A 42,162-nucleotide genomic window follows, 5' to 3' on the forward strand; every position below is an offset into this window, starting at 1 on the left:
TCGTCGCCCAGGGGGTGGCTGAACAGCTCTCCAGCCGGGTCAGCTTCCGCCGGGCGATGCGCAAGGCCATGCAGACCGCGATGAAGGGCGGCGCGAAGGGGATCCGGGTGCAGTGCTCGGGTCGTCTCGGTGGCGCCGAGATGAGCCGGTCGGAGTTCTACCGCGAGGGTCGGGTGCCGTTGCACACCCTTCGCGCGGACATCGACTACGGCTTCTATGAGGCTCGGACGAACTTCGGCCGCATCGGCGTGAAGGTCTGGATCTACAAGGGCGACGTCGTCCAGAGCCGGGCCGAGCGTGAGGCGCAGGAGGCGCTGCAGCGCCAGACCCGCCGGGAGCGCCCGCGCCGCGGGCCGCGTTCCGGCTCGTCCGGCACGACCCAGGGCGGGACCGAAGCGGGCCGGGCGGCGGCCCGCAGCGAGCGCCGGGGCCGTGGTGGTGGCGGCGGGAACGCCCCGGCTGAGACTCCGGCGGGCGAGGCCGCGGCGGCCGAGTCGACGGCACCTGTCGCGGAGTCCGCCACCGCGGCGCCGAGTACGCCGGCCGCGACGCCTGAGGCGGCCGTGGCGAACACTCCGGAGAAGGCGGAGGAATAGACATGCTGATTCCCCGGAAGGTCGCGCACCGCAAGCAGCACCACCCCGGGCGGACCGGTGCCGCCAAGGGCGGAACCCGGGTCACGTTCGGTGAGTACGGGATTCAGGCCCTGGAGTCGGCTTACGTGACGAACCGGCAGATTGAGTCGGCCCGTATCGCGATGACCCGGCACATCCGTCGTGGTGGAAAGGTCTGGATCAACATCTACCCGGACCGTCCGCTGACCAAGAAGCCGGCCGAGACCCGGATGGGTTCCGGTAAGGGCTCGCCTGAGTGGTGGGTCGCGAACGTCAAGCCGGGCCGGGTCCTGTTCGAGCTGTCCGGGGTCGCGGAGCCGGTGGCCCGCGAGGCGATGCGGCGGGCCATCCACAAGCTGCCGATGAAGTGCCGTTTCGTGGTCCGTGAAGGTGGTGCGTAATGGCTGTCGCTACCGCGGACGAGCTGCGGAGCCTGTCGGGCGAGGAACTCGTCGACAAGCTTCGGGAGGCCAAGGAGGAGCTGTTCAACCTCCGGTTCCAGGCGGCGACCGGGCAGCTGTCGAACAACCGCCGGCTGCAGGCCGTGCGGCGCGACATCGCCCGGATCTACACCGTCATGCGCGAACGAGAGCTGGGTATCACCGACGATCCGGCGGTGGCGGCCGGCGCGGCGGACGATGACGCGACGCAGTCGGAACGGGCGTGAGGACAGTGACAGACGAGACGGCCTCCCAGGAGGCTTCGCAGAGCACGGACGCGGCGGCTCTCCCCCGCGGATTCCGTAAGGTCCGAGAGGGCCTCGTGGTCAGCGACAAGATGACCAAGACCGTCGTGGTCGCGGTCGAGGACCGGGTGCAGCACCCGCTGTACGGCAAGACGATCCGTCGTACCAAGAAGGTCAAGGCGCACGACGAGAGCGGCACCACCGGTATCGGCGACCGCGTCCTGCTGATGGAGACGCGGCCGCTGTCGGCGACCAAGCGATGGCGGATCGTTCAGGTCTTGGAGAAGGCGAAGTAGTGAAGTAGTTCTGGCCCGGACGCCGGGGCCGGGCAGGACCGGGTGATCAGTAGTACCGGGTGATCAGGAGCGGAAAGTGATTCAGCAGGAGTCGCGACTTCGGGTCGCCGACAACACCGGAGCGCGGGAGATTCTCTGCATCCGGGTGCTCGGCGGCTCTGGGCGTCGTTACGCGGGGATCGGCGACATCATCGTCGGCACGGTGAAGGACGCCCTGCCCGGCGCCGGCGTGAAGCGCGGCGACGTGGTCAAGGCGGTCGTGGTGCGTACCACCAAGGAGCGCCGGCGGCCGGACGGCTCCTACATCCGCTTCGACGAGAACGCGGCGGTGCTCATCCGGGACGGTGGTGACCCTCGGGGCACCCGCATCTTCGGGCCGGTCGGCCGGGAGCTGCGTGACAAGAAGTTTATGAAGATCATCTCGCTGGCGCCGGAGGTGCTGTGACCGTGGCCACTTTGAAGATCAAGAAAGGCGACACGGTCCAGATCATCACCGGCAAGGACCGTGGGCTCAAGGGTAAGGTCATCCGCGCCTACCCGGAGCAGAACAAGGTCCTCGTCGAGGGCGCGAACCGGATCACCCGGCACACCCGGGTCCAGCAGAGCACGCGCGGCTCGCAGTCCGGGGGCATCATCACCCAGGAGGCGCCGATCCACGTGAGCAACGTGATGATCGTCGACCCGTCTGACGGGAAGCCGACCCGGATCGGTTACCGCATCAACGACGACGGCACCAAGGTGCGTGTCTCGCGGCGCACCGGCACCGAGCTGTAGGCCGAGCGAGCAGTCGAGCAGTTGGGAAACGAGATTAGACCATGACTGTGACCACCGAGGGCCGGACCATCGAAGGCCGGACCACCGGCGCTCGCCCGGTTCCACGGCTCAAGCAGCGGTACCGTGACGAGATCGCCCCGGCGCTGCGGGACCAGTTCTCCTACCGCAACGTCATGCAGATCCCCGGCGTCGTCAAGGTCGTCGTCAACATGGGGGTCGGAGACGCCGCCCGGGACGCGAAGCTGATCGATGGCGCTGTGCGGGATCTCGCGGCCATCACCGGCCAGAAGCCCGCGGTCCGGCGCGCGAAGAAGTCCATCGCCCAGTTCAAGCTGCGCGAAGGGATGCCGATCGGCGCCAAGGTGACGTTGCGTGGTGACCGGATGTGGGAGTTCCTCGACCGCCTCGTCACCATCGCGCTGCCGCGTATCCGTGACTTCCGCGGGCTGTCGCCGAAGCAGTTCGACGGTGCCGGCAACTACACCTTCGGGGTGACCGAGCAGTCGATCTTCCATGAGATCGATATCGACCGGATCGATCGGGTTCGGGGCATGGACATCACGGTCGTCACCACCGCGACCACCGACGACGAGGGCCGGGCGCTCCTGCGGGCGCTGGGCTTCCCCTTCCGGGAGAACTAGAGAGATGGCCAAGAAAGCACTGATCGAGAAGTCGAACCGTAAGCCGAAGTATGCGGTCCGGGGTTATACCCGATGCCAGCGCTGCGGCCGGTCCCGCTCGGTGTACCGGGGCTTCGGGCTCTGCCGGGTATGCCTGCGGCAGATGGCGCATCGCGGCGAGCTGCCCGGCGTCACCAAGAGCTCCTGGTAGGCCGGTACCGCGCCGCCCCGGACCGGGGCCGGCACGGCTCCACCGGCAGCACGGCTCCACCGCACCACCACCGCACCTCCACCCGATCGCGGCAGGCCCGGCATCCAGCGGCCGAGGACGACCTCGGCGCCGGCGGGAACCGCCGTGAGAAAGGCGTCAAGCCATGACGATGACCGATCCGATTGCGGACATGCTCACGCGTGTCCGGAACGCCAGCCGGGCGTACCACGACCGCGTGGTGATGCCTCACAGCAAGATCAAGACGCACATTGCCGAGATTCTCCAGCAGGAGGGATACATCTCCGGCTGGCACGTCGAGGACGCGACCTCGGCTGGCGGCGTCGGCCACACCCTGGTCATCGATCTGAAGTACGGCCCCAACCGGGAACGCTCGATCGCCGGGATCAAGCGCATCAGCAAGCCGGGTCTGCGGGTCTATGCCAAGGCGACGAACCTCCCGAAGGTCCTCGGGGGCCTGGGCGTCGCCATCATCTCCACCTCGTCGGGTCTGCTGACCGACAAGCAGGCGGGCAAGCGGGGCGTGGGCGGGGAAGTCCTCGCCTACATCTGGTAAGGAGGGCGAGCGATGTCACGGATCGGGCGCCTGCCCATTCCCGTCCCCAGCGGTGTCGATGTCACCGTCCAGGGAGCCACCATCATCGTCAAGGGGCCCAAGGGCACCCTGAGCCACGTCGTGGCCGAGCCGATCGTGGTGAACACCGAGGACGGTCGGCTCCTCGTGACCCGGCCCGACGATGAGCGTCGCTCCCGGTCGCTGCACGGCCTGACTCGCACCCTGGTCTCCAATATGGTCACCGGCGTCACCGCCGGATACTCGAAGACCCTGGAGATCGTCGGCGTCGGTTACCGTGTCCAGGCCAAGGGCTCCGACCTGGAGTTCGCCCTCGGATACAGCCACCCGGTGCCGGTCAAGGCCCCGGAGGGCATCCGCTTCGAGGTGCAGACCCCGACCCGCTTCGTGGTCCACGGGATCGACAAGCAGCTGGTCGGTGAGGTCTCCGCGAAGATCCGCGGGCTGCGCAAGCCCGACCCGTACAAGGGCAAGGGCGTGCGCTACCAGGGCGAGGTCGTCCGCCGCAAGGTCGGGAAGACCGGGAAGTAGGAGATAGATCATGGCAGTGAGCCTCGGCGCCAGCTCGCGCCGACGGACCGCGAAGCTCCGTCGGCACGTCCGGGTGCGCAAGAAGGTGGCGGGCACCCCGTCCCGCCCACGGCTCGTCGTCACCCGGTCCTCGCGGCACATCTACGCCCAGGTCATCGACGACGTCGCCGGCCACACGCTGGCGTCGGCGTCCGCCCTGGACGTGTCGCTGCGCGGCGGCGAGGGGGACAAGACCGAGCAGGCCCGCAAGGTCGGCGCACTGGTCGCCGAGCGCGCGAAGGCGGCCGGGATCGCCGCGGTCGTGTTCGATCGCGGTGGGCGGACCTACTCCGGCCGCATCGCCGCGCTCGCGGACGCGGCGCGGGGGAGCGGGCTGGACTTCTGATGACTTCCCCCAGCCTTTACTGTCAGTCCAGCCTTTACCGCCAGTACAGCCAGAACAGGGAGATGTTGTAGATGCCAGGCCAGCAGCGCCGCGGCGGCGGCTCCGGCGGCTCGGACCGTCGGGAACGCCGGGACCGGTCGGGCAGCGGCCCGGCGCAGGAGAAGAACGCCTACGTCGAGCGGGTTGTCGCGATCAACCGCGTGGCGAAGGTTGTCAAGGGCGGACGTCGGTTCAGCTTCACGGCGCTCGTCGTGGTCGGTGACGCGGACGGGACCGTGGGCGTCGGCTATGGCAAGGCCAAGGAGGTTCCGGCCGCCATCGCCAAGGGCGTCGAAGAAGCCAAGAAGCACTTCTTCAAGGTGCCCCGGATCGGTTCGACGATTCCGCACCCGGTGCAGGGCGAGGAGGCGGCCGGCGTCGTGCTGCTCAAGCCCGCCTCGCCCGGTACCGGGGTCATCGCCGGTGGTCCGGTCCGTGCCGTGCTGGAGTGCGCCGGTGTGCACGACGTGCTCTCGAAGTCGCTCGGCTCATCGAACCCGATCAACATTGTGCACGCGACGGTCGCTGCTCTGCGTGGCCTGATGCGTCCCGAGGAGATCGCCGCCCGTCGCGGCCTGCCGCTGGAGGACGTCGCTCCGCCGGCCATGCTGCGCGCTCGTGCGGCGGGAGCCGGTGTCTGATGGCCAAGCTGCGCATCACGCAGATCCGGTCGGGGATCGGTGGTACCTCGAACCAGCGGGCCACGCTGCGTACCCTTGGTCTGCGGAAGATCAACGCGACGACCGTCCGTGATGATCGTCCCGAGATTCGCGGGATGATCAGAACTGTGACCCATCTTGTCCGGGTCGAGGAGGTGGACTCCTAGCCATGGCCGAACTGACGAAGACCGACGCCGGTGACGACACCGGCGACACCGGCGCCACCGGCGCAAGTACTGAGGCCGGCTCGGCGCAGGCCGTCCGTGGCCGCGGCCTGAAGGTGCACCACCTCCGGCCGGCCCCCGGCGCCCATAAGTCCAAAACCCGCGTCGGTCGCGGTGAGGGTTCCAAGGGCAAGACTGCCGGGCGGGGCACCAAGGGCTCGAAGGCCCGCAAGCAGGTGCCCGCCCGGTTCGAGGGTGGCCAGATGCCCCTGCATATGCGCCTGCCCAAGCTGAAGGGCTTCCGCAACCGGTTCCGCGTCGAGTACCAGGTCGTGAACGTCGCCACCCTCGCGGAGCTGTTCCCGCAAGGTGGTGAGGTCACCAAGGCCGCCCTCGTGGCCAGGGGTGCGGTGCGGGGCAAGTCGCCGGTGAAGGTGCTGGGCAACGGCGACATCGACGTCGCGCTGCACGTGAGCGCGGACGCGTTCTCGGCCTCCGCGAAGGAGAAGATCGCCGCTGCCGGCGGGAGCGTCACGCAGAGCTGAGAGCATGGGTGGGGGTATGGGCCATGCCACCCCGCTCCCATCCCGGCCCCGCCCGTCCGGACCCCTCGCCAGGCGGCCGTGCGCCTCGGCGTCAGCTGTCTCTTGCCGTCCACCATCGCTTACCCATGGTGATGTCGGGACGAGTGGGCCGGGTGTCCTGTTACAGTCGCCTAACCGACCTCGGCGACCGGCCGGGGGAGGCGATCCGCACTGGGCAGGATGTCCACTTCCCGTCGGTCCGCAATCCCAGCAGGAGGAGCCGTGCTCACCGCCTTCACGCGGGCATTCCGCACGCCTGACCTGCGCAAGAAGCTGCTGTTCACCGTCGGTATCGTGGTGCTGTTCCGGTTCGGCAGCGTCATGCCGTCGCCGGGTGTCTCGACGTCCGCAGTGAACACCTGCCTGGACTCGGCGAGTGCCGACAGCAGCAACGTCTACTCGCTGATCAACCTGTTCAGTGGTGGGGCTCTGCTGCAGCTGTCCATCTTCGCGCTTGGCATCATGCCGTATATCACATCGAGTATCATCATTCAGTTGCTCGTTGTGGTGATCCCTCGGCTGGAGCAGCTGAAGAAGGAGGGCAGCTCGGGCGAGCAGAAGCTTACGCAGTACACCCGGTACCTGACGATCGCCCTCGGTCTTCTGCAGGCCACCGGCATCGTGGCGCTGGCCCGCAGCGGCCGGCTGTTCCCCGACTGTTCGGCCGCCATCATCCCGGACACGAGCCTGTTCCGGATCGCGACAATTGTCATCACGATGACAGCGGGTACCTCGGTCATCATGTGGATGGGTGAGCTGATCACCGCCCGGGGGGTCGGCAACGGCATGTCGCTGCTGATCTTCACCTCGATCGCGGCGAGGCTTCCCTCCGAAGGCGGACGCATTCTCCAGGTCGCCGGCGGTGTGGTGTTCGGCCTGGTGCTCCTGCTCGGTCTCGCGATCGTCGTGTTCGTCGTGTTCGTCGAGCAGTCTCAGCGTCGCATCCCGGTCCAGTACGCCAAGCGTCTAATCGGGCGGCGGATGTACGGCGGGACGTCGACCTACCTGCCGATCAAGGTCAACCAGGCCGGGATCATCCCCGTCATCTTCGCGTCCTCGCTGCTGCAGCTCCCTCAGCTTGCCGGACAGGTGTGGAGCAACCAGAGCTTCCAGGACTTCGAGCAAAGATACCTCTCCAGGGGTGACCATCCACTCTATCTGGTGACATATTTCGCACTCATCATCTTCTTCACCTATTTTTATGTTGCGATCACCTTCAACCCGACGGAGGTCGCGGACAATATGAAGAAGTATGGTGGGTTCATTCCCGGGATCAGGCCGGGGAACCCGACGGCGGAGTACCTCAAACATGTACTCGACCGAATCACACTCCCGGGATCGCTGTTCCTCGGCGTGATCACGGTTCTTCCGTTGGCACTGCTGAACCTGACCAAGGACCAGCCGTTCCCCTTCGCGGGCACGTCGGTTTTGATCATGGTGGGGGTTGGGCTGGAAACCGTGAAGCAGATCGAAAGCCAGCTCATGCTCCGCAATTACGAAGGTTTCCTCCGGTAGTGCGCCTCGTACTGGTCGGGCCGCCCGGTGCCGGAAAGGGCACCCAGGCCGCGTTCATTGCCCAGGCGCGGTCGATCCCCAAGATCTCCACCGGGGACATCTTCCGGGCGAATGTGCGACAGGGAACGGAGCTGGGCGTCAAGGCCAAGGCCTTCATGGATGCCGGTGATCTCGTACCGGACGAGATCACCATCGGTATGGTCTGCAACCGCTTGGCCGAGGACGACGCGGTCAAGGGATTCCTGCTCGATGGTTTCCCTCGCAACGTCCCGCAGGCCGAGGTGCTCGGGCAGATGCTCGATGGCATGGGGACCCGTCTGGACGTGGTGCTCGAGCTCGTCGTCGACGACGACGAGGTGGTGCGCCGGCTGTCCGGTCGGCGAACCTGTCGGAACTGCGGTCATATCTGGCACATCGACTTCGACCCGCCGTCGGTCGAGGGCGTTTGTGACCGGTGTGGTGGCGAGCTGTTCCAGCGCGACGACGACCGGTCGGAGACGGTCCGTCATCGGCTCGAGGTCTACGCGGACCAGACGTCGCCGCTGGTGGCGTACTACGCCGAAAAGGGCATCCTGATCGGTATCGACGCCACCGGACCGGTGGACAACGTCACCGACCGCGCGCTCGACGCCCTGCGGCACTACGGCGACTGAACCCGTCGGCCTGGTCCGGGCGCGGACCAGGCTGAACGTGGCTCCCGAGCTTTTCGCGGAAGATCGTTGGAGTACGTCCTGCGGGGGTCGGCGGCTAGCATCGGAAACGGACACAACACGAACACGGACCGGGGCGACGAGCGTGGCGCGACGAGAACACGTCCAGATCAAGACGGCGGCGGAGATCGCCAAGATGCGGGTTGCTGGCCTGCTCGTCGCGAAGACGCTGGCGCGGCTGCGTGACGCGGTCGTCCCCGGGGTCACCACGGCCGAGCTGGACGCCCTTGCCGAGAAGACGATCCGGGACGACGGCGGTATCCCGTCCTTCAAGGGCTATGCCCAGCCGCCGTATCCGGCCTCGATCTGCAGCTCGGTCAACAACGAGGTGGTGCACGCCATCCCCACCCGCAAGCGGGTGCTGCGCGAGGGCGACATCATCTCGATTGACTGCGGGGCGATCGTGGACGGCTGGCATGGGGACGCCGCGATCACCGTGCCGGTCGGTGAGGTCGCCCCGGAGGTTCTCGCGATGATCGACACGTGCGAGGGCGCGCTGTGGGCGGGCCTCGCCGCCGCCCAGCTCGGTGGAAAGCTCACCGACATCAGCGCCGCCGTCGAGCGGCATGTCCGTCCACATGGCTACGGCATCGTCGATCACTACGGGGGCCACGGTATCGGCAGCGAGATGCACCAGCCCCCCCACGTGCTCAACCACGGCCGGCCCGGCCATGGCATCCGGCTGATCGAGGGCCTTGCGCTGGCCATCGAGCCTATGATCACCATGGGGTCGCCGGACACGGCCGTGCTCCCCGACGACTGGACCGTCGTGACCCGCGACGGCAGCCTCGCCGCCCACATCGAGCACTCGGTGGCAATCACTCCGCGTGGGCCGTGGGTGCTGACGGCGCCGGACGGCGGAGCGGCGAAACTCACCGAGCTCGGGGTCGCCTGCGGGCAGCCGGCTGACGCCCCGTCTGGAACCGGCTGAACCGGCTGAGGTCGCGTCGACTCTGAGCGGGGGTCGTGTTGACCCTTGACGGGGGTCGCCGCGTACACTCTTTAGCTGGCGGTCTTCTCACGCCGGTGTGCTCCACCGTGTCTATAGCAGTCCTGTCTATGGCAGTTGCGGTCGGTGGCAGTGTGGTTGGTGCGTTCGGGCTCCTCTCGGGGTAGTTCAAGCCTCTGACCTTGGCTTTTCCGAATATTTCGGAGGGCCGACCGGTCGCGGCCGAGCCGCCGTCCCATAGTCGACGTCAGGACAGCGGAGGACATGCCGAAGAAGGACGGGGCCATCGAGATCGAAGGCCGTGTGGTGGAGCCGCTCCCGAACGCGATGTTCCGGGTGGAGCTCCAGAACGGTCATCGTGTTCTCGCCCACATCAGCGGGAAGATGCGCCAGCACTACATCCGGATCCTGCCGGAGGACCGCGTCGTGGTCGAGCTCTCGCCCTACGACCTGTCCCGCGGCCGCATCGTCTACCGCTACAAGTAGTCGATCTCTTCTCACTCGCCCGTAGCTCCACTCAATCGCCACGCGCGGCCCGCGGCTGCGCAGGAGGTCCGCAACAGCCGTGAAGGTCAAGCCCAGCGTCAAGAAGATCTGCGACAAGTGCAAGGTGATCCGTCGCCACGGGCGAGTCATGGTCATCTGCGACAACCTTCGTCACAAGCAGCGTCAGGGCTGATGTCCTGACGGGTGCGGCCTCGTCCCGGCGGGTGGCGCAGCACGTGCCGCCCGCCGAGAGGCGGCCCACCGCATCCAAGCGATGCCAGGCGTCCCATCCGGGACGACCTACCCCCGGTCGGAGGCCGGGGCCCGCCCGGCCCGGCGCCGGCCGGGACGGCATCGCCCGAGACCTCCGGCCGCAGGAAGGAAACATCCGTTCATGGCACGCCTCTCCGGCGTCGACCTTCCCCGCGAGAAGCGGGTTGAGATCGCTCTGACCTACATCTTCGGGATCGGCCGCAGCCGCTCCCGGGACACCCTCGCCGCCACCGGGGTCAACCCGGACACGCGTGTTCGTGATCTGAGCGAGGAAGAGATCGTCAGACTGCGCGACTGGATCGACGCGAACTACCGGGTCGAGGGTGACCTCAACCGGGAGATCAAGCAGGACATTCGCCGCAAGATGGAGATCGGGTGCTACCAGGGGCTCCGTCACCGGCGTAACCTGCCCGTCCACGGCCAGCGCACGCACACCAACGCGCGCACCCGCAAGGGCCCGCGCCGCGCCATCGCCGGCAAGAAGAAGGCCGGCAAGAAGTAGTCAGGGTCCCCGGCGGACCGCTCGGGCCCGCCGCCGCCGACCACTGATCGACGACCTCGTACACGGAGACCACACGCGAACATGCCTCCCAAGACGCGCGCAGCCGGCGCCAAGAAGGTCCGGCGCAAGGAAAAGAAGAACGTCGCCCACGGACACGCTCACATCAAGAGCACGTTCAACAACACGATTGTCTCCATCACCGACCCGTCCGGGAACGTGATCTCCTGGGCCTCGGCGGGCCATGTCGGCTTCAAGGGCTCCCGCAAGTCCACGCCCTTCGCCGCCCAGATGGCGGCCGAGAACGCGGCCCGCAAGGCGCAGGAGCACGGGATGCGCAAGGTCGACGTCTTCGTAAAGGGCCCGGGTTCCGGCCGGGAGACCGCGATCCGTTCCCTGCAGGCCGCGGGCCTCGAGGTCGGTGCGATCCAGGACGTCACCCCGACCCCGCACAACGGTTGCCGCCCCCCCAAGCGGCGCAGGGTGTGACCATGCGGCGAGGCGGCCGCGGCCGGAGCTCCACGCCGGCCGGTGTCGTGGCGTTGCGTTCGAGTTCGCGCCAGGAAACGAGAGAGAAGGATTAGATGGCCCGTTACACCGGCGCGGACTGCAAGCGTTGCCGCCGCGAGAAGACCAAGCTGTTCCTCAAGGGCAGCAAGTGCGACACCCCGAAGTGCCCGATCGAGATCCGGCCCTACCCGCCGGGCGAGCACGGCCGTGGCCGCACTAAGGACTCCGAGTACCTGCTGCAGAAGCGCGAGAAGCAGAAGTGCGCCCGAATCTACGGCGTGCTGGAGAAGCAGTTCCGGGGCTACTACGACGAGGCGAATCGCCGGGCCGGCAAGACCGGTGACGAGCTGCTGAAGATCCTTGAGTCGCGGCTCGACAACGTCGTGTACCGGGGTGGCTTCGCACCCTCGCGGGACGCCGCCCGTCAGGCCGTCCGGCACGGCCACGTCCAGGTGAACGGCCGCAAGGTCGACATCCCCAGCTATCGGATCAGCGAGAACGACATCGTCGAGATCGCGCCGAAGGCCCGGGAGCTCACGCCGTTCATCGTGGCCCGGGAGACCGCGGGTCAGGGTCGGGCCGTTCCGGCCTGGCTGGAGGTGATCCCGAGCCAGTTGCGGATCCTGGTGCACTCGCTGCCGGCGCGGCAGGTGATCGACACTCAGGTGCAGGAACAGCTGATCGTCGAGCTCTACTCCAAGTAGGGGTCGAGCTCTACTCCAAGTAGGGTCTGCCGGCGTCGTCCCCGCAGTCAGGGGGCGGAGCACACTGGAGTCCGGGCGGGCCTCCGCCCGGACACCACCCCGTGGGCGGAACGGACCGATGTTCCGCCCACCGGCTCCCGTCAGGGGGCCCGCACCACACGGCGTCATATGGCGGTCGCCGTGGTCGGAAGGACGTTCTCATGTTGATCGCTCAGCGTCCCACCCTCATCGAAGACCCGATCTCCGAGTTCCGTTCACGCTTCGTGATCGAGCCGCTGGAGCCGGGCTTCGGCTACACCCTCGGTAACTCGTTGCGCCGGACCCTGTTGTCCTCCATTCCCGGTGCCTCGGTTACCAGCATCCGCATCGACGGCGTGCTGCACGAGTTCTCCACCGTGCCCGGCGTCAAGGAGGACGTGACCGACCTGATCCTGAACCTCAAGGAACTGGTCGTCAGCTCCGACAACGACGAGCCGACCGTGATGTATCTGCGCAAGCAGGGCCCCGGCGAGGTCACGGCGGCGGACATCGCCCCGCCGGCGGGCGTCGAGGTGCACAACCCCGAGCTGCGGCTCGCCATTCTGAACGACAAGGGCAAGCTCGAGATCGAGCTGACCGTCGAGCGGGGGCGCGGGTACGTCAGCGCGGCCCAGAACAAGCAGGCCGGCCAGGAGATCGGGCGGATCCCGATCGACTCGATCTACTCGCCGGTGCTGAAGGTGACCTACAAGGTCGAGGCCACCCGCGTCGAGCAGCGGACCGACTTCGACCGGCTCATCGTTGACGTCGAGACCAAGCCGTCGATCTCCCCGCGAGACGCGATGGCCAGCGCCGGCAAGACCCTGGTCGGCCTGTTCGGGCTGGCGCAGGAGCTCAACGCCGAGGCGGAGGGCGTCGACATCGGCCCGTCCGCCGCGGACGCGGCGCTGGCGGCCGACCTCGCGTTGCCCATCGAGGAGATGGACCTGACCGTCCGCTCCTACAACTGCCTCAAGCGTGAGGGCATCCACACGATCGGCGAGCTGGTCTCCCGTAGCGAGGCCGACCTGCTCGACATCCGTAACTTCGGGCAGAAGTCGATCGATGAGGTCAAGACGAAGCTGGGCGCGATGAGCCTGCAGCTCAAGGACTCCCCGCCCGGGTTCGACCCGCGCCAGGCCGTGGACACCTACGGCACCGACACGTACAGCCCGTCGTTCTCCGACCCGTCCGACGACGGCGCGGAGTTCGTCGAGACCGAGCAGTACTGACTCTCCACGAGGGCCTCCGCTTCCGGCGGGGGCCCTCGGCGACCCTCCGGTGGCGAGAGCCGCGTCCTTCGGGCGGGCAGCCTGGCTAGGCCGGTGACCAGCAGGACAGTGAAAGGAACGAGGAGCACTCATCATGCCCACGCCAACCAAGGGCGCCCGGCTCGGCGGCAGCCCCGCACATGAGCGGCTGCTGCTGGCCAACCTCGCCACCGCGCTGTTCGAGCACGGCGGCATCACCACCACCGAGGCGAAGGCCAAGCGGCTGCGTCCGTACGCCGAGCGTTTGGTGACCTTCGCCAAGCGGGGGGACCTGCACGCCCGCCGGCGCGTCATGCGCCAGGTACGCGACAACTCGGTCGTGCACACCCTGTTCACCGAGATCGGTCCGCGCTACGCGAACCGGAACGGTGGCTACACCCGGATCATCAAGATCGGAAACCGGAAGGGTGACAACGCCCCGCTGGCCCGGATCGAGCTGGTCGAGGCGCTGACTATCGGCCAGCAGGCCGTCAGTGAGGCCGAGCGGGCGCGGGACACCCGTTTCGAGGCTCGTCGTAAGCCCACCGGCGCCACCGCGGAGGCGGCGGAGGACCTGGCCCAGGAGTCGCCGACCGCGGCTGTTGTGGCAGCCGAGGCCGCGGAGCCGGCAGACACCCCCGCCGAAGGGGCCGCCGGCAAGCCGACGACCGGGCAGGCGGACGACTCCGGCACCGGGGAGCAGAACTCCGCAAACTGAGGTCCGGGCCGAAGGCCGGAATCTTCGGCCTTCGGCCCGGACCTCGCGTCCTGGAGTAGATCCGCGCAGGCCCGCCGCCCATCATGGGCGGCGGGCTTTCGTTTTAGTGCCGTCGCACCGCCGCGTCGTCGCTTGCACGGGGGAGAGACAGATGTCCGATCCGGGAGTTTCCGCGGGACGATGTCCCGCGGGTCGCGAGGCGGCTGCCCGCCGGTGATGACGATGACCGACGGGCTGGTTCGGCTGCGGCTGAACCTCTCCTACGACGGGACGCCGTTCGCAGGATGGGCCCGCCAGCCCGGCCAACGCACCGTGCAGGGCGATGTGGAGGATGCCCTTATGCGGGTGGCGCGGTTGCCGGCGGTACGGCTCACCGTCGCCGGACGGACCGATTCGGGCGTCCACGCCGTCGGCCAGGTAGCGCACGTTGATCTCCCGGACGACGTGCCGCTCGGCGGCCTCGCGCGGCGGCTGAACGGTGTCCTGGACCGGGCCGTGCGGATCATCGGGCTCGCCCCGGCACCGCCCGGCTTCGACGCCAGATTTTCCGCACTCTCCCGCCGCTACGTCTACCGCATCACCGACGCTCCGTATGGAGCCGAACCCCTGCGGCGCTTCGACACCCTGGCCTGGCCTCGTCCGCTCGACGTGCCCGCGATGGCGGCGGCGGCGCTGTTCCTGGTTGGCGAGCATGACTTCGCCGCGTTCTGCCGGCGCCGGGAGGGCGCGACGACCGTCCGCACGCTGCTGCGCCTCGATGTGCTCCGCCGGCCTGACGGGGTCGTCGTGGCCGACGTCGAGGCCGACGCCTTCTGCCACTCCATGGTCCGGGCGCTGGTCGGCGCCCTGCTTGCCGTCGGGGAGGGCCGCAAGCCGCCCCAGTGGCCCGCGGCGGTGCTGCACCGAGGTGTCCGGGACCCTGCCGTCACCGTTGCGCCGGCGCACGGCCTGACGCTGGTGGACGTGCGTTACCCGCCCGATCCTGAGTTGGCCGCCCGGGCCGAGGTCACCCGGGCCGTTCGGATTCCCCCCACGCCGTCCGGTTGAGGGTGGGGCCTGGTCGCCGGTGGGCCCGGTCGCCGGTGGGTCAGTGGCGCGGGCCGTGGCCGAGTACTGCTCGGTCTCCGATGGGCTCGGTCGCGAGTGTGCTCAGATCGGTCTGGGCGTTCCGCAGCGCGGGATCGGTCCCTGCTCCCTGGGTGCCGTCGGTGTAGGCGACCTGCGTGTAGATGAGGTAGTGCCCGCGGGTGATCGCGCCCCGCCACGAGTTGTTCCCACCCGGGCCGGTGGTCCGCGCGTTCGGAATCGAGTTGGCCGGGACGGGGAGGGGCACGATGCCACCGCGCCCCTGGTTGAGGATGTCCGCGGTGGCGGTGGCGGTGGTGAGCTCGTCGAGGACGAAGACGGTGACGCCGGCCAGCACCTGGCGTCCGCCGTCCCCCGGGGTGCTGAGGAACAGCGTCCGCACCACCTGCCGGCAGCGCCGGTCCTTGAGCTGCGTGACCAGACCACCGGTGAGATCTGGGCAACCGTTGTCCAGTTTGCGGGCGAGCCGCCGGTAGTTCCGTCCCTCGGCCTCGACCTGCTCGTCGGAGAAGAACTCGTCGGCGGTCACCGGGTCGGAGTCGAGGGTCGCGCTGTTGAGGAAGCCGGCCGGGATTGGTGGGAGCGTCTGCCGGGTGGTGGGCGTCTCGCGCCCGTTGTGCCCGTTGTCCCCGCTGCGTACCATCACGACCGCGACCGCCGCGACGAGGACGAGGACGGCCCCGGCGACGCCGGCCAGCAACCGCCGAGTGTCGCGGACCCCACGGCCCCCGGCCTGGTCCTGAGTGCTCCGCCCCCACCTCGACGGGTACGCGCCACGGGCGCTCGATGCGGCGGTGGCGGACGGTGCCGACCCGTTGATCGGATCGTCGTCGATCGAATGGATGTCGACCGGATCGCCGTCGCCGAATCCGCCATCAGCCGCGGCGGGTGGGTGAGATTCGCCGGTTTCACCGATGCGGGTGGGACCGCCAGTAACGGCATCTGTGCCGGGGGAGACACCCGGATAGGCCGGCGTGCCCGAGTCCCGTGGACGGGATGCCGGGCGCTCATAGCGGGTCGGACCCGGCTGCGGTACGGATGCGGCGCCGGTCCCGGCTGGCTCCGTGCCCAAGCTCGTGGTGGTCGGGGACGGTGTTATGCCGAGCGATGTGGTGTCGGGCTGCGTGGTGTCGGGCGGTGTGATCCGCAGGGAGGTCGGCTTCGGCGAGAACGAGTACGTCCGGGATCCCCCGAACAGGGGATCGTCGGCGGGGGGAGTCCAGCCGTCGAGGTCGGGGTGCGGGCCACCTGGGCGGGGAATCGTCACTGCTGTCGGGCCCGTGGTGCCTCCCCGGTCGGCCGGACCGGTTGCCGGACCGCCGCCCTCCGGCGCGCCGGCCGACCGCCGGCCCTCAGCCGGCGCGGGAAACGTCCGATCGTGGCCGGCGCCTCCGGACAGCGGGGTCGGCCCCTCGTGCCCGGGGGCTTCGTGCCCCTCGCGCCCGTCGGATCGCCCGCTGCCCATCTCCGTCATCCTGGTGAGAATAGCCAGCTTGTTGGCGGGATTCAGCGCGGTCAGGTGTCCATGGTCGGTGGCCGGGCCGCCTGCATGTCCGTCTCCCCTGCATGTCCGCACTGCCGGTACTGCCGGTACTCCCGCTTTCCGTGCCCCCCGGGTGGACCGGCCTCCCGGGTGGACCGCTCCGATCGCCTGGTAACCTCAAAGACTGCTGCGCGTGACACGTCCCGTCTGCGCGCTCCACATTCTTGACGAGATCATTCTTGACGAGATCCGTGAGAGGCCCCTTGGGAGTCTCCTGGCGGGATCGTCCGAACGAGAAGGCAGACCTGTGCGCACGTACCAGCCCAAGCCCGCGGATGTCCAGCGTGTGTGGCACGTCATCGATGCCACCGACGTGGTGCTCGGTCGGCTGGCGACCCAGGCCGCCACGCTCCTGCGTGGAAAGCACAAGCCGTACTTCGCTCCACACATCGACACCGGCGACTTCGTCATCGTGATCAACACGGGCAAGGTCGCCCTGAGTGGGAACAAGCGGGAGCAGGCCCAGTACCACCGGCACTCCGGCTTCCCGGGCGGTCTGCGCAGCACCTCCTACGGGGAGCTGCTCGATACCCGTCCGCAGATCATCGTCGAGAAGGCGATCAAGGGCATGCTGCCGAAGAACAAACTCGGCCGAGCCCAGGGGACCAAGCTGAAGGTCTATGCGGGTCCGACCCACCCGCATCAGGCGCAGCAGCCCACCCCATTCGAGATCATCCAGGTCGCGCAGTAGCCGCGGACCTCCTGAGCCGGTCGCCGGGCGGGGTCCTCCCGCCCGCCGGTACCGGCCCCGGGAACCACGCATCAACCGAGGAAGGAACGCGACGTGGCTGTCGTGACCGACGTACAGGGCAATCCCCGCGCCACCGGGCGGCGCAAGGAGGCGGTCGTCCGGGTGCGTCTGCTCCCGGGGACCGGGCAGTGGACGCTCAACGGGCGCATGCTTGAGCAGTATTTCCCGAACAAGGTGCACCAGCAGCTCGTCAACGAGCCGCTCAAGGCACTGGATCGGACGGAGTCGTACGACATCGTCGCCCGGCTGCACGGTGGCGGCGTCTCCGGGCAAGCCGGTGCGCTGCGGCTCGCCCTCGCCCGCGCGTTGACGCTGGCGGAGGAGGAGTCCCGGCCTACCCTGAAGAAGGCCGGCTTCCTGACCCGTGACGCTCGGGTCAAGGAGCGTAAGAAGTACGGGCTCAAGAAGGCCCGCAAGGCTCCGCAGTACAGCAAGCGCTGACCTTGGATCCCCTTCGCGGGCGTGCCCCCGGAGGCGCGCTCCTGGAGGGGATCGGTGCCACCGGTGCCCCCCTTGGTCTCCGCCACGATCTTCGACAAGGGAGACCTCAATGGTGAGGCTCTTTGGCACCGACGGCGTCCGAGGTGTCGCCAACATCGATCTAACCGCGGAGCAGGCGTTGTCGCTGGCTTCCGCGGCGGTCGAGGTTCTCGCTGGGCCGAACCGGGCGAGTGGGCCCTCCGGGTCCGGTAAGCCGGTAGTGGTCGTCGGCCGGGACACGCGGCCCTCCGGGGAGTTCCTGGAGGCCGCGGTGGTCGCCGGGCTCGCAGCCTCCGGTGCCGACGTGGCCCGGATCGGGGTGGCACCCACGCCCGCGGTGGCTTACGCCGTCGCAGCCAGCGGCGCGATGTTCGGTGTCATGCTCTCCGCCAGCCACAACCCGATGCCGGACAACGGTATCAAGCTGTTCGCCGCCGGCGGCCTCAAACTGCCCGACGAGGTCGAGGACGCCATCGAGCGGCGGATGGCCCTACCTCCCAGCCGCCGTCCCGTCGGCGCCGACGTCGGTCGGGTCCACGACGAACCGGTTCTCCTCGACCGGTATGCGGCGCATCTGCTGGCCACGCTGCCGGTGCCGCTCGACGGCCTGCGGGTCGTCGTCGACTGTGCCCAGGGCGCCGCCTCCACCTTGGCCCCTCGGGTGCTGCGGGCGGCCGGAGCCGATGTCGTCGCGCTGCACGCCGACGGCGACGGGACAGCGATCAACGACGGCAGCGGTGCCACCCATCTCGACAGCCTGCGTGCCGCGGTCGTGGCGTACGGTGCCGACGTCGGCATCGCCCATGACGGCGACGCGGACCGTTGCCTCGCCGTGGACGCGACCGGTGAGGTCGTCGACGGCGACCAGATCCTGGCGATGTGTGCTCTGGCGCTGGCCGAGCGGGGTGAGCTGGTCGACGACACGGTGGTGGTCACCGTGATGTCGAATCTGGGCTTTCACCACGCGATGCGGGAGGCCGGTATCACCGTCGTCACCACACCCGTCGGGGACCGGTACGTGCTGGAGGCGATGCGCGCCGGAGGCTACGTGCTCGGCGGTGAGCAGAGCGGGCACGTGGTGTTCCTGGACTACGCGACGACCGGCGACGGGTTGTTGACGGCGTTGCGGATCCTGGGCCGGGTCGCCGAGACCGGACAACCGCTCGGCGAGCTCACCAAGGCGATGACCCGGTTGCCCCAGGTGTTGGTGAACGTGCGTGGCGTCGACCGGACGCAGGTGGACACCAATGAGAAACTGCTGCGGGCCGTCGCCCTGGCCAAGGCGGAACTCGGTGACGAGGGTCGGGTGCTGCTGCGGTCGTCCGGCACCGAACCCCTCGTGCGGGTGATGGTCGAGGCGGGCACCGACGCCGCCGCGCGGGCGGTCGCACAGCGGCTCGCCGCCGTCGTGCGCACCGCGTTGCCGCCGGCGCGCTGACCGATCCCGTCGCTGACCGGTCCCGCCGCGGCCACAAGCGGACACCTTGCCCCGAGCGTCCCCCGGTACGCTCTCACTTCCGGGAACCTGCGTACGCTGAGCCGCATGTGCGGGATCATCGGTTACGTCGGCGACCAGGCGGCACTGGATGTCGGATTGAACGGTCTGCGGCGGTTGGAGTACCGGGGTTACGACTCGTCGGGTGTCGCCGTGGTCGGCGCCGGGGCACTGCGGACGGCGCGTCGTGCCGGCAAGCTGTCCAACCTCGAGAAGCTGCTCGCCGAGAATCCGGATTCCAGGCCGATGCCCGGCACCACCGGCATGGGGCATACCCGGTGGGCCACGCACGGTGGACCGACCGACGCGAACGCCCATCCGCACACCGACTGCACCGGCGCCATCGCCGTCATCCACAACGGGATCATCGAGAACTTCGCCGCATTGCGGGTCGAGCTGGAGACGGTCGGCCACGAGCTCGCCAGTGAGACCGACACGGAGGTCGTCGCCCATCTCCTCGAAGTCGAGCTTGCTGGTGCCGGCGCTGGTGCCGACCGCGGGTACGACGGGGGCGCGCATCCGCTGACCGCCGCGCTGCGACGGGTCTGCCGGCGGCTGGAAGGCGCGTTCACCCTGGTCGTGCTGCACCGCGACTTCCCGGAGGTGGTTGTCGGGGCCCGGCGCAACAGCCCGCTAGTCGTGGGGCTTGGTCAGGGGGAGACCTTCCTCGCCAGCGACGTCTCGGCCTTCATCGCCCACACCCGGGAGGCGCTGGAGATCGGGCAGGATCAGGTGGTCGAGGCTCGCCGGGACGGCGTGACGGTGACCGACTTCGGCGGCCAGATCATCGAGGGCCGGCGGTACCACGTCGACTGGGATGCCAGCGCCGCCGAGAAGGGCGGCTACCCGTACTTCATGCTCAAGGAGATCAGCGAGCAGCCGACCGCCCTGGCAGACACGCTGCGCGGTCGGCTTTCCGCCGATGGTGCGATCGTGCTCGACGAGGAGCGGCTGTCTGTCCAGGATTTCCGGGATGTGGACAAGGTCTTCATCGTCGCCTGCGGTACCGCCTACCACGCCGGCCTCATCGCAAAGTACGCGATCGAGCACTGGACCAGGCTGCCCTGCGAGGTCGAGATGGCCTCGGAGTTTCGCTACCGCGACCCGGTGCTCGACCGGTCCACCCTCGTCATCGCGATCAGCCAGAGCGGCGAGACGCTGGACACGCTGATGGCGGTCAAACACGCGTGCGAGCAGAAGGCACGGGTGCTGGCCATCTGCAACACCAACGGTTCTACGATCCCTCGGGAGTCCGATGCGGTGCTGTACACCCGCTGCGGCCCGGAGGTGGGGGTCGCGTCCACCAAGACCTTCCTCGGGCAGGTCGCCGCGTGCCTTCTCGTTGGCCTGTTCCTGGCCCAGGTGCGCGGCGTGCTCTACGGCGACGAGGTCGCTGCGTACGTCGAGCGGCTCCAGCGTATGCCCGAGCTGATCGAACGGACGCTGGGAACGGTCGAGCCGGTGCGGGAGCTCGCCCGTGCCTTGGCCGACGCGAGGGCGGTGCTCTTCCTCGGTCGTCATGTGGGGTACCCGGTGGCCCTGGAAGGGGCCCTCAAGCTCAAGGAACTCGCCTACATGCACGCCGAGGGGTTCCCGGCAGGGGAGCTCAAGCACGGGCCGATCGCGCTCATCGAGCCCGGCCTGCCGGTGTTCGTTGTTGTGCCGTCCCCACGGGGTCATGCGAACCTGCACGGAAAGATCGTTTCTAACATCCAGGAAGTCCGGGCGCGTGGCGCCCGCACGATCGTGATCGCGGAAGAGAGCGACACCGCCGTCGAACCGTTCGCCGATCATCTCATCCGCGTGCCCGCGACCGCGTCGCTGTTCGCGCCCCTGGTCACGACGCTACCGCTGCAGGTCTTCGCGTGCGAGCTGGCGCTTGCGCGCGGCCTCGATGTCGATCAGCCGCGTAACTTGGCGAAGTCGGTCACAGTCGAATAAGCCCTTCCCCACACTGCGCCTTCGGCGCGGTGTGGGGACCCCTGGCATCGGGCGGCGTACCGGCGCGGCGGGGGGGGGCTGGGCTCGGGCCTGCCTGGTCAGGTGGACGGCGTCGCTCCGTGCTGACGGCCGTGCCAGGCGACCGTCGCCTCCCACAGCGCATCGGCGACGGCGTCGTTGTCGTCGGCGGCGTCGAGCAGGGTCTCGACGAGTTCGGCGCGAGGGGCGCGGCTGAGGAAGACGCGCATCGCGGCGTGGACCGGGTCGTCGGTGAAGAGGGTCTCCTCACCGAGGATCGCGCCGTCCTCCCCCTCGATGTCCTCGTCGTCCTCGGCGAGTCCCGCCGAGCTGGTGGCCACGAGGGCGACCGCGACCGCATGCCGGCAGAACGAGCCGGTGGATCCCTCGGTGCAGGTACAGCCCGTCCGTGGCCCGTCGTCGGCCGCCTCCAGGCGGACCTCGTACGAACCGTCGTCGTCCACCGTGCCGGATGCGTTGGTGGGGCGGATGCGGAGTTGTTCGACTCGACCGAGAAGGGCCAGATTCACCCCTTCTATGAAGACGTCGGTGCCGGCGTGCTGTGCGCAGGCACGTTCCTCGAAGGCTGCCTCGAGCGGGGTGACGGCGTCTCCGCCGTGCCCGTTCTCCCCGGACCCCGAAATGATCACTGCTCAATCCTACGGAATTCGCGCGGTTCGGGGATGCCTAGGCGAGTAGGTCTTGTTATCGATTGCATCGCGATATATCGTGAGCCTACGTGATGAGGTGTGAGCGGATGGCTCCGGTCGCGCCGACCCGAAGGGAATGATCGTGGTTTCACAGGTGATGTCGGGCCCATGGGGCCGCTGGGGATGCGAGGCCGGGTTCGGCCCGTCCCGGCTGCGGGACTTCTTCGAGGCGGTGAGCGCCTGGGGGGAGTGTGGCGGCCGGTCGGAGGCGGTGGCCGGCGAGCAGGACCACTCCGAGAGCGGTCGCGCCGGCCGTGGTGGCCACGGCGGGCATCGTGAGCACGGTGGGCACGGAGGAGGCGGGCCGAGAGGCCGCCGGGGCGGACCGGGCTGGCCGTTCGGCGGCTTTCCCGGCCCGGGGTTCGGTCTGGGGTTCGGCGGCCCCGGTTTTGGCGGTCCCGGCAGCTTCGGCCGTGGGCCGAAGGTGGGGCGGGGTGACGTCCGGGAGGCGCTGCTCGCGCTGCTGGCCGAGGAGCCCATGCACGGCTACCAGATGATCCGTGAGCTCGCGGAGCGTAGTGGTGGCATCTGGCGGCCGAGCCCGGGGTCGGTCTACCCGGTCCTGTCGCTGCTGGCCGACGAGGGGCTCGTGCGCGCGGAGGAGGCGGAGGGCAAGCGAGTCTTCCATCTCACCGACGCCGGGCGGGCGCACGTCGAGGCACGCGCAAGGGGGCGCAAGCCGTGGGAGACTGCCGCGGCGGCGGTCGATGACGATCTCACCAGTTTGCGAACGCTGGCGTTCGCCGTCGGTGCGGCCATCGTCCAGGTGGCCCAGGCCGGAGACGAAGCGCAGATCGTCGCGGCGCGGTCCCTGCTCGCCGAGACCCGCCGTGGTCTCTACCAGATCCTCGCCGGGGACGATGTCGAGCCCCCGATGAGACCGGAGGGTGCCGCCACGGGTACCGGCGCGGACAAGGGCCGCACCGCTCCCGATGGTGGCAGCAAGGACGACGGCAACGGCGGATCGGCCCCGGGGCGGGCTGCGACGCGCTGATCGACGAAGCGTTGATCAGCGGGGCGCGGGCGCCTCGGCGAGGTGGGCGTGAACCGGCTAGCGGGGACCTCACCGGCCGTCCCGGTGCCGACGGCGGGGTAACACCGCGTTTGTGGGAACCTTCCCAGGTGGCGGTGGTGGGCGTCGGCGTGGACGTGGTGGATGTTGACCGGTTCGCCGTGACGCTGGCACGCACGCCGGGCATCGCGATGAGGCTGTTCACCGCGACCGAACGGAGCCTCGCCCGGCCCGAGCGGTTGGCCGCCCGGTTCGCGGCGAAGGAGGCGGTCGCCAAGGTTCTCGGCGCACCCCCCGGTCTCGAGTGGCACGACACCGAGGTGGTTCTCGGTACTGGGGGGCGACCGTCGTTACGGATTATCGGCACGGTGGCCGCCGCGGCGGCCCGGCTCGGCATCGCGTCCTGGCATCTCTCGCTCACCCACGACGGCGGCGTGGCCGTGGCGATGGTCGTTGCCGAGACCTGAGCACGGTCGGGTCCGGTGGGCCCGTGCCGGCCTGTCGGGCGCCCGCGGATCGGAGCGGGGCAGCATGTCGGCATGCGCAATGCCCATACGGTTGAACAGGTTCGAGGTGCCGAGGCGCCGCTGCTCGCCTCGCTGCCCCCCGGCGCTCTGATGCAGCGGGCGGTGCACGGGCTCGTCGCGCACGCCGCACGACGCCTCGGGCGGGTCTACGGTGCCCGCGTCGTCGTGCTCGCCGGCGGTGGCGACAACGGTGGTGACGCCCTCTGGGCCGGAGCGCGGCTGGCCGCCCGAGGGGCGCGGGTTGATGCGGTGGCACCCGGCCGCACCCATCCGGAAGGCACCGCCGCCCTGCTCGCGGCCGGTGGTCGACTGCACCATCCGGGTCCGGTGGTGGGCGGGAGCGGTCCGGCGGGTGCGGGGCAGCCGATCGACGATGAGCGGCTGCGTATTCTGTTCGCCGCCGCCGATCTGGTGCTGGACGGGTTGCTCGGCATCGGTGGCCGGGCCGGGCTGCGCGAGCCGTACGCCCGGCTCGCCGTTCTGGCGCCCCCCGAACGGACGGTGGCGGTCGACGTCCCCAGCGGGGTGGACGCGGATACCGGGGCCGTCGCGGGGCCGGCGGTCCGGGCGAGCAGTACCGTCACCTTCGGTACCCGCAAACGCGGCTTGTGGCTCATGCCCGGTGCCGCCCACACCGGTCCCGTCGAGCTGGTCGACATCGGACTGAACCTGCCTGAACCCGACCTGTGCGCTCTCGACGATGCCGACGTTGCCGCGGCGCTGCCCGTTCCCAGCCCGAGGGCGTCCAAGTACAGTCGCGGGGTCCTTGGCCTCGTTGCCGGCAGCGGCGCCTATCCGGGCGCCGCGGTGCTCGCGGTCGGCGGCGCGCTGCGCGGCGGCGCCGGGTATCTGCGGGTAGTGACCGAGGGGCACGCTGAGAAGGCCGAGGGGCACGCCGAGAAGGTCGCGGGCGAGGCCGTCGGCGCGGTCGTGAGCAGGGCCGGCGATTTCGTGCGGATGTCGCATCCCGAGGCCGTCGTGACCGCCATCGAGGCCGGTGACGCCGACGCGATGCTGGCCGCTGGCCGGGTCCAGGCCTGGGCGATCGGCCCGGGCCTGGCGCCGGGACCCGCGGTCCGTACCTTGCTGACGGCGTTGCTGGCGACGGACCTTCCGGTCCTGGTCGACGCGGGAGGCCTCGACCCGCTTGCCGAGATCATCGCGGCGCGGCTCGCTGCCGTCGTCGAGCGGGCGGCGCCGGTGCTGATCACACCGCATGAGGGCGAGTTCCAGCGGTTCGTCTCGGTCGCCCTTGGCGGGGATGCGCAGACCACCGCCGCCGAACTCGCCGACGATCGGCTCGCCGTTCTCCGGCGGGCCGCGGCGGCGACGGGAGCGGTGATCCTGCTCAAGGGCGCCCGCACGCTCGTCGTGCGGCCGGATGGATCGGCGCTGGTCAACACGACCGGATCGGCATGGCTGGGAACCGCCGGGACCGGTGACGTGTTGACCGGCCTGATCGGGTCGCTGCTCGCCGCCGGGCTCGTCCCGGCGACGGCCGGGGCGGTCGGCGCCTATCTGCACGGCCGGGCCGCCGAGCGGGCCCCCGTGCCGCTGGCAGCGAATGATCTGCCCGCCATCCTGCCCCAGGTCATCGGCGACCTGCTCGACCAGCGACGGATGCCACGCGGAGTAGCGTGACGGCGTGACCGAACAGCGGGCCGATCCTCCTGCCGGGAATGATCTTCGTTCCTATGTCGCCATCGATCTCGACGCGGTCCGCACGTCGGTGGCCGCCCTCGTCGCCCGGGCAGGCGACGCCGCCACCATGGCGGTCGTCAAGGCTGACGGCTACGGCCATGGCATGATCCCGTGCGCGCGGGCGGCCCTGGAGGGCGGGGCCACCTGGCTCGGCACGGCGTTCCTCGAGGAGGCGCTCGCCCTGCGCGCGGCCGGGTTCACCGTCCCGGTGCTGTCCTGGCTCGCGGCGCCCAGTGAATCGTTCGCCGCCGCCATCGCCGCGGATGTCGACCTGTCCGCGTCCGCGGGCTGGGCGCTCGAGGAGACCGCCGCGGCGGCCCGGCGGACCGGCCGTACCGCCCGGGTGCACCTCAAGGCGGACACGGGCCTCGGCCGGGCGGGAGCCACGGAGGCCGACTGGCCGGCGCTGTGCGACGCCGCGGCGGCACTCGAGGCCGAGGGCGTGATCGAGGTGATCGGCGTGTGGAGCCACTTCGCGTTCGCCGATGCCCCCGGGCATCCCACGGTGCAGGGTCAGATCGGGCGTTTCCGGGATGCGATCGACATCGCCACGAAGGCGGGGCTACACCCATCCGTGCGGCATCTGGCGAACTCGGCGGCCACCCTGGTCAGCCCGGAGGCGCATTTCGACCTGGTCCGACCGGGAGTGTCCGTTTACGGACTGTCCCCGGGCCCGGAGGTCGGGCCGCCGGCGGCCTTCGGTCTGCGCCCCGCGATGACGCTGACGACGCACGCCGCGTTGACCAAGCGGGTACCGGCGGGAACCGGCGTCTCCTACGCGCACCGGTACACGACAACACGCGAGACGACGCTCGCCGTGGTGCCGCTGGGCTACGCCGACGGCATCCCCAGGTCCGCGACGAACACCGCGGAGGTGCTGTTCGGCGGGCGGCGCCGCCGCATCGCCGGCACGGTCTGCATGGATCAGTTCGTCCTCGATGTGGGTGACGACCAGGTGGCGGCCGGCGACGAGGTGCTGCTCTTCGGCCCCGGTGACCGCGGCGAACCGACCGCGGACGACTGGGCTGCGGCGCTGGGCACCATCAACTACGAGATCGTCAGCCGGGTCGGGGCTCGGGTCCCCCGCCGCTACGTCTGATGACAGCCCGTCGGGCGGCCTCTCGGGCAGCGCCGGACGAGTCGAAGATGCGGGATGCGGGCTCAGCCGCAGCCGCCGGGGCCGCAGGCACCGCCGGAACCGTGACCGCCGGTGGGCGACACGTGGCCGCCGAGCGAGCCGCGCTCCATCCGCCGACGCACGGGGCGGGAGACGGCGGCCTCGCGCTCGGCCTCCTCGAGACGGGAACGGGTAGTCAGTGTCAGCATCACCGGCCCGGCCGACACCGGAGCCGGAGCCGCGGCGCCGGGGCCCTCGGCCGGCTCGGTGTCGTCCGGCACCCCCAGCGCGGCGGCGCGCTCCGGGCCCGTCAGACGACGGCCGGCGCTCGCCGGGATGTCCTTGCTCCTGTGCCACCTCAGCCGCACGATCTCCGCCTCCGGTCCACATCCGCTGATCGATCTGATCCCACCGGATCCGCCCGCTCCCGGCTTCTCGATCCAGTCGATCCAGTCGATCCAGCCGGGGGCAGCACTTCCACGGTAGTCGGCCCGCTCCCACCCGGTCCGGCGGGCGTCGGCGCTGTGGCCTACGCTCGGCTTGTCTTCTTCACGATATTTGTCGTCTTCACGACGCCCGGTGCCGTCGCGACGCGTCGCACCGGCGTGGATCCGGTGCCGTGGGGCGGGGCCCATTCCCTAGACTCGGCCCGGAGTCGTGACTGGCGCATCGAGGTGGAACTGACCACCGGGGAGCGATCGAGCGGAACGGTGCCGCGCGCCTGGGCACCCCCGGCCGGATCAGACCTGCCGGAGGTCAAGGTGCATCAACCACCGATTCCCCACCTCGCCGTCGCCGATCCCGAACTCGCCGGTCTCGTCGAGGCCGAAGCCACGCGCCAGTTCTCGTCGATCAGGCTGATCGCGTCGGAGAACTACGTCTCTACCGCGGTGCTGGAGGCGTCCGGCTCCGTGCTGACCAACAAGTACTCCGAGGGCTACGTCGGTCGGCGTTACTACGAGGGCCAGCAGGTCATCGATCCGATCGAGACGCTTGCGGTCGACCGTGCCAAGGCGCTGTTCGGGGTCGAGCACGCCAACGTCCAGCCGTACTCGGGTTCCCCGGCGAACCTCGCCGTCTATCTGGCCTTCGCCGAGCCAGGGGACACCGTGATGGGCCTGTCGTTGCCGATGGGCGGCCATCTGACCCACGGCTGGAGCGTCTCCGCGACCGGCACGTGGTTCCGCAGCGTCCGGTACGGCGTGCGCGCCGGCACCGGCCGCATCGACCTGGACCAGGTGCGCGACCTCGCCCTGGCCGAGCGTCCCAGGATTATTTTCTGCGGCGGTACGGCGATCCCGCGGACGATCGACTTCCCGGGGTTCGCCGCGATCGCGCGGGAGGTCGGGGCGGTGCTCGTCGCGGACATCGCGCACATCGCCGGGCTGATCGCGGGCGGGGCACACCCCTCGCCGGTGGGGCACGCCCCGGTGATCTCCACCACCACGCACAAGACGCTGCGCGGCCCGCGCGGGGCGATGCTCCTCTCCGACGCCGAGCACGCCACCGCGATCGACAAGGCGGTGTTCCCGGGCCTGCAGGGCGGGCCGCACAACCACACCACCGCGGCGATCGCCGTCGCCCTGCGTGAGGCGGTGGCACCCGCGTTCCGCGACTACGCGCACGCGGTCGTGGCGAACGCCCGCGCGCTGGCCGAGGCCCTGGTGGAGCGGGGCTTCGACCTGGTCACCGGCGGTACCGACAACCATCTGATCCTGATCGACCTGACCGGCAGGGACATCGGCGGCAAGCCCGCGGCCCGGGCGCTCGACCAGGCCGGGATCGAGCTGAACTACAACGCGGTGCCCTTCGACCAGCGCAGGCCCTTCGACCCGTCCGGTATCCGACTGGGAACCGCCGCCATCACCACCCGCGGCCTGGGCGCCGGTCACATGCCGGTGCTCGCCGGCTGGATCGACGATGTCGTCAAGGCCGCCGTGGCCGGCGACACCGCGACCATCACCCGGGTCCGGGAGCAGGTCACCGAGCTGACCGCCGCCTTCCCGATGCCGGGCTTCGCCTGAGCACGGGATCCGCGTACAGGCCCGGTAAGCGGCCCCGGCCGCACATCCGACGCTCCCCAGGCCCCGGCTGACGCCCCCCACGTCCCGGCCGGGGGGCCCGTCGGCCGGCGTGGCCGGGTGCATCATCGGTGCAGAAGAGGCACCGAGGAGAGGTGGCGCCGATGGCGAAGACCGTGGGTGCGATCGCGGGTTTCCGCTCGGCTCGGGCCACGGGGTCGCTCGGGGTGGTCGGTGCCGCTGCCGTCGCGGCGGGCCTGGTCGCCGAGCGGCGGATGATCCGCCGTCGGCGTGGGATGGCCGATCTCGCGTCCGACGCGCGGATCGAGCCGATCAGGGGTTGGGTCACCACCGTGATCGCGGGGGACGGTATTCCGCTGTACATCGAGGAGATCGGCCCGTCGGACGCCCCGGTGACGCTGGTGTTCGTCCACGGGTTCTGCGTCACGGCCGATTCCTGGATCCTGCAGCAGCGGGCGCTCACGGACCTCGGCCGGATGGTCTTCTATGATCAGCGGGCGCATGGGCGTTCCGGGCCGTCCGAGGTCAAGAACTGCACCATCGACGTACTCGCCGACGACCTCTTCCGAGTGATCACCGAGCGGGTCCCCCGGGGGCCGATCATCCTGGTGGGCCATTCGATGGGCGGCATGACGGTGCTGGGTCTGGCCGACACCCACCCGGAACTGTTCGATGACCGCATCGTCGGGGTGGCCCTGCTCGCCACCAGCGCCGGTGAGCTGGCCCGGCTGACCTTCGGGCTGCCGGCGTCGGTGACCGGGGTGGTGCGCCGCGTTCTGCCGGGTTTCGCGGTCGGTATGCGGCACGCGCCGAGCCTGCTCGAACGTGCCCGGCGGCGGGGCAGCGACCTGTCGTGGGAGCTGACGCGGCGCATCGGGTTCGGATCGACCGAACTACCGCCGTCGGTGGTCTCCTTCCTGGCGACCATGGTCGCGGACACCCCGATCCCGGTCATCGCGGCGTTCCTGCCCACCCTGCTCGACCACGATCGGCTCGTGGCGGCCGAGCGGCTGGCGGAGATCCCGACCGTGCTCATCGTCGGGGACGCCGACCTGATGACCCCGCTTGCCCACAGCCGCACCCTGGCGGAGGTGTTGCCCCGGGCGGAGCTCATCGTCGAGGAGGGCGCCGGGCACGCCATCATGTTGGAACGCCCGGACGTGGTGAACGCCGCCATCCGGGAGATGGCACGGCAGGCGATGGTGCCACGCGCCATGCCGCGCCCGCGGTCGGTACGGGCCGACCGGTCGGCGCCGGCACAGACCGGTCGGTCGGGACGGACCGGTCGGTCGGGGTCGGCACGGGCCGGTCGGTCGGCACGGTCCGAGACATTCTCCGTCTCCCCACGCGGGCCCCGGAGCGAGGCGACGACGGAAGGCACATGAACACGGTCGAGGTGTCCACGGCGGAGCGCATGCGGGAGTTCGGGGCCTGGTTGGCCACCCTGCTGCGACCCGGGGACCTGCTCGTGCTCTCCGGCCCGCTTGGCGCGGGCAAGACGGTCCTGGCCCAGGGGATCGCGGCCGGGCTGGGCGTGCGGGAAACGGTCACCTCGCCGACGTTCGTGCTGGCCCGGATCTACCCGGACGGGCGGATTCCCCTCGTGCACGTGGACGCCTACCGGCTCGGTGGGGTCGCCGAGGTCGACGATCTCGACCTCGACGCCGACGTCGATACCTCGGTCACCGTGGTCGAGTGGGGCGTCGGTCTTGTGGAACGTCTCACGCAGGATCATCTGGAGATCGTGATCTCCCGGCCACGTGCCGATGAGGTCGGGGAGACTCGGATAGTCCGCCTCGTCCCGTCCGGGGCCAGCTGGATCGAACGGCTGCGCGCACGTGCGCCGGTGAGTTGAGACTCCCCGCATCGACCCGCCGCGCGCGGCGTGACATCGGTGGCATCGTGGTGGTGGAGCGGGTGCCCGCCGTGGTCGGCGAGGCGATCCGTAGTCTGGACGAGTGCTGGTGATGGCTCTTGACACATCCACGGCAGCGTGTTCGGTCGCGCTTGCCGAGCTGACGTCGTCCGACCCCGCGCGGCCGGTGAGTGGGACGGGTGGCGAGCGCGCCGCGCTCGGGGTGCACGTGTGGCCGCGAGCGGTCATGGTCACCGTCGACGCCCGCCGCCACGGGGAGTTGCTGGCGTCGTCGATGCGCGCGGTGCTTGCCGAGGGGGGTGCCCGCCCCACCGATCTCGACGTCGTGGTCGTGGGCGCCGGTCCCGGGCCGTTCACCAGTCTGCGGGTCGGGATGGTGACCGCCGCCGCCTTCGCTGACGCACTGGGCGTGCCGGTGCACGGGGTGTGCTCACTGGATGCCATCGGTGCCGCCACCGGCGGCTCCGTCGCCGTCGTGACGGATGCCCGTCGGCGCGAGGTCTTCTGGGCCTGTTACCGCGACGGGGTGCGGGTCGGCGATCCGGCCGTTGGCCGTCCGGCCGACGTCGTCCGGTTCCTGCGCGGCCTCGGTGTCGACCGCGTCGTCGGCCCGGGAACGGTGCTCTACCCGGAGCTCTTCGTCGAATTCGCCGCGGCCACAGCCGGTACCACGGCCGGGGAGGCGCCCGTGCCCGGCGCAGACCAGGCGGACGACGGCTATCCCCGGCCAGAGCTGCTCGTCGGTCTCGCCGGGGCCGACGTGCTGGCCGGGCGCGCTCCCCAGCCCCTCGTCCCGCTCTACCTGCGGCGGCCGGACGCGACCGAACCGCACACACCGAAGCCGGTCACGGTTTGACGCAGCCGCGATCACACCCTACCGGTCCGGATGGGCCGGATCTGCTCCTCGTTCCAATGCGCTGGTGGCACGTGGCGATGGTCGCCGAGCTGGAGCAGACGGTATTCGACATCGATCCGTGGACGGCCGAGCTGTTCTGGTCCGAACTCGCGCAGGGCGAGCAGCGACGGTACCTGACGGCGCTGTGGCGTCCACAGGGCGTCCCGACGCACGACACGTCCGCGATCGTCGGTTATGCGGGGCTGGCGCTCGCCAAGGACGGCGCCTACATCCAGACGATCGGCGTTGTGCCCCGGATGCGCGGGCGGGGGGTGGGCGCCCGTCTGATGATCGCCCTGCTGCGTGACGCCCGGCGGGCGGGTGCCCGCAGCTGCGGGCTGGAGGTCCGCACCGACAACCAGGCGGCCCGCGCCCTCTACAGCCGGCTCGGTTTTGTCGACATTGGGCTGCGTCGCGGTTACTACCAGCCTTCCGGCGGAGATGCCTACGTGATGCGGGTCCGGAAGATCGACACCATTGGTTACGCGGAGCTGCTCGACCGCGTCGAGGCGACGTTGCTCATCACCTCTCGGGCCGAGCCCTGACCTGTTCGAACCGCCAGGCACGCGGATCGCCGTTCGTCAGCTCGGCCGGTGGCTCCGGCAGCGGGCAGCGGGTGTCCCCGGTAGTCTGCGCGGACGTGCCCGCATCGGGCGGCGTCCGCAGCATGATGACGATGAGATCCTCGCCCCGTTGGCTGCTGACGTAGACCTCGCCGTCTCGCTCCGCAAGCGCATCGATCGCCCAGTCCCGCAGGCCGCCCGCCCGGCCGGCCGCCGCCTTGGCCTCCCACATCCAGATCATGTCCTCATGGTGCCCCATGTCCCCGTGCGCTCATGTGCTCATGGGGCCCCGTGGCGCCGGGCGCCGACCGGTGGGAGCGGGCCGCCGCGAAGGGGGCCGGGTCTTGGCCAGGGGTCGGCTCGGGACGACCTGAATTCCCGCCGTCTTGTCAGATCCGACCGTCTTGGTTGACGTCTGCGGCGCGGGTGCTAAGTTGGCACTCGGCACGTGAGAGTGCCAGCGACAACAGGCGCCTGTTCACCCGCGACGGCAGGCCGCCAGGGTCGCTCTCTCATCCAGCGCAGGAAGGGGGAGGTCGATCGTGACGACCGCCACCAAGGTTGCTATCAAGCCTCTCGAGGACCGTATCGTCGTGCAGCCCTCCGACGCGGAGCAGACCACCGCGTCCGGGATCGTGATTCCGGACACGGCGAAGGAGAAGCCCCAGGAGGGCATCGTTCTCGCGGTCGGCCCGGGTCGGTTCGAGGACGGCAAGCGCGTCCCGCTCGACGTCAAGGTCGGCGACGTGGTGCTCTACAGCAAGTACGGCGGCACCGAGGTCAAGTACTCGGGCGAGGAGTACCTCGTGCTCTCCGCTCGCGACGTTCTCGCGATCATCGAGAAGTAGGCCGCTCGCCGGTAGCACCAAGGGGCGCGTCCCGCTGGCGGCCGCCCGGTTCCCGCCGGGCCCGCCGGCGGGGCGCGCTCCTGCTGTTTTCCACCGGTATTCGGTGTCGGGAGGACAACCAGGTATGCCGAAGATTCTGACGTTCAACGAGGACGCCCGCCGCGCGCTCGAGCACGGGGTGAACGCCCTGGCCAACGCGGTCAAGGTGACGATCGGCCCGCGTGGTCGCAACGTCGTCATCGACAAGCACTACGGCGCCGCGACGATCACCAATGACGGGGTGACGATCGCGCGCGAGATCGAGCTGGAGGACCCCTACGAGAACCTGGGTGCCCAGCTCGCGAAGGAAGTCGCCACCAAGACCAACGACGTGGCTGGCGACGGCACCACGACGGCGACCGTGCTAGCCCAGGAAATGGTGCGCTTCGGTCTCAAGCAGGTGACCGCGGGGGCCGCCCCACTGGCGCTGAAACTGGGCATCGAGGCCGCCGTCGAGGCCGTCTCCGCGGCCCTGCTGAAGCAGGCCATCGAGGTCAACTCGAAGGAGACCATCGCCCAGGTCGCCGCCATCTCCGCTCAGGACTCGCAGGTCGGGGAACTGATCGCCGAGGCGATCGACAAGATCGGCAAGGATGGCGTCATCACGGTCGAGGAGAGCCAGACCCTCGGGCTGGATCTTGAACTGACCGAGGGCATGCAGTTCGACAAGGGCTACATCTCGCCGTACTTCGTCACGGACGCCGAGGCCCAGGAGGCCGTGCTTGAGGACGCCTACGTCCTGCTCTACCCGGGCAAGATCTCGGCGCTGAACGAAATCCTGCCCGTGCTGGAGCAGGTCGTCCAGGAGCGCAAGCCGCTGCTGATCATCGCCGAGGAGGTCGAGAGCGAGGCCCTGTCCACCCTGGTGGTGAACTCGATCCGCAAGACCTTCCAGGTCGTCGCGGTCAAGGCTCCCGGGTTCGGGGACCGCCGCAAGGCACTGCTGCAGGACATTGCCGTGCTTACCGGCGGCCAGGTGGTGGCCTCGGAGGTCGGTCTCTCCCTCGATGCGGTGACGTTGGCCGACCTGGGCCGGGCCCGGCGGGTCACGGTGGACAAGGACAACACCACCATCGTCGACGGGGCTGGCGAGGCCTCCTCGATCGCAGATCGGGTGCGTCAGCTCAAGCAGGAGATCGAGGTCAGCGACTCCGACTGGGACCGCGAGAAGCTGCAGGAGCGGTTGGCCAAGCTCGCCGGTGGGGTCGCGGTCATCCGCGTCGGCGCCGCCACCGAGGTGGAGCTCAAGGAGAAGAAGCACCGCCTCGAGGACGCCGTGTCGGCCACCCGCGCGGCCATCGAGGAGGGCATCATCGCCGGCGGCGGTTCCGCGCTCACCCACGTGGCGTCCGTGCTCGACGACGGGCTTGGCCGTACCGGGGACGAGCTCGCCGGGGTACGGATCGTGCGCTCCGCGCTCGACGCTCCGCTGTCGTGGATCGCGCGCAACGCTGGTCTGGAGGGCGCGGTCATCGTCTCCAAGGTCAAGGAGCTCGAGCCGGGTCGTGGGTACAACGCGGCCACCGGCGAGTACACCGATCTGATCGCGGCCGGCGTCGTCGACCCGGTCAAGGTCACCCGGTCGGCGGTGGCGAACGCCGCCTCGATCGCGGCTCTGCTCATCACCACCGAGGGTCTGGTCGTCGAGAAGCCGGCGGAGCCCGCTCCCCAGGACGGCCGCGGCCACGGGCACGGGCACAGTCACCCGCAGGGCCCGGGTTTCTGACCGGATCGGCGTCGTGGGGCCTCGCCGGGTGCGGCCCGGCCCCCGGGCCCTGGTACGTCCGGAGCCCGGTCGGTCCTTGATGATCGACCGGGCTCCGGCGCGTTGGGTCGCTGCCGCGTCGGGTCGCTGTCGGGTCGCTCACCCGTCGTGGGTGGTCCAGGAGACCAGGACCGGCTATCCCGACCCGTCCGCCTATCGGCCCCTGGCCGCCCTCTCTCAGCAGGCCGGTGCGAGTCCGGGCCGGGCCGGGGTGCGTCTCGTGGCCCCCCGCCGGGAGCGGCCGGTGAGGATCGCATCCCGTTCGGACTCGCTCAGCCCGCCCCATACGCCATAGGGCTCCCGGGCGGTCAGCGCGTACTCACCGCAGGCGCGGATGACTGGGCAGCGGGCGCAGACCGCCTTGGCCGCGGCCTCACGGGCGGCTCTGGCCGGCCCCCGTTCGCCCTCCGGGTGGAAGAAGAGCTCCGTGCTCTCACCACGGCACGCCCCGTGCAGCTGCCATTCCCACTTCTCCGCGCCGGGGCCTGGAAGTCGTCGGACGTCGGTCATCGATCTGAGCCCCCTTTCGACCTGAGCGGCAAGCGCCGCCACTTCACCGTAGTACCGGGTCACCCTCTGAGTGATCTTGAAATTTCACCCGGGTGAGCCCGCGTCACGGGTCGTTCCGCCCGGCCGTTGCACGGTCGGGAAGTCCCTGGATGTCCAGGGATCTCAGGCGGATCAGGGTCCGAGTCGGCCGCGGGACTTCCGGCCGGCGCCGTGTTCCGTCATGGCTGACCGACCGCGCCGGATCCGCAGGTCCGGCGGAACTTTTGTTGACGGTCGAACGCCTACCCCGGTGGTCGGCTGGTCACACGGCCTGAGCGGGAATTAGCGTGGCCACCGCCGGCCGCGCTCCGTCGGCGCGCAGCATCCACCCCGGCCGGGTGTCCGGTCAGGCGGCGACGCGAGTCCGCCTCAGCGCGAGTCCGCCTCCGAGGCGGCGGATGCCTCGTAGATCCCGTCGGCGAAGCCGCGGGCGTAATCCCAGCTGACGTAGCACGACGGGTCCGGCGCGAACGCCGGCTCGTGGACTCTCGTCCGCCCCTCGTTGAGAAGGTTGCGCAGGTTGCCAGCCAGCAGGTCCCAGTCGAAGAAGTGGGGCTCGGCGCAGCCCTCGCAGTCGACGACAAGGCCGCGGTAGCCGCGCGGCTCGAGCAGCGTGCGGAAGACGTCGAGGTCTCCCAGCTCGGCGAGGACTTCCTCCCGCTCGTGCAAGGACAGCGGTTCGAGCAGGTCGAGGTCGTCAATGGAGTCGAGGCGCGCGAGCTCGGCAGCCGGATCCTCGGGGTCGCCCGCGAAGGGGTCGACAGGCTCGTCGCTCACGACGACCACGCTACGCTTGCCCAGACTGCTTAGTGGTCCCGATCCGGAGTCTCGGCACCGATGCGCGGCGCTCTGGACATAGTCCGTCGCGGTCGGTCCGCTGTTCTGCTGGGCGTGCGGGTCCCGATCAGGCCCGGTGGGTGGCGCTGTGGTATAGAAAAATGTTATCCATGGCGATGTCGGTCACGGGCGATGTCGGTCACGCCGGAACCGCCGATATGTGCCGGTGACCTCTACGATGGAGTCTGTGCCGCCGCTCGGTGCCCGGTTCTGGTAGTAGGTATACTTTTCCGCCGTTGCGCGCGACCCGTCGCTCCAGGACGGCGGGCGGGGCTCGTGCCGCGGCGTCGGTCTGGGTCCGCGGCCTCGGTCAACGCGGAATGGAAGGTGCCATGAACGGTCCCCTCGCCACCGATTTCACGTTGCCGGCCGGGGTGGGCACCCACGTCGGCGCGCGTCCCGACCTGCTGGGGGCCGATGCCGCCGCGGTACCGCCGAAGCTGGCGATGCTCGGGCTGACCTTCGACGACGTGCTGCTGCTTCCGGCCTCCTCCGACCTGGTACCGGCGGAGGCGGACACGACGACCCGCCTGTCGCGGAGCATCGATCTCGCCGTGCCGTTGGTGTCGTCGGCCATGGACACGGTGACCGAGGCCCGCATGGCCATCGCGATGGCGCGCCAGGGCGGGGTCGGGGTACTGCATCGCAACCTCTCGATCGACGAGCAGGCGCAGCAGGTCGACATGGTGAAGCGTTCCGAGTCCGGGATGATCACCGCACCGGTGACCTGCGGGCCCGACGCCACCTTGGAGGACGCGAACGTCCTCATGGCGAGATACCGGATCTCGGGTGTCCCGGTGACGGAATCCGACGGCCGGCTGGTCGGCATTGTGACGAACCGGGACATCCGCTTCGAGCGGGACTACTCGCGTCGAGTGCAGGACGTCATGACCCCGATGCCGCTGATCACCGCACCGGTGGGCGTCTCGCCGGAGGACGCGCTCGCCCTGCTCCGCCGCCACAAGGTCGAGAAGCTGCCGATCGTGGACGAGCGTGATCGGCTGCGCGGTCTGATCACAGTCAAGGACTTCACCAAGCGGGAGCAGTACCCGCACGCCACCAAGGACACCGATGGCCGGCTGATGGTCGGCGCCGCCGTCGGTGTGGGGGAGGACGCCTACAAGCGCGCCCAGGTCCTCGTCGCCGCCGGGGTCGACTTCCTCGTCGTGGACACCGCGCACGGGCATCATCGAGCCGTGCCCGACGTGGTGCGCCGGATCAAGACCGACATGCCGACCGGGGTGGACGGCCGGCCGCTCGACGTGATCGGTGGCAACGTGGCGACCGGGGCCGGTGCGGCGGCGCTGATCGCGGCCGGGGCGGACGCCATCAAGGTCGGGGTCGGGCCCGGCTCGATCTGTACCACCCGGGTGGTGAGCGGCGTCGGCGTCCCCCAGGTCACGGCCATCTACGAGGCATCGCGCGTCGCCCGGGAGCACGGTGTGCCGGTGATCGGAGACGGCGGCCTGCAGTACTCGGGTGACATCGCGAAGGCCATCGCCGTCGGCGCCGACACGGTCATGCTGGGCAGCCTGCTGGCCGGTGTCGACGAGAGCCCAGGAGAGTTGATCTTCATTAACGGCAAGCAGTACAAGGCTTACCGGGGCATGGGCTCGCTCGGCGCCATGCGTAGCCGCGGCAGCGCGCGGTCGTACTCGAAGGATCGGTACTTCCAGGACGACGTGCTCTCCGATGACAAACTGGTTCCCGAGGGCGTCGAGGGCCAGGTGCCCTATCGGGGTCCACTGGAGGCCGTGGCCCATCAGCTGGTCGGCGGTCTGCGGGCGGCGATGGGCTACACCGGCTCGCCCACCATCCGGCGGATGCAGGACGAGGCGCAGTTGATCCGTATTACCTCGGCGGGGCTGATCGAGAGTCACCCCCACGACATCCAGATGACCGTCGAGGCGCCGAACTACAACTCCGCGCGCTGACGTCGTCGCGCCGCGCGACCGACCAGGCCGTCGCCGGGCCGTCCCCAGGCCGGTGACGGCCGTCGCGTCTCGTGCGCGGTCACCTGGTCATCTGGTCACCGGGTCACCGGGATGTTCGGTCAGTCGTGGAGCAGATACGTCGGTTTTCCGGTCGGCACGCGCCTGCCGGCCCAATCAGGAGGCGCCAGTAGTGGCAGAGATCCAGATCGGCATCGGCAAGAGCGCGCGGATCGCGTATGGTCTCGACGCCGTCGGCATCATTCCATCCCGTCGGACCCGTGACCCGGCGGACGTCTCGCTCGCCTGGGAGATCGACGCCTACCGGTTCGACCTGCCGCTCGTGGCCGCTCCGGCCGACGCGGTGACCTCACCCGCGTCGGCGATCGCGCTCGGCCGGCTCGGTGGTCTCGGTGTTCTGCACATCGAGGGGCTGTGGACCCGGTACGAGGAGCCGGAGAACCACATCGCCGAGCTCAGCAAGATCGGGGCCGCCCAGGGCCCGGACGCGGCAACCGATCGGCTGCGCGCGTTGTACTCCGCGCCGGTCCAGCCGGGGCTGATCGCGCAGCGTCTCACCGAGCTTCGGGACGCTGGGGTGGTCGTGGCCGCGGCGCTGCGCCCGCAGAAGGTCAAGGCCCTGTGCCCGCACGTACTGGCCGCCGGGATCGATCTGCTCGTCATCCACGGTACGGCGGTTTCGGCGGAGCATCAGTCCCGCCGCAGCGAGCCGCTCAACCTCAAACGGTTCATCGGGCAGCTGGACATCCCGGTGCTGGTCGGCGGGTGCGCGTCGTTCTCCACCGCCTTGCACCTCATGCGCACCGGGGCGGCCGGTGTCATCGTGGGCGTCGGGTCCGGCTTTGGTGACCGTACCCGGGACGAGCTCGGGGTCGGCGTGCCGCTCGCCACCGCCATCGCGGACGCGGCCGGTGCGCGCATGCGTTATCTCGACGAGTCGGGCGGCCGCTACGTCCACGTCGTCGCGCATGGTGACCTTCGGACTGGCGGTGACGTCGCGAAGGCGGTGGCCTGCGGCGCGGACGCGGTCATGGTGGACGCGGCGCTCGCGGCCGCGGGGGAGGCCCCGGGCCAGGGCGGGGTCTGGCCGATGGACGTGCTGCACTCCGACCTGCCGCGGGGACGCTGGTCGCCGGTGGCCCCGACCGGGATGCTCGCGCAGATCGTGACCGGTCCGGGCACGGCGACCAGCACCGGTGTCCTCAACCTGGCCGGCGGCCTGCGCACGGCAATGGCGACGACGGGATACGCAACTTTGAAGGAGTTCCAGAAGGCGGAGATCATGGTGACTGCCAGTCCGTGACCGACGATGCACGTCATGCGTGGTCGTCGGGCGTCCTGCGAGGCGGTAGCCGTCGCGTGAGGTATCGCTCGCTGGTGCGCGAGCCCGACGGGCGTGCCCGTGGTGTGTCAACCACCGGCGGTACCCGGTCGATCCGGGCTCTTACCCGACATGGCACCCTGGAAGCGGTCCGTCTCCGGCATGAAGGACGACAGATGCGTCTCGACGAGCACGGCCGTTGGGTCAGCGATGACGGTGCCTATGTCTGGGACGAGGCCGCCCAGACCTGGCAGCCGTCATCGGCAGCGCCGCCGGCCGGTCCGTCGGCCTTGGCGCGATTCGGTAACCATCCCGGTGGGCCCGCCTTCGGTACCGGTCCGGTCGGGGAGCCTGGATCCGGTCGGGCCGGGTCCGACGTAGGAGCGCAGGGCGGTTCGTTCGGTGGGCGGCCCGGCGCTGCCGGCTCGTCGCCCGATTCCGGGCCCAGTGCGGTGGAAGCGGCTCCGGCACCGCCGAGCTGGGGCGGGGCGCTCACCGATTCACCCCGCCCCCTGAGCGGCCCGGTGGCCACGCCATCAGCGCCGGACACACAGGGGCTGGCACCCTACGGCCCCACCGGCCAGCGCGGCCGGTGGGGGGAACCGGCCGCGGACGTCATTGCACCGCGCGGGCCGTCGGAGTGGGGCGATCTGACCGGTCCGGCCCGCCGCGCGGGTGCGGCGGATCCCGTCGATCCGGTGGCTGCGCCCGCAGGGCCGGCCGCAGCGCAGACGACCTGGGGCGACGGCGACTCGACTGGCGAGATCCGGCGTGTCGGGGGCATGGCGGCGACGTACGCCCCGTCCACCGGTGGTGCGGCGGACGGCACACCGCGGTGGGACGGCGATCCGGACGGCGATCCGGAGCCGTATGCCGGGTCGTTCGACGAGCACGACAGTGGATGGGCACCGTCCGGGCCCACCTCCCGGCGCGGGGCGACGGCTCGGCGCGGGGCGACGGCCCGGCGTGCCGAGGCCGGCGGGCTGCCGGCACGGGTCACCGCGCTCGTCCAGTACGTGCGCGACCGTCCGCCGCTGCTGATCGGCGCTGCCGTCGTTCTCGTCTGCCTCGGGCTCGGCGTCATCGGATTCCTCGCCCTCGGCGGCGGTGGATCGGGCTCCGGGACCGCGGCCGGGCCGGCCGCGGTGGGGAAGGGCCGTTACTCCCCGGAGGTCCGTCGGGCATATCTCAGCTCGTGCCTCGACGTCAGCAACGGTAACGAAGGCTATTGCACCTGCACGCTGGAGAAGCTGGAAGCCGACTACACCCAGGAGGAGTACCAGCGGTTCAGCGACAACGTCCAGTCCGAGTCGTCGCAGCGCATCGTGCGGGAGATCTATGCCGCCTGCCGTGACAAACGATGACGATTACCGGTGTACAGTGGGTTGACAGAACTATTATCACATGCCTAGATGGGCTGCGGGACGACGGACGAGAGTGCTATTGCTTTTTCGTTGGCGATGTGATTAAGACGTCCTTCACGTATCAACGGGCGGTCATGGCGGTGCGGTTCTCCGGGACACATCCCGAGACCGCTCCTCCCGGAGCGAGGCTGCCCCACGTGCATTCGTCCGCCCGGGCGGGGGACCCGGTGGCGTGGCCAGATCACACATTTACCCGACGCACGTCCACACGATGACTGCCCGCATCGTGCTGACCAGGGGGGCAGGAGATGCCGCCCTATGATCAAATACAGCGGTTCAGTGGCCATGATGCCTGAATCCGGGATAACGTCGCCGACGTCCGGCGCCCGCGCCCGGAGGCGGGTGACAGTTCTGTGACGACCTACGACACCGACCGCGACGGTGCCACGGGGCGCCCGGCTGCCTCCCGTCGTGACGACGATTTCTTCGCGGTGGAGCGGGTGGGCGAGCAGGCAGCCCGTCCTGTCTCCCGTGAGCCCGCGCCCACGTCCTGGGATTCGACTCCCTGGCCCCGGCGTGAGCCGGCGCCGGGACCGGGACCGGCCATGCCGCCGGCAGGCGGCGGTGCGCGTCCCGCCGATCCCTTCGACGTGACCACCACCTGGGACGGTCCGGCGCCGGGACCCGCCGGTGGACGCCCGCCGGGCATCTCGGTGACCCCCCCCGCTCCCGCTGGCCCGTCTACCCCGGCGGTGTCATCCGCCGCTCCGGTGGCTCCTCCTGTTCCTTCTGTTCCCAGGGGTCCTCGGGTTTCCGCCGGTCCGCCACCGACCGCGTCCCGGCCGACGTCCTACCTCCCCTCGGCGTCCCCGCCACCGCCCGCGGCGTCCAGGACGGCTGCGAGGCCGCCCGACCTGCAGGTGGGCGGGCCCGCTCGAGAGGCCTATCCGGTCCCGACCGGTCCGCCGTCGGGACCGGTGCAGATGGGCCGTTCCCCACGGGCCGGCGGGGCGGCGGGGACCACCTCCGGGACGAGATCGGGGGGTGGCGCTTCCGCAGACCCGTTCACCGGCGGGTTTCCGATCTCCGCCCGACCGGTTCCCGCGCCACCGTCCCGGGCTGTCCCCACATCGTCGGCGGACCTCAGGAGAGCTCCGGGCCAGTCGGGCACCCCGAGCCGGGTCACCGGCCCGGCCTTCCCGGTGGTGCCCGGGAGCTTTGGCGTGACCGCCGCCGCACCGCCGCCCGATGCCGGGCCCCGAACCGCATACTCCTCGACGGATCCTTGGAACGGGCACAGCTCGCCCCGCGTTCAACTGCCCGGTGCGGGCGCGCCCGCACCGGGCCCGGGCCCCCTGAACCGGGAGGCCGGCGGGGTCCGTCCCGGTGGCGGTGGATCCGCCGGTCCGGGCGCGACCTCATCAACTCCGCCCCGCGGATTCGGGGGCGCGGCAGCCTATCTGTCGGGATCGGCGTCGAGTCGTCCCGGCAGGGACCCGGGTCCGGGAAGAAGGGGCCCGAACGGCGGTTCTGGGGGCAACGGCGGTTCCGGGGGACTGCCCCCACACTCCCGCCAGGACCGTCTGCGCTCCCGCCAGGATCGTCCGCGGGACCCCCGCGATGGCGGAGCGGATCTCGCAGGCTGGCGGACTCCCCTGTCCGGCACCGAAGACGTCGTCCGTCCTCTCCCGCCCAACGGGCCCAACGGGATCGCCGGACTGGTCCCCGGCCGTGAGGACCCGCTCTCCGGACCGCTCCCGGTGGCCCGGCGACGATCGTCGGTGGAGACTGCGACGGGGAGCGACTGGCGGATGCCGGCGAATCGGGCATCTGGACCGAGGGACTCGTTGGCCGGTCCGACTGACCGGTTGCCCGGCCAGAACGGGCTGCCCGCTCCGGCCCGCGGCCGGGCGCTCGCGGCCCCGGAGCGGCGGGCGGCTCCCG

At 70.2% G+C, this 42,162-nt stretch carries 49 protein-coding genes and 1 riboswitch; of the genes, 43 read left to right on the plus strand and 6 right to left on the minus strand.

Annotated elements, in window-relative coordinates; all coding sequences use genetic code 11:
* The 25 genes from rpsC to truA form a co-directional block, all read left to right on the plus strand.
* Nucleotides 1-596: 30S ribosomal protein S3 (gene rpsC, locus AC08OT_RS00210; protein ID WP_476602446.1), on the plus strand; the 596-nt coding region annotated here is incomplete at its 5' end.
* Nucleotides 597-598: 2 nt separating this feature from the next.
* Nucleotides 599-1,015 carry a 50S ribosomal protein L16 gene (rplP, locus tag AC08OT_RS00215; protein WP_009740521.1) on the plus strand — a complete coding sequence of 139 codons (417 nt, stop codon included), beginning with the start codon at nucleotides 599-601 and terminating at the stop codon, nucleotides 1,013-1,015.
* Nucleotides 1,015-1,281: a 50S ribosomal protein L29 gene (gene rpmC / locus AC08OT_RS00220; RefSeq protein WP_462185695.1), complete on the plus strand. Its 267-nt coding sequence runs from the start codon at nucleotides 1,015-1,017 to the stop codon at nucleotides 1,279-1,281. The genes rplP and rpmC overlap by 1 nt, the downstream gene beginning before the upstream one ends.
* 5 nt (nucleotides 1,282-1,286) lie before the next feature.
* Complete coding sequence (gene rpsQ, locus AC08OT_RS00225; RefSeq protein ID WP_476591760.1) at nucleotides 1,287-1,595, plus strand: 30S ribosomal protein S17; 309 nt, start codon at nucleotides 1,287-1,289, stop codon at nucleotides 1,593-1,595.
* A gap of 76 nt (nucleotides 1,596-1,671) precedes the next feature.
* Nucleotides 1,672-2,040 (plus strand): 50S ribosomal protein L14, encoded by a 369-nt coding sequence (gene rplN / locus AC08OT_RS00230; RefSeq protein WP_009740518.1) that lies wholly within the window; start codon nucleotides 1,672-1,674, stop codon nucleotides 2,038-2,040.
* 2 nt (nucleotides 2,041-2,042) lie between these two features.
* Nucleotides 2,043-2,369, plus strand: a complete 327-nt coding sequence (rplX, locus tag AC08OT_RS00235; RefSeq protein WP_462185747.1) for a 50S ribosomal protein L24 — start codon at nucleotides 2,043-2,045, stop codon at nucleotides 2,367-2,369.
* A 41-nt stretch (nucleotides 2,370-2,410) separates the two neighbouring features.
* Nucleotides 2,411-3,010 carry a 50S ribosomal protein L5 gene (gene rplE / locus AC08OT_RS00240; protein WP_462202438.1) on the plus strand — a complete coding sequence of 200 codons (600 nt, stop codon included), beginning with the start codon at nucleotides 2,411-2,413 and terminating at the stop codon, nucleotides 3,008-3,010.
* Between the two features lie 4 nt (nucleotides 3,011-3,014).
* Nucleotides 3,015-3,200, plus strand: a complete 186-nt coding sequence (locus tag AC08OT_RS00245) for a type Z 30S ribosomal protein S14 (protein ID WP_011435050.1) — start codon at nucleotides 3,015-3,017, stop codon at nucleotides 3,198-3,200.
* Nucleotides 3,201-3,363: 163 nt separating this feature from the next.
* Nucleotides 3,364-3,774 carry a 30S ribosomal protein S8 gene (rpsH, locus tag AC08OT_RS00250; RefSeq protein ID WP_011435051.1) on the plus strand — a complete coding sequence of 137 codons (411 nt, stop codon included), beginning with the start codon at nucleotides 3,364-3,366 and terminating at the stop codon, nucleotides 3,772-3,774.
* Nucleotides 3,775-3,786: 12 nt separating this feature from the next.
* Complete coding sequence (gene rplF / locus AC08OT_RS00255) at nucleotides 3,787-4,323, plus strand: 50S ribosomal protein L6 (RefSeq protein WP_476591753.1); 537 nt, start codon at nucleotides 3,787-3,789, stop codon at nucleotides 4,321-4,323.
* 10 nt (nucleotides 4,324-4,333) lie between these two features.
* Complete coding sequence (gene rplR, locus AC08OT_RS00260) at nucleotides 4,334-4,708, plus strand: 50S ribosomal protein L18 (RefSeq protein ID WP_476591754.1); 375 nt, start codon at nucleotides 4,334-4,336, stop codon at nucleotides 4,706-4,708.
* A 71-nt stretch (nucleotides 4,709-4,779) separates the two neighbouring features.
* Nucleotides 4,780-5,388: a 30S ribosomal protein S5 gene (rpsE, locus tag AC08OT_RS00265; RefSeq protein WP_462185699.1), complete on the plus strand. Its 609-nt coding sequence runs from the start codon at nucleotides 4,780-4,782 to the stop codon at nucleotides 5,386-5,388.
* On the plus strand, nucleotides 5,388-5,573 hold the full coding sequence (rpmD, locus tag AC08OT_RS00270; RefSeq protein ID WP_011435055.1) for a 50S ribosomal protein L30: 186 nt from the start codon (nucleotides 5,388-5,390) through the stop codon (nucleotides 5,571-5,573). Before rpsE ends, rpmD begins: the two co-directional genes overlap by 1 nt.
* Nucleotides 5,574-5,575: 2 nt before the next feature.
* Nucleotides 5,576-6,115, plus strand: a complete 540-nt coding sequence (gene rplO, locus AC08OT_RS00275; protein WP_476591755.1) for a 50S ribosomal protein L15 — start codon at nucleotides 5,576-5,578, stop codon at nucleotides 6,113-6,115.
* A 261-nt stretch (nucleotides 6,116-6,376) separates the two neighbouring features.
* Nucleotides 6,377-7,669: a preprotein translocase subunit SecY gene (gene secY, locus AC08OT_RS00280; RefSeq protein ID WP_476591756.1), complete on the plus strand. Its 1,293-nt coding sequence runs from the start codon at nucleotides 6,377-6,379 to the stop codon at nucleotides 7,667-7,669.
* Nucleotides 7,669-8,322, plus strand: a complete 654-nt coding sequence (locus AC08OT_RS00285; RefSeq protein WP_476602447.1) for an adenylate kinase — start codon at nucleotides 7,669-7,671, stop codon at nucleotides 8,320-8,322. Before secY ends, AC08OT_RS00285 begins: the two co-directional genes overlap by 1 nt.
* A 142-nt stretch (nucleotides 8,323-8,464) precedes the next feature.
* Nucleotides 8,465-9,310, plus strand: coding sequence for a type I methionyl aminopeptidase (gene map, locus AC08OT_RS00290; RefSeq protein ID WP_476602448.1), 846 nt, complete (start codon nucleotides 8,465-8,467; stop codon nucleotides 9,308-9,310).
* 282 nt (nucleotides 9,311-9,592) lie between these two features.
* Nucleotides 9,593-9,814, plus strand: coding sequence for a translation initiation factor IF-1 (gene infA, locus AC08OT_RS00295; protein ID WP_006541558.1), 222 nt, complete (start codon nucleotides 9,593-9,595; stop codon nucleotides 9,812-9,814).
* Nucleotides 9,815-9,893: 79 nt separating this feature from the next.
* Nucleotides 9,894-10,007: a 50S ribosomal protein L36 gene (rpmJ, locus tag AC08OT_RS00300; protein WP_003956441.1), complete on the plus strand. Its 114-nt coding sequence runs from the start codon at nucleotides 9,894-9,896 to the stop codon at nucleotides 10,005-10,007.
* Between the two features lie 201 nt (nucleotides 10,008-10,208).
* Nucleotides 10,209-10,589, plus strand: a complete 381-nt coding sequence (gene rpsM, locus AC08OT_RS00305; RefSeq protein ID WP_462202433.1) for a 30S ribosomal protein S13 — start codon at nucleotides 10,209-10,211, stop codon at nucleotides 10,587-10,589.
* Nucleotides 10,590-10,670: 81 nt separating this feature from the next.
* Nucleotides 10,671-11,075 (plus strand): 30S ribosomal protein S11, encoded by a 405-nt coding sequence (rpsK, locus tag AC08OT_RS00310; RefSeq protein ID WP_011435061.1) that lies wholly within the window; start codon nucleotides 10,671-10,673, stop codon nucleotides 11,073-11,075.
* 95 nt (nucleotides 11,076-11,170) lie between these two features.
* Complete coding sequence (rpsD, locus tag AC08OT_RS00315) at nucleotides 11,171-11,800, plus strand: 30S ribosomal protein S4 (protein WP_011435062.1); 630 nt, start codon at nucleotides 11,171-11,173, stop codon at nucleotides 11,798-11,800.
* A 200-nt stretch (nucleotides 11,801-12,000) separates the two neighbouring features.
* Nucleotides 12,001-13,050 (plus strand): DNA-directed RNA polymerase subunit alpha, encoded by a 1,050-nt coding sequence (locus AC08OT_RS00320; protein WP_476591757.1) that lies wholly within the window; start codon nucleotides 12,001-12,003, stop codon nucleotides 13,048-13,050.
* 133 nt (nucleotides 13,051-13,183) lie between these two features.
* The gene (gene rplQ / locus AC08OT_RS00325) at nucleotides 13,184-13,786 is read left to right on the plus strand and encodes a 50S ribosomal protein L17 (protein WP_476591758.1); all 603 of its coding nucleotides are present in this window, start codon (nucleotides 13,184-13,186) and stop codon (nucleotides 13,784-13,786) included.
* Nucleotides 13,787-14,008: 222 nt separating this feature from the next.
* Nucleotides 14,009-14,833 (plus strand): tRNA pseudouridine(38-40) synthase TruA, encoded by an 825-nt coding sequence (gene truA, locus AC08OT_RS00330; protein ID WP_462202429.1) that lies wholly within the window; start codon nucleotides 14,009-14,011, stop codon nucleotides 14,831-14,833.
* A gap of 40 nt (nucleotides 14,834-14,873) precedes the next feature.
* On the opposite strand, the gene AC08OT_RS00335 is transcribed toward truA, so the two are convergent.
* Entirely contained in the window at nucleotides 14,874-16,346 is a 1,473-nt protein-coding gene (locus AC08OT_RS00335; RefSeq protein WP_476602449.1) for a hypothetical protein, read from the minus strand.
* A 316-nt stretch (nucleotides 16,347-16,662) separates the two neighbouring features.
* Between AC08OT_RS00335 and rplM the strand changes: the two genes are divergently transcribed.
* From rplM to glmS, 4 genes are all read left to right on the plus strand, one after another.
* Nucleotides 16,663-17,106, plus strand: a complete 444-nt coding sequence (gene rplM / locus AC08OT_RS00340) for a 50S ribosomal protein L13 (RefSeq protein WP_476594853.1) — start codon at nucleotides 16,663-16,665, stop codon at nucleotides 17,104-17,106.
* Nucleotides 17,107-17,199: 93 nt separating this feature from the next.
* Entirely contained in the window at nucleotides 17,200-17,607 is a 408-nt protein-coding gene (rpsI, locus tag AC08OT_RS00345; protein WP_476594507.1) for a 30S ribosomal protein S9, read from the plus strand.
* A gap of 109 nt (nucleotides 17,608-17,716) precedes the next feature.
* The gene (glmM, locus tag AC08OT_RS00350; RefSeq protein WP_476594508.1) at nucleotides 17,717-19,084 is read left to right on the plus strand and encodes a phosphoglucosamine mutase; all 1,368 of its coding nucleotides are present in this window, start codon (nucleotides 17,717-17,719) and stop codon (nucleotides 19,082-19,084) included.
* A 105-nt stretch (nucleotides 19,085-19,189) separates the two neighbouring features.
* Nucleotides 19,190-21,082: a glutamine--fructose-6-phosphate transaminase (isomerizing) gene (gene glmS / locus AC08OT_RS00355; protein ID WP_476594509.1), complete on the plus strand. Its 1,893-nt coding sequence runs from the start codon at nucleotides 19,190-19,192 to the stop codon at nucleotides 21,080-21,082.
* Between the two features lie 98 nt (nucleotides 21,083-21,180).
* Here glmS and AC08OT_RS00360 read toward each other — a convergent pair whose 3' ends face one another.
* Nucleotides 21,181-21,750 carry an SWIM zinc finger family protein gene (locus AC08OT_RS00360; protein WP_476594852.1) on the minus strand — a complete coding sequence of 190 codons (570 nt, stop codon included), beginning with the start codon at nucleotides 21,748-21,750 and terminating at the stop codon, nucleotides 21,181-21,183.
* A 136-nt stretch (nucleotides 21,751-21,886) separates the two neighbouring features.
* Between AC08OT_RS00360 and AC08OT_RS00365 the strand changes: the two genes are divergently transcribed.
* The 4 genes from AC08OT_RS00365 (at nucleotide 21,887) to alr (ending at nucleotide 26,149) form a co-directional block, all read left to right on the plus strand.
* The gene (locus AC08OT_RS00365; RefSeq protein ID WP_476592310.1) at nucleotides 21,887-22,804 is read left to right on the plus strand and encodes a PadR family transcriptional regulator; all 918 of its coding nucleotides are present in this window, start codon (nucleotides 21,887-21,889) and stop codon (nucleotides 22,802-22,804) included.
* A gap of 128 nt (nucleotides 22,805-22,932) precedes the next feature.
* Entirely contained in the window at nucleotides 22,933-23,289 is a 357-nt protein-coding gene (locus AC08OT_RS00370; protein ID WP_476592311.1) for a holo-ACP synthase, read from the plus strand.
* A 72-nt stretch (nucleotides 23,290-23,361) separates the two neighbouring features.
* Nucleotides 23,362-24,990 (plus strand): NAD(P)H-hydrate dehydratase, encoded by a 1,629-nt coding sequence (locus AC08OT_RS00375; RefSeq protein ID WP_476592312.1) that lies wholly within the window; start codon nucleotides 23,362-23,364, stop codon nucleotides 24,988-24,990.
* Between the two features lie 4 nt (nucleotides 24,991-24,994).
* On the plus strand, nucleotides 24,995-26,149 hold the full coding sequence (gene alr / locus AC08OT_RS00380) for an alanine racemase (protein WP_476592313.1): 1,155 nt from the start codon (nucleotides 24,995-24,997) through the stop codon (nucleotides 26,147-26,149).
* Between the two features lie 62 nt (nucleotides 26,150-26,211).
* Here alr and AC08OT_RS00385 read toward each other — a convergent pair whose 3' ends face one another.
* A complete protein-coding gene (locus AC08OT_RS00385; RefSeq protein WP_462185717.1) occupies nucleotides 26,212-26,535 on the minus strand; it encodes a hypothetical protein in 324 nt (107 codons plus the stop codon).
* 279 nt (nucleotides 26,536-26,814) lie between these two features.
* A riboswitch (ZMP/ZTP riboswitch) is annotated at nucleotides 26,815-26,901 on the plus strand.
* Between the two features lie 27 nt (nucleotides 26,902-26,928).
* Here AC08OT_RS00385 and AC08OT_RS00390 point away from each other — a divergent pair.
* The 5 genes from AC08OT_RS00390 (at nucleotide 26,929) to rimI (ending at nucleotide 31,525) form a co-directional block, all read left to right on the plus strand.
* Complete coding sequence (locus AC08OT_RS00390; protein WP_476592326.1) at nucleotides 26,929-28,191, plus strand: serine hydroxymethyltransferase; 1,263 nt, start codon at nucleotides 26,929-26,931, stop codon at nucleotides 28,189-28,191.
* Nucleotides 28,192-28,352: 161 nt separating this feature from the next.
* Nucleotides 28,353-29,594, plus strand: a complete 1,242-nt coding sequence (locus AC08OT_RS00395; protein ID WP_476592314.1) for an alpha/beta fold hydrolase — start codon at nucleotides 28,353-28,355, stop codon at nucleotides 29,592-29,594.
* Nucleotides 29,591-30,064 (plus strand): tRNA (adenosine(37)-N6)-threonylcarbamoyltransferase complex ATPase subunit type 1 TsaE, encoded by a 474-nt coding sequence (gene tsaE, locus AC08OT_RS00400; protein WP_476592315.1) that lies wholly within the window; start codon nucleotides 29,591-29,593, stop codon nucleotides 30,062-30,064. The genes AC08OT_RS00395 and tsaE overlap by 4 nt, the downstream gene beginning before the upstream one ends.
* Nucleotides 30,065-30,176: 112 nt before the next feature.
* Nucleotides 30,177-30,941 (plus strand): tRNA (adenosine(37)-N6)-threonylcarbamoyltransferase complex dimerization subunit type 1 TsaB, encoded by a 765-nt coding sequence (gene tsaB / locus AC08OT_RS00405; RefSeq protein ID WP_476592316.1) that lies wholly within the window; start codon nucleotides 30,177-30,179, stop codon nucleotides 30,939-30,941.
* 56 nt (nucleotides 30,942-30,997) lie between these two features.
* Nucleotides 30,998-31,525 (plus strand): ribosomal protein S18-alanine N-acetyltransferase, encoded by a 528-nt coding sequence (gene rimI, locus AC08OT_RS00410; RefSeq protein ID WP_476592317.1) that lies wholly within the window; start codon nucleotides 30,998-31,000, stop codon nucleotides 31,523-31,525.
* Here the strand turns inward: rimI and AC08OT_RS00415 are convergent.
* Nucleotides 31,503-31,784 (minus strand): hypothetical protein, encoded by a 282-nt coding sequence (locus AC08OT_RS00415; protein WP_476592318.1) that lies wholly within the window; start codon nucleotides 31,782-31,784, stop codon nucleotides 31,503-31,505. The two genes, rimI and AC08OT_RS00415, sit on opposite strands and share 23 nt — an antisense overlap.
* 301 nt (nucleotides 31,785-32,085) lie before the next feature.
* Here AC08OT_RS00415 and groES point away from each other — a divergent pair, with 301 nt between their 5' ends.
* A complete protein-coding gene (groES, locus tag AC08OT_RS00420; protein ID WP_011435085.1) occupies nucleotides 32,086-32,391 on the plus strand; it encodes a co-chaperone GroES in 306 nt (101 codons plus the stop codon).
* A 124-nt stretch (nucleotides 32,392-32,515) separates the two neighbouring features.
* Nucleotides 32,516-34,156, plus strand: a complete 1,641-nt coding sequence (gene groL / locus AC08OT_RS00425) for a chaperonin GroEL (protein WP_476592319.1) — start codon at nucleotides 32,516-32,518, stop codon at nucleotides 34,154-34,156.
* Nucleotides 34,157-34,372: 216 nt separating this feature from the next.
* Here the strand turns inward: groL and AC08OT_RS00430 are convergent, their stop codons facing one another.
* Nucleotides 34,373-34,705: a WhiB family transcriptional regulator gene (locus AC08OT_RS00430; RefSeq protein WP_462185725.1), complete on the minus strand. Its 333-nt coding sequence runs from the start codon at nucleotides 34,703-34,705 to the stop codon at nucleotides 34,373-34,375.
* A gap of 408 nt (nucleotides 34,706-35,113) precedes the next feature.
* Entirely contained in the window at nucleotides 35,114-35,530 is a 417-nt protein-coding gene (locus tag AC08OT_RS00435; RefSeq protein ID WP_476594846.1) for a DUF5319 domain-containing protein, read from the minus strand.
* A 383-nt stretch (nucleotides 35,531-35,913) separates the two neighbouring features.
* On the opposite strand from AC08OT_RS00435, the gene guaB reads away from it, so the two are divergent.
* The 3 genes from guaB (at nucleotide 35,914) to AC08OT_RS00450 (ending at nucleotide 40,218) form a co-directional block, all read left to right on the plus strand.
* A complete protein-coding gene (gene guaB, locus AC08OT_RS00440) occupies nucleotides 35,914-37,515 on the plus strand; it encodes an IMP dehydrogenase (protein ID WP_476592321.1) in 1,602 nt (533 codons plus the stop codon).
* A 190-nt stretch (nucleotides 37,516-37,705) separates the two neighbouring features.
* Complete coding sequence (locus AC08OT_RS00445) at nucleotides 37,706-38,836, plus strand: GuaB3 family IMP dehydrogenase-related protein (protein WP_476592322.1); 1,131 nt, start codon at nucleotides 37,706-37,708, stop codon at nucleotides 38,834-38,836.
* Between the two features lie 194 nt (nucleotides 38,837-39,030).
* Complete coding sequence (locus AC08OT_RS00450) at nucleotides 39,031-40,218, plus strand: hypothetical protein (protein ID WP_476592323.1); 1,188 nt, start codon at nucleotides 39,031-39,033, stop codon at nucleotides 40,216-40,218.
* Nucleotides 40,219-42,162 lie beyond the last annotated feature (1,944 nt).

It is taken from the genome of Frankia sp. CgJB1 (assembly GCF_977947065.1).

What these genes read in the sequence shown, in the direction of transcription:
- rpsK (WP_011435061.1), top strand. Translation starts at nt 10,671, where the DNA reads ATGCCTCCCAAGACGCGCGCAGCCGGCGCCAAGAAGGTCCGGCGCAAG.
- AC08OT_RS00365 (WP_476592310.1), top strand. Translation starts at nt 21,887, where the DNA reads ATGATCGTGGTTTCACAGGTGATGTCGGGCCCATGGGGCCGCTGGGGA.
- AC08OT_RS00335 (WP_476602449.1), bottom strand. Translation starts at nt 16,346, where the DNA reads ATGACGGAGATGGGCAGCGGGCGATCCGACGGGCGCGAGGGGCACGAA.
- rplP (WP_009740521.1), top strand. Translation starts at nt 599, where the DNA reads ATGCTGATTCCCCGGAAGGTCGCGCACCGCAAGCAGCACCACCCCGGG.
- infA (WP_006541558.1), top strand. Translation starts at nt 9,593, where the DNA reads ATGCCGAAGAAGGACGGGGCCATCGAGATCGAAGGCCGTGTGGTGGAG.
- rplO (WP_476591755.1), top strand. Translation starts at nt 5,576, where the DNA reads ATGGCCGAACTGACGAAGACCGACGCCGGTGACGACACCGGCGACACC.
- rpsE (WP_462185699.1), top strand. Translation starts at nt 4,780, where the DNA reads ATGCCAGGCCAGCAGCGCCGCGGCGGCGGCTCCGGCGGCTCGGACCGT.
- rpsH (WP_011435051.1), top strand. Translation starts at nt 3,364, where the DNA reads ATGACGATGACCGATCCGATTGCGGACATGCTCACGCGTGTCCGGAAC.
- rpsM (WP_462202433.1), top strand. Translation starts at nt 10,209, where the DNA reads ATGGCACGCCTCTCCGGCGTCGACCTTCCCCGCGAGAAGCGGGTTGAG.
- rpsD (WP_011435062.1), top strand. Translation starts at nt 11,171, where the DNA reads ATGGCCCGTTACACCGGCGCGGACTGCAAGCGTTGCCGCCGCGAGAAG.
- tsaE (WP_476592315.1), top strand. Translation starts at nt 29,591, where the DNA reads ATGAACACGGTCGAGGTGTCCACGGCGGAGCGCATGCGGGAGTTCGGG.
- rplR (WP_476591754.1), top strand. Translation starts at nt 4,334, where the DNA reads ATGGCAGTGAGCCTCGGCGCCAGCTCGCGCCGACGGACCGCGAAGCTC.
- glmS (WP_476594509.1), top strand. Translation starts at nt 19,190, where the DNA reads ATGTGCGGGATCATCGGTTACGTCGGCGACCAGGCGGCACTGGATGTC.
- rimI (WP_476592317.1), top strand. Translation starts at nt 30,998, where the DNA reads ATGCGCTGGTGGCACGTGGCGATGGTCGCCGAGCTGGAGCAGACGGTA.
- groL (WP_476592319.1), top strand. Translation starts at nt 32,516, where the DNA reads ATGCCGAAGATTCTGACGTTCAACGAGGACGCCCGCCGCGCGCTCGAG.
- rplQ (WP_476591758.1), top strand. Translation starts at nt 13,184, where the DNA reads ATGCCCACGCCAACCAAGGGCGCCCGGCTCGGCGGCAGCCCCGCACAT.
- AC08OT_RS00375 (WP_476592312.1), top strand. Translation starts at nt 23,362, where the DNA reads ATGCGCAATGCCCATACGGTTGAACAGGTTCGAGGTGCCGAGGCGCCG.
- guaB (WP_476592321.1), top strand. Translation starts at nt 35,914, where the DNA reads ATGAACGGTCCCCTCGCCACCGATTTCACGTTGCCGGCCGGGGTGGGC.
- AC08OT_RS00450 (WP_476592323.1), top strand. Translation starts at nt 39,031, where the DNA reads ATGCGTCTCGACGAGCACGGCCGTTGGGTCAGCGATGACGGTGCCTAT.
- rpmD (WP_011435055.1), top strand. Translation starts at nt 5,388, where the DNA reads ATGGCCAAGCTGCGCATCACGCAGATCCGGTCGGGGATCGGTGGTACC.
- tsaB (WP_476592316.1), top strand. Translation starts at nt 30,177, where the DNA reads ATGGCTCTTGACACATCCACGGCAGCGTGTTCGGTCGCGCTTGCCGAG.
- glmM (WP_476594508.1), top strand. Translation starts at nt 17,717, where the DNA reads ATGGTGAGGCTCTTTGGCACCGACGGCGTCCGAGGTGTCGCCAACATC.
- AC08OT_RS00320 (WP_476591757.1), top strand. Translation starts at nt 12,001, where the DNA reads ATGTTGATCGCTCAGCGTCCCACCCTCATCGAAGACCCGATCTCCGAG.
- truA (WP_462202429.1), top strand. Translation starts at nt 14,009, where the DNA reads ATGACCGACGGGCTGGTTCGGCTGCGGCTGAACCTCTCCTACGACGGG.
- rplE (WP_462202438.1), top strand. Translation starts at nt 2,411, where the DNA reads ATGACTGTGACCACCGAGGGCCGGACCATCGAAGGCCGGACCACCGGC.
- AC08OT_RS00430 (WP_462185725.1), bottom strand. Translation starts at nt 34,705, where the DNA reads ATGACCGACGTCCGACGACTTCCAGGCCCCGGCGCGGAGAAGTGGGAA.
- AC08OT_RS00245 (WP_011435050.1), top strand. Translation starts at nt 3,015, where the DNA reads ATGGCCAAGAAAGCACTGATCGAGAAGTCGAACCGTAAGCCGAAGTAT.
- AC08OT_RS00415 (WP_476592318.1), bottom strand. Translation starts at nt 31,784, where the DNA reads ATGATCTGGATGTGGGAGGCCAAGGCGGCGGCCGGCCGGGCGGGCGGC.
- AC08OT_RS00395 (WP_476592314.1), top strand. Translation starts at nt 28,353, where the DNA reads ATGGCGAAGACCGTGGGTGCGATCGCGGGTTTCCGCTCGGCTCGGGCC.
- rpmC (WP_462185695.1), top strand. Translation starts at nt 1,015, where the DNA reads ATGGCTGTCGCTACCGCGGACGAGCTGCGGAGCCTGTCGGGCGAGGAA.
- rplF (WP_476591753.1), top strand. Translation starts at nt 3,787, where the DNA reads ATGTCACGGATCGGGCGCCTGCCCATTCCCGTCCCCAGCGGTGTCGAT.